Source organism: Pseudomonas extremorientalis, assembly GCF_001870465.1.
In the GTDB taxonomy this organism is placed as follows: domain Bacteria; phylum Pseudomonadota; class Gammaproteobacteria; order Pseudomonadales; family Pseudomonadaceae; genus Aquipseudomonas; species Aquipseudomonas extremorientalis.
Genome location: NZ_MDGK01000004.1, coordinates 1 through 55,662 on the forward strand (window position 1 = coordinate 1; position 55,662 = coordinate 55,662).

At 61.6% G+C, this 55,662-nt stretch carries 57 protein-coding genes (1 of these 57 only partly in view); 24 read left to right on the forward strand and 33 right to left on the reverse strand.

The window, feature by feature from the left end:
- Nucleotides 1-573, reverse strand: a 573-nt coding sequence (locus tag BFN10_RS00880; RefSeq protein WP_208610093.1) for an AlgP family protein, incomplete at its 3' end; no start/stop codon positions are given.
- A gap of 192 nt (nt 574-765) precedes the next feature.
- Between BFN10_RS00880 and BFN10_RS00885 the strand changes: the two genes are divergently transcribed.
- Nucleotides 766-1,443 carry an FKBP-type peptidyl-prolyl cis-trans isomerase gene (locus BFN10_RS00885; RefSeq protein WP_071488035.1) on the forward strand — a complete coding sequence of 226 codons (678 nt, stop codon included), beginning with the start codon at nt 766-768 and terminating at the stop codon, nt 1,441-1,443.
- A gap of 56 nt (nt 1,444-1,499) precedes the next feature.
- Here BFN10_RS00885 and BFN10_RS00890 read toward each other — a convergent pair whose 3' ends face one another.
- The 7 genes from BFN10_RS00890 to BFN10_RS00920 all read right to left on the reverse strand — a co-directional run bounded on the left by BFN10_RS00890 (nt 1,500) and on the right by BFN10_RS00920 (nt 7,886).
- On the reverse strand, nt 1,500-1,958 hold the full coding sequence (locus BFN10_RS00890; RefSeq protein WP_058424204.1) for an Rsd/AlgQ family anti-sigma factor: 459 nt from the start codon (nt 1,956-1,958) through the stop codon (nt 1,500-1,502).
- A gap of 210 nt (nt 1,959-2,168) precedes the next feature.
- Nucleotides 2,169-2,690 carry a disulfide bond formation protein B gene (locus BFN10_RS00895; protein ID WP_071488036.1) on the reverse strand — a complete coding sequence of 174 codons (522 nt, stop codon included), beginning with the start codon at nt 2,688-2,690 and terminating at the stop codon, nt 2,169-2,171.
- Between the two features lie 236 nt (nt 2,691-2,926).
- A complete protein-coding gene (locus BFN10_RS00900; RefSeq protein WP_071488037.1) occupies nt 2,927-4,168 on the reverse strand; it encodes a heme biosynthesis protein HemY in 1,242 nt (413 codons plus the stop codon).
- Nucleotides 4,169-4,173: 5 nt separating this feature from the next.
- Nucleotides 4,174-5,286: a uroporphyrinogen-III C-methyltransferase gene (locus tag BFN10_RS29605; protein ID WP_071488038.1), complete on the reverse strand. Its 1,113-nt coding sequence runs from the start codon at nt 5,284-5,286 to the stop codon at nt 4,174-4,176.
- An 18-nt stretch (nt 5,287-5,304) separates the two neighbouring features.
- Nucleotides 5,305-6,063, reverse strand: a complete 759-nt coding sequence (locus tag BFN10_RS29610; RefSeq protein ID WP_071488039.1) for a uroporphyrinogen-III synthase — start codon at nt 6,061-6,063, stop codon at nt 5,305-5,307.
- Nucleotides 6,060-7,001: a hydroxymethylbilane synthase gene (gene hemC / locus BFN10_RS00915; protein ID WP_071488040.1), complete on the reverse strand. Its 942-nt coding sequence runs from the start codon at nt 6,999-7,001 to the stop codon at nt 6,060-6,062. Before hemC ends, BFN10_RS29610 begins: the two co-directional genes overlap by 4 nt.
- A gap of 138 nt (nt 7,002-7,139) precedes the next feature.
- Nucleotides 7,140-7,886: a LytR/AlgR family response regulator transcription factor gene (locus tag BFN10_RS00920; RefSeq protein ID WP_071488041.1), complete on the reverse strand. Its 747-nt coding sequence runs from the start codon at nt 7,884-7,886 to the stop codon at nt 7,140-7,142.
- Between the two features lie 505 nt (nt 7,887-8,391).
- Between BFN10_RS00920 and argH the strand changes: the two genes are divergently transcribed.
- Entirely contained in the window at nt 8,392-9,786 is a 1,395-nt protein-coding gene (gene argH, locus BFN10_RS00925; RefSeq protein ID WP_071488042.1) for an argininosuccinate lyase, read from the forward strand.
- Nucleotides 9,787-9,813: 27 nt separating this feature from the next.
- Here argH and BFN10_RS00930 read toward each other — a convergent pair whose 3' ends face one another.
- Nucleotides 9,814-10,473: a glutathione S-transferase family protein gene (locus tag BFN10_RS00930; protein ID WP_071488043.1), complete on the reverse strand. Its 660-nt coding sequence runs from the start codon at nt 10,471-10,473 to the stop codon at nt 9,814-9,816.
- Between the two features lie 126 nt (nt 10,474-10,599).
- On the opposite strand from BFN10_RS00930, the gene BFN10_RS00935 reads away from it, so the two are divergent.
- The 3 genes from BFN10_RS00935 (at nt 10,600) to BFN10_RS00945 (ending at nt 14,244) form a co-directional block, all read left to right on the forward strand.
- Nucleotides 10,600-10,884 (forward strand): hypothetical protein, encoded by a 285-nt coding sequence (locus BFN10_RS00935; RefSeq protein ID WP_058424213.1) that lies wholly within the window; start codon nt 10,600-10,602, stop codon nt 10,882-10,884.
- A gap of 96 nt (nt 10,885-10,980) precedes the next feature.
- The gene (locus BFN10_RS00940) at nt 10,981-11,235 is read left to right on the forward strand and encodes a TIGR02647 family protein (protein WP_010207442.1); all 255 of its coding nucleotides are present in this window, start codon (nt 10,981-10,983) and stop codon (nt 11,233-11,235) included.
- 168 nt (nt 11,236-11,403) lie between these two features.
- Nucleotides 11,404-14,244 (forward strand): class I adenylate cyclase, encoded by a 2,841-nt coding sequence (locus tag BFN10_RS00945; protein WP_071488044.1) that lies wholly within the window; start codon nt 11,404-11,406, stop codon nt 14,242-14,244.
- Here BFN10_RS00945 and rnk read toward each other — a convergent pair.
- The 3 genes from rnk to cyaY all read right to left on the reverse strand — a co-directional run bounded on the left by rnk (nt 14,241) and on the right by cyaY (nt 15,338).
- The gene (rnk, locus tag BFN10_RS00950; protein ID WP_058424215.1) at nt 14,241-14,654 is read right to left on the reverse strand and encodes a nucleoside diphosphate kinase regulator; all 414 of its coding nucleotides are present in this window, start codon (nt 14,652-14,654) and stop codon (nt 14,241-14,243) included. The genes BFN10_RS00945 and rnk overlap by 4 nt on opposite strands.
- Nucleotides 14,655-14,784: 130 nt before the next feature.
- Nucleotides 14,785-15,003: a DUF1289 domain-containing protein gene (locus BFN10_RS00955; RefSeq protein ID WP_071488104.1), complete on the reverse strand. Its 219-nt coding sequence runs from the start codon at nt 15,001-15,003 to the stop codon at nt 14,785-14,787.
- Between the two features lie 2 nt (nt 15,004-15,005).
- A complete protein-coding gene (gene cyaY, locus BFN10_RS00960) occupies nt 15,006-15,338 on the reverse strand; it encodes an iron donor protein CyaY (RefSeq protein ID WP_071488045.1) in 333 nt (110 codons plus the stop codon).
- Nucleotides 15,339-15,576: 238 nt separating this feature from the next.
- On the opposite strand from cyaY, the gene lptM reads away from it, so the two are divergent.
- Genes lptM through BFN10_RS00985 form a run of 6 tightly spaced genes read left to right on the forward strand, consistent with a single transcriptional unit; the run spans nt 15,577 to nt 20,162 of the window.
- Entirely contained in the window at nt 15,577-15,747 is a 171-nt protein-coding gene (lptM, locus tag BFN10_RS28560) for an LPS translocon maturation chaperone LptM (protein ID WP_010207449.1), read from the forward strand.
- Nucleotides 15,748-15,756: 9 nt separating this feature from the next.
- Nucleotides 15,757-17,004 (forward strand): diaminopimelate decarboxylase, encoded by a 1,248-nt coding sequence (gene lysA / locus BFN10_RS00965; protein WP_071488046.1) that lies wholly within the window; start codon nt 15,757-15,759, stop codon nt 17,002-17,004.
- Between the two features lie 3 nt (nt 17,005-17,007).
- Nucleotides 17,008-17,838: a diaminopimelate epimerase gene (gene dapF, locus BFN10_RS00970; RefSeq protein WP_038843551.1), complete on the forward strand. Its 831-nt coding sequence runs from the start codon at nt 17,008-17,010 to the stop codon at nt 17,836-17,838.
- 13 nt (nt 17,839-17,851) lie between these two features.
- Entirely contained in the window at nt 17,852-18,568 is a 717-nt protein-coding gene (locus BFN10_RS00975) for a DUF484 family protein (RefSeq protein WP_071488047.1), read from the forward strand.
- Between the two features lie 2 nt (nt 18,569-18,570).
- Complete coding sequence (gene xerC / locus BFN10_RS00980; RefSeq protein WP_071488048.1) at nt 18,571-19,470, forward strand: tyrosine recombinase XerC; 900 nt, start codon at nt 18,571-18,573, stop codon at nt 19,468-19,470.
- A complete protein-coding gene (locus tag BFN10_RS00985) occupies nt 19,467-20,162 on the forward strand; it encodes an HAD family hydrolase (protein ID WP_071488049.1) in 696 nt (231 codons plus the stop codon). Before xerC ends, BFN10_RS00985 begins: the two co-directional genes overlap by 4 nt.
- A 184-nt stretch (nt 20,163-20,346) precedes the next feature.
- On the opposite strand, the gene sutA is transcribed toward BFN10_RS00985, so the two are convergent.
- The 4 genes from sutA to glnK all read right to left on the reverse strand — a co-directional run bounded on the left by sutA (nt 20,347) and on the right by glnK (nt 23,124).
- Complete coding sequence (gene sutA / locus BFN10_RS00990; protein ID WP_071488050.1) at nt 20,347-20,673, reverse strand: transcriptional regulator SutA; 327 nt, start codon at nt 20,671-20,673, stop codon at nt 20,347-20,349.
- A gap of 103 nt (nt 20,674-20,776) precedes the next feature.
- On the reverse strand, nt 20,777-21,202 hold the full coding sequence (locus BFN10_RS00995; protein ID WP_010567185.1) for a secondary thiamine-phosphate synthase enzyme YjbQ: 426 nt from the start codon (nt 21,200-21,202) through the stop codon (nt 20,777-20,779).
- Nucleotides 21,203-21,413: 211 nt separating this feature from the next.
- A complete protein-coding gene (locus tag BFN10_RS01000; RefSeq protein WP_071488051.1) occupies nt 21,414-22,751 on the reverse strand; it encodes an ammonium transporter in 1,338 nt (445 codons plus the stop codon).
- 34 nt (nt 22,752-22,785) lie between these two features.
- Nucleotides 22,786-23,124, reverse strand: coding sequence for a P-II family nitrogen regulator (glnK, locus tag BFN10_RS01005; RefSeq protein ID WP_002555808.1), 339 nt, complete (start codon nt 23,122-23,124; stop codon nt 22,786-22,788).
- Nucleotides 23,125-23,546: 422 nt separating this feature from the next.
- Here glnK and BFN10_RS01010 point away from each other — a divergent pair, with 422 nt between their 5' ends.
- A complete protein-coding gene (locus BFN10_RS01010) occupies nt 23,547-23,810 on the forward strand; it encodes an accessory factor UbiK family protein (RefSeq protein WP_071488052.1) in 264 nt (87 codons plus the stop codon).
- Between the two features lie 213 nt (nt 23,811-24,023).
- Nucleotides 24,024-25,520 (forward strand): YifB family Mg chelatase-like AAA ATPase, encoded by a 1,497-nt coding sequence (locus BFN10_RS01015; protein ID WP_071488053.1) that lies wholly within the window; start codon nt 24,024-24,026, stop codon nt 25,518-25,520.
- On the opposite strand, the gene BFN10_RS01020 is transcribed toward BFN10_RS01015, so the two are convergent.
- Nucleotides 25,517-26,101, reverse strand: coding sequence for a TetR/AcrR family transcriptional regulator (locus BFN10_RS01020; protein WP_071488054.1), 585 nt, complete (start codon nt 26,099-26,101; stop codon nt 25,517-25,519). The two genes, BFN10_RS01015 and BFN10_RS01020, sit on opposite strands and share 4 nt — an antisense overlap.
- 114 nt (nt 26,102-26,215) lie before the next feature.
- Between BFN10_RS01020 and BFN10_RS01025 the strand changes: the two genes are divergently transcribed.
- Nucleotides 26,216-27,130, forward strand: a complete 915-nt coding sequence (locus BFN10_RS01025; RefSeq protein ID WP_071488055.1) for an ABC transporter six-transmembrane domain-containing protein — start codon at nt 26,216-26,218, stop codon at nt 27,128-27,130.
- A 3-nt stretch (nt 27,131-27,133) separates the two neighbouring features.
- On the opposite strand, the gene BFN10_RS01030 is transcribed toward BFN10_RS01025, so the two are convergent.
- Nucleotides 27,134-29,110: a methyl-accepting chemotaxis protein gene (locus tag BFN10_RS01030; protein WP_071488056.1), complete on the reverse strand. Its 1,977-nt coding sequence runs from the start codon at nt 29,108-29,110 to the stop codon at nt 27,134-27,136.
- Nucleotides 29,111-29,286: 176 nt separating this feature from the next.
- Nucleotides 29,287-30,207 carry a LysR substrate-binding domain-containing protein gene (locus tag BFN10_RS01035; RefSeq protein WP_058424225.1) on the reverse strand — a complete coding sequence of 307 codons (921 nt, stop codon included), beginning with the start codon at nt 30,205-30,207 and terminating at the stop codon, nt 29,287-29,289.
- A gap of 149 nt (nt 30,208-30,356) precedes the next feature.
- On the opposite strand from BFN10_RS01035, the gene BFN10_RS01040 reads away from it, so the two are divergent.
- The gene (locus BFN10_RS01040; protein WP_071488057.1) at nt 30,357-31,760 is read left to right on the forward strand and encodes a NorM family multidrug efflux MATE transporter; all 1,404 of its coding nucleotides are present in this window, start codon (nt 30,357-30,359) and stop codon (nt 31,758-31,760) included.
- Between the two features lie 66 nt (nt 31,761-31,826).
- On the opposite strand, the gene BFN10_RS01045 is transcribed toward BFN10_RS01040, so the two are convergent.
- On the reverse strand, nt 31,827-33,491 hold the full coding sequence (locus tag BFN10_RS01045; protein WP_071488058.1) for a putative bifunctional diguanylate cyclase/phosphodiesterase: 1,665 nt from the start codon (nt 33,489-33,491) through the stop codon (nt 31,827-31,829).
- A 256-nt stretch (nt 33,492-33,747) separates the two neighbouring features.
- On the opposite strand from BFN10_RS01045, the gene rep reads away from it, so the two are divergent.
- Together rep and BFN10_RS01055 are read left to right on the forward strand one after the other, a co-directional pair.
- Nucleotides 33,748-35,757 carry a DNA helicase Rep gene (rep, locus tag BFN10_RS01050; protein ID WP_071488059.1) on the forward strand — a complete coding sequence of 670 codons (2,010 nt, stop codon included), beginning with the start codon at nt 33,748-33,750 and terminating at the stop codon, nt 35,755-35,757.
- Nucleotides 35,758-35,815: 58 nt separating this feature from the next.
- On the forward strand, nt 35,816-36,388 hold the full coding sequence (locus tag BFN10_RS01055) for a xanthine phosphoribosyltransferase (RefSeq protein WP_025856334.1): 573 nt from the start codon (nt 35,816-35,818) through the stop codon (nt 36,386-36,388).
- Between the two features lie 70 nt (nt 36,389-36,458).
- Here the strand turns inward: BFN10_RS01055 and BFN10_RS01060 are convergent, their stop codons facing one another.
- The 6 genes from BFN10_RS01060 to dadA form a co-directional block, all read right to left on the reverse strand.
- Nucleotides 36,459-38,381: an acetyl-CoA hydrolase/transferase C-terminal domain-containing protein gene (locus tag BFN10_RS01060; protein ID WP_071488060.1), complete on the reverse strand. Its 1,923-nt coding sequence runs from the start codon at nt 38,379-38,381 to the stop codon at nt 36,459-36,461.
- Between the two features lie 137 nt (nt 38,382-38,518).
- On the reverse strand, nt 38,519-38,929 hold the full coding sequence (locus tag BFN10_RS01065) for a c-type cytochrome (protein WP_043293857.1): 411 nt from the start codon (nt 38,927-38,929) through the stop codon (nt 38,519-38,521).
- A 181-nt stretch (nt 38,930-39,110) separates the two neighbouring features.
- Nucleotides 39,111-39,659, reverse strand: a complete 549-nt coding sequence (locus tag BFN10_RS01070; RefSeq protein ID WP_003176893.1) for a cupin domain-containing protein — start codon at nt 39,657-39,659, stop codon at nt 39,111-39,113.
- A gap of 116 nt (nt 39,660-39,775) precedes the next feature.
- Nucleotides 39,776-40,849 (reverse strand): alanine racemase, encoded by a 1,074-nt coding sequence (alr, locus tag BFN10_RS01075; RefSeq protein WP_071488061.1) that lies wholly within the window; start codon nt 40,847-40,849, stop codon nt 39,776-39,778.
- A 79-nt stretch (nt 40,850-40,928) separates the two neighbouring features.
- On the reverse strand, nt 40,929-41,282 hold the full coding sequence (locus tag BFN10_RS01080) for a RidA family protein (protein ID WP_071488062.1): 354 nt from the start codon (nt 41,280-41,282) through the stop codon (nt 40,929-40,931).
- Nucleotides 41,254-42,555, reverse strand: coding sequence for a D-amino acid dehydrogenase (gene dadA / locus BFN10_RS01085; RefSeq protein ID WP_071488063.1), 1,302 nt, complete (start codon nt 42,553-42,555; stop codon nt 41,254-41,256). Before dadA ends, BFN10_RS01080 begins: the two co-directional genes overlap by 29 nt.
- A 156-nt stretch (nt 42,556-42,711) precedes the next feature.
- Here dadA and BFN10_RS01090 point away from each other — a divergent pair, with 156 nt between their 5' ends.
- The gene (locus BFN10_RS01090; RefSeq protein ID WP_003176896.1) at nt 42,712-43,200 is read left to right on the forward strand and encodes an Lrp/AsnC ligand binding domain-containing protein; all 489 of its coding nucleotides are present in this window, start codon (nt 42,712-42,714) and stop codon (nt 43,198-43,200) included.
- Here the strand turns inward: BFN10_RS01090 and BFN10_RS01095 are convergent.
- The gene (locus BFN10_RS01095; RefSeq protein WP_071488064.1) at nt 43,197-43,550 is read right to left on the reverse strand and encodes a YkgJ family cysteine cluster protein; all 354 of its coding nucleotides are present in this window, start codon (nt 43,548-43,550) and stop codon (nt 43,197-43,199) included. The genes BFN10_RS01090 and BFN10_RS01095 overlap by 4 nt on opposite strands.
- 115 nt (nt 43,551-43,665) lie before the next feature.
- Between BFN10_RS01095 and BFN10_RS01100 the strand changes: the two genes are divergently transcribed.
- Complete coding sequence (locus BFN10_RS01100) at nt 43,666-44,958, forward strand: NAD(P)/FAD-dependent oxidoreductase (RefSeq protein WP_071488065.1); 1,293 nt, start codon at nt 43,666-43,668, stop codon at nt 44,956-44,958.
- Here the strand turns inward: BFN10_RS01100 and BFN10_RS01105 are convergent, their stop codons facing one another.
- Nucleotides 44,959-45,183 (reverse strand): DUF1127 domain-containing protein, encoded by a 225-nt coding sequence (locus tag BFN10_RS01105; protein ID WP_071488105.1) that lies wholly within the window; start codon nt 45,181-45,183, stop codon nt 44,959-44,961.
- Between the two features lie 166 nt (nt 45,184-45,349).
- On the opposite strand from BFN10_RS01105, the gene BFN10_RS01110 reads away from it, so the two are divergent.
- The gene (locus BFN10_RS01110) at nt 45,350-46,774 is read left to right on the forward strand and encodes an aminotransferase-like domain-containing protein (RefSeq protein ID WP_071488066.1); all 1,425 of its coding nucleotides are present in this window, start codon (nt 45,350-45,352) and stop codon (nt 46,772-46,774) included.
- 62 nt (nt 46,775-46,836) lie between these two features.
- A complete protein-coding gene (locus BFN10_RS01115; RefSeq protein ID WP_071488067.1) occupies nt 46,837-48,402 on the forward strand; it encodes a phospholipase D family protein in 1,566 nt (521 codons plus the stop codon).
- On the opposite strand, the gene BFN10_RS01120 is transcribed toward BFN10_RS01115, so the two are convergent.
- Together BFN10_RS01120 and BFN10_RS01125 are read right to left on the reverse strand one after the other, a co-directional pair.
- On the reverse strand, nt 48,399-49,541 hold the full coding sequence (locus BFN10_RS01120) for an MFS transporter (RefSeq protein WP_071488068.1): 1,143 nt from the start codon (nt 49,539-49,541) through the stop codon (nt 48,399-48,401). The two genes, BFN10_RS01115 and BFN10_RS01120, sit on opposite strands and share 4 nt — an antisense overlap.
- Before the next feature lie 149 nt (nt 49,542-49,690).
- Nucleotides 49,691-51,184: an aldehyde dehydrogenase gene (locus tag BFN10_RS01125; RefSeq protein WP_071488069.1), complete on the reverse strand. Its 1,494-nt coding sequence runs from the start codon at nt 51,182-51,184 to the stop codon at nt 49,691-49,693.
- A gap of 229 nt (nt 51,185-51,413) precedes the next feature.
- On the opposite strand from BFN10_RS01125, the gene BFN10_RS01130 reads away from it, so the two are divergent.
- Nucleotides 51,414-51,776, forward strand: coding sequence for a cupin domain-containing protein (locus BFN10_RS01130; protein WP_071488070.1), 363 nt, complete (start codon nt 51,414-51,416; stop codon nt 51,774-51,776).
- 72 nt (nt 51,777-51,848) lie between these two features.
- Here BFN10_RS01130 and rpmG read toward each other — a convergent pair whose 3' ends face one another.
- On the reverse strand, nt 51,849-52,004 hold the full coding sequence (gene rpmG, locus BFN10_RS01135; protein ID WP_003176906.1) for a 50S ribosomal protein L33: 156 nt from the start codon (nt 52,002-52,004) through the stop codon (nt 51,849-51,851).
- A gap of 11 nt (nt 52,005-52,015) precedes the next feature.
- A complete protein-coding gene (rpmB, locus tag BFN10_RS01140) occupies nt 52,016-52,249 on the reverse strand; it encodes a 50S ribosomal protein L28 (protein WP_010207494.1) in 234 nt (77 codons plus the stop codon).
- Between the two features lie 458 nt (nt 52,250-52,707).
- Here rpmB and BFN10_RS01145 point away from each other — a divergent pair, with 458 nt between their 5' ends.
- Entirely contained in the window at nt 52,708-54,300 is a 1,593-nt protein-coding gene (locus BFN10_RS01145) for an ABC transporter substrate-binding protein (RefSeq protein WP_071488071.1), read from the forward strand.
- Nucleotides 54,301-54,345: 45 nt separating this feature from the next.
- Here the strand turns inward: BFN10_RS01145 and radC are convergent, their stop codons facing one another.
- The gene (radC, locus tag BFN10_RS01150; protein ID WP_071488072.1) at nt 54,346-55,020 is read right to left on the reverse strand and encodes a RadC family protein; all 675 of its coding nucleotides are present in this window, start codon (nt 55,018-55,020) and stop codon (nt 54,346-54,348) included.
- Nucleotides 55,021-55,171: 151 nt separating this feature from the next.
- Here radC and coaBC point away from each other — a divergent pair, with 151 nt between their 5' ends.
- Nucleotides 55,172-55,662 carry the start of a bifunctional phosphopantothenoylcysteine decarboxylase/phosphopantothenate--cysteine ligase CoaBC gene (gene coaBC / locus BFN10_RS01155; protein ID WP_016970585.1) on the forward strand. The gene runs 718 nt beyond the window's last position, so only the first 491 of its 1,209 coding nucleotides appear in the window; it begins with the start codon at nt 55,172-55,174; the stop codon falls past the right edge of the window.

Consider the following 55,662-nt stretch of genomic DNA (forward strand, 5'->3'; position numbering starts at 1 on the left):
TGGTTTTGCAGCAGCGGTTTTAGCGGCTGGCTTGGCGGCTGGTTTTGCAGCAGCGGTTTTAGAGGCTGGCTTGGCAGCAGCAGGTTTTGCTACGGCTTTAGCGGGTGCCTTGGCAGCAACAGCTTTGCTCGCCGGCTTCTTCGCCGCGCTCGCTGCAACAGCTTTAGCTGGGGTACGAGCGCCCAACACCTTAGCCACGGCTTCCTTCACACGACCTACGCCCTGGGCCAGTTTCAGGCTTTCCTGAGCATCTTTTTTCAGTTGGGAAATGTAGGCGCGGGTTTCAGCTTGGCGATCCTTGAGGGCGTCCAGCAGGTCCTCAAGTTCTTTGACAGCGTCTTTGGCTTTGGCTTGTGCCTTGGCCTTGCCGGCAGTAGCGGCGTCTTGCAGTTTGGTACGGGATTTGTGCAGCTTTTCTTGCGCTTTACCGCGTTGTTTTTCCAGCTTGGCGAGCAGTTTTTCTGCATCGGCCAACGCTTGGGAACAGGCGCTTTCCAGATGTTCGAGCAAGCTGCCCGAGAGTTGTTGGAGTAAATGCAACGGGGTATTAACAGGCTTCTGTTTGGCCGACATGGTTTACCTCCTGGCTGACGTGGGTGCGGCTCATACTAGCCCTCTGCTCTTACCGCCGCTAGGGCATGTTGACAGTATCGTTTGCCTGGCGTTGCACCGTGAGAAAATTCTTATCGAGATAACGAAAATACGCGGCACTTTTTACGTCACCACACTGGCATAATCCGTCGCACTTTCGGCGGGAGGATGCCCATGTCGCGTTACCTTTTTCTTGTGCTTGGCCTGGCGATTTCGGTGGCCAATGCGAGCGAACAATCGCCGGTAAAAAACACCGACCAGAACCAGCACGACCTCGCCTACAGCCTGGGCGCCAGCCTCGGCGAACGCCTGCGCCAGGAGGTTCCCGACTTGCAGATCCAGGCGCTGGTCGAAGGCCTCAAACAAGCCTATCAAGGCAAACCCCTGGCGCTGGACAACGCACGCATCGAACAGATTCTTGCCCAGCACGAAGCACAAAGCGAAGCTGACGCGCAGGCACCTCAAAGCGAAAAAGCACTCGCGGCCGAACAACAATTCCTGAGCAAAGAAAAAGCCACAAAGGGTGTGCGCGAGTTGGCGGATGGAATCCTGCTTACCGAGCTCACCCCAGGCACTGGCGACAAGCCGAAGGCCAGCGACCAGGTTCAAGTGAAGTACGTGGGACGGCTACCCGATGGGACAGTGTTCGACCAGAGCGCGCAACCTCAATGGTTTCGCCTGGACAGTGTGATCAGCGGTTGGAGCAGCGCGTTGCAACAGATGCCGGTGGGCGCCAAATGGCGCCTGGTGATTCCATCGTCCCAGGCCTATGGCGCCGACGGTGCCGGCGAATTGATCCCGCCCTATACACCCCTGGTGTTCGAGATCGAATTGCTCGGTACCCGACACTGAGGCAATAAAAAACGGTGCGCCATGCGCACCGTTTTTTGTACCGCTATTATCGCGGATCAAGCCTGGGTAGCAGACTCTTCCTTGTGAGCGTTGTGCAGCACTTCGATCAGGCAGTCTTCCAGCTCGAACCGTTCGTGAAGCAACGCGCCCAATTCCTTGAATTTATCCGCCACGCAGTTACCGGCATCACACAGGTCGGTGAACTCGAGCAGCTTTTCAGTGATGACGTCGATACGCGGGTAAATGGTTTCCGCCAAATCCAGGCCACGCTGATCGTCGAAGGCCTCGGCCTCCTTGGTCAGTTGCTCATAGACACCGAAATGGCCGGCTGACACGTAGTCCACCAACACACCACAAAAGTCCTGCAACGGTTCACGGTTCTCGGCCAGTGCTTCAGGCTTGGCGCCAAGAGCATCAAAGGCCCGAACCAGTTCGTGACGTGCCTTCAACCAGCTGTCGATCAGCTTGTGCACCCCACCCCAGCGTTCCTGAGCATTCTGACAACTTTCCAGCATGATGATCTCTCTTCCCTAATAGGGGCGCTGCCGCCTGGTGCCCGCGCAACACTTCAAGGATAAAGCAGCAGCCGGACAAGGCCGCGTCTGACAAACGGTTTGAACTACACGTGCGGGCCAGATTATGCCCGCATGACTATGGCTTCAAGGTACGCAGGAGAGAAAGTTCATACAAGTGTTTAATCCCGTCCTACAAACTGCGACCCGATATCAGCGCCTCGCCGGGCGCAAACGTTGGCTCAAAAACAGCTGTGAAAATTGCATGACGCCCAATATCAACATCCCAATGAAGAACAGCAGGCTCCACTCCGGCAGGCTCAAGTCAAACAGCGTCCAGTTGATCTCAACGCAGTCGACGGTGCCTTTGACGGTCAATTGCAGAGCCTGCCAAAACGACAGGTTTTCGATCATGTAATGCAGGCTGGGCCAGCAATCAGCCGACTGTCCCGGTGCGGCGTTTTGCAGCAGTACTTGGCGTACGGCGGTAATGGCACCCAGCAGTGCGAAGCCCATGCTCGCCAGCCCATACAGGCAGATAACCGAGCGCTTGGGGTTATGAAGGGCGGCGACCAGATTGACTAATGTGAAACCGGCCAGGAAACCCCGCTGCATCTGGCACAGGAAGCAAGGACGCAACGAGACCCCGAACTCGAGGTAAAACGAGGCGCCCAATGTCAGCGCACCCGCCAGGAACGCAAGGACATACAAGGAGCGTGAAGGGGCCAAAGACATGCTTTATCCGCATCGCGAAAGATAGGTCGCTACGGTAGAGGAAAGGCCTGACCGCTTTCAATACATGCTGGAGCAGACGATTCCGCGAGAGGTTAAGGAGATCCCGCCAGAAGATGGAAGACTTTAGACAACAGAGCGTCGGACTTTGCCCACAATCTCGCTGATAGCTGCTTTCTGAGGTCCTGAGGGATTGGCTGCCAGACATATCCGAGCCAACCCTCGCCTGTCTTCCTGCCTCAAACCCGGGCCGGGACGGGTAACGGTGAAGCCAGCAAACGGTTATCCAGCAACCCCAGCCCTTCCTGGAACAATTGGTTACTGCGCTCGGTGTCACCCAGTTGGGCCAACAAGCGCGCCAGCTCGGCGCAGGCCTCAGGGTTACGCTGCACCTGCAGGCTGCTTTCCAGATAGTCTCGCGCCTTGCCCCACAAACTGTTTTGCAGGCACAGACGGCCCAACGTCAGCAGCAGGCTGGCATCGCCAGGATGATCCTTCAGCCAACCTTCGGCAAACTTCAGCTGCCGGGCCGGATCGCTGCCACGCAACAGACCATACAGCCGGATCAGGTGGCTGTCGTAACCACGCTTGATGGCGCCGCGCAATGCTTCCTCAGCCTTGGCGTCGGCGCCCAGTTGACGCAATTGCTCGGCATAGGCCAGGACCAATTGCGGCTCCTGACGCTGAGCGGATGTCAGTTGTTGCCAAGCCCGTTCAAGGGACTGCAAGCCGGCCTCGCCCTGTTCTTCACGTTGGGCTGCGAGGCTGAGGTTCTCGCCCCACGCACGACGCTCAAGCTCGGCCAGTTCACTGGCGGGCAGGACTTTGTCCTTGCGCAATTCCGGCAACAGGCGGATCACCGATGACCAGTCGCCCCGCTGCTGATGCAAGCGCTGCAATTGGCGCAGCACCTGCGCGTTATGGGGATGGCGTTCGTGCATCGCCTGCAAGGTGGTCAGCGCACCCTCCGTATCACCACGGTCCAGTTGCAGTTGGGCATGGCTCAAGGCAACCGCCAGCTCGGCCTGGGGCTGACGCTCCAGGGCACGCTCCAGCAAACCATCGGACTCTTCGTAGCGCCCCTGCTCATTGGCAGCACGGGCCGCGCCGAGGTAGTACAGCAGTGGCTGACGCTCGGCTTCGGCAGCGCGGTGCAGGTGGCGCTCGGCGCTGGCCCATCGGCCTTCGGCGAGGTCCATCTGGCCTTGTTCGATGGCGATCTGCACGCGGCGGCTGCGGTTGCGCCGCGACCACGGGTTGACCACGCCACCGGAAGTGGTGACCAGGCTCAGCAGCACGCGGATCAGGTAAATCGCCAAACCGATGGCAAACACCGCCACCACGGTCGCCCACAGGCTTGACTCGTAATGCAGCACGTGCGGGTAGGTGACCAGCACGTAACCGGTGTGTTTCGAAATGCCCACCGCCAGCGCCAGCGCGATGGCAATCGCCAGCACCAGGACCACATAGAAACGTTTCATCAGCTCTACTCCTGCTTCGCCGGCGTCGCCGCCGCCTTGGCTTCGTCGGCAGACAGATGACGCCGCTCAAGGTACGCCTGCACAGCCGCCAGGCTCGCAGCCAGGTCCGGCGTCACCACCGACACCGCCTTGGGCTCAAGCTCTGCAATACGCGCCAGCATCGCCTTGCTCTGTGGGTTGTCCTGGTTGAAGTTGTCCTGCAAGACGCTGCGCGCCTCTCCCAGGGAGCGGCTATAGACTGCCGACTCGCCATTGAGAGCGGCCCATTGTGCTTGCTCCAGGGCCAGGCTCAGGGCCAGGCGCACCTGGTTCAAGCCTTGGCCGGCCAGCAGCGGGCGGATGTTGTCATCCGGGTTGAAGTCAATGCGGAAGTAGCGGGAAATCTGCTCCCACCATTGGCTCCAGCGGCTTTCGGTGTCCGTGGTCGGGCGGCCTTGGGAGGCCGGCTCGGTCAACTGGTATTCGGGGGCGATGGCCGCCAACTGCACGACCTGGTCGCGCAAGGCCGCCAATTGCAGGTACAGCCCGGTGCGGTCCGGCTGCTCGGTGCTACGCAGCGCAGCTAGGCTCTTGGCCAATTGCTCGCGTGCAGCGTAGGAGCCGGGATCGCTTTGTTCGCGAAGAATCTCGTCGGCACCCTGCACCAGCGCCTGCGCACTGTTGATGTCCTGCAGGGCAGACAGACGCAGGCTCGCCAGGCGAATCAAGTGTTCGGCCTCGGCCAGACGCCAGTCCTTGCGGCTGGCGCCCAGCACGGTTTCCAGGCGCTGGCTCAGACGTTGCTGGTCGCCCTGCAACTGGGCCACCAAACGACGGCGCTCCTCAAGCTCATCCGCACCCGGCAACTGCGCCACGCGCGCCGCCAGTTGTTGCTGGCTTTGCTTGAGGGACTGGGACTGGTCATCGAGGGTCTGCACCTGGCCCAACTGCTGTTGGCTGCTGGCCTGCAGGGCGCGGACCTGCCAGATCCCCCAACCGCCCGCGGCAACACCGGCGGCGCCGAGCAGCAGGGCGACGATTGCCAGGCCATTGCCACGGCGCGGCGCGGTGACCGGTGACTCAACCGGCGCATCAAGTGCGGGTTGGGTTTCATCTTTAGGCAAGGCTGTTTCGCTCACGTATCCGTCCTTTGCGTTTCAGAGAGTGGGAACGGTATAGCTCCGTATCGCCACTAACAAAGCCGCGGCACTCGCACCACGACAATCCACAACTTTTTCTGCACCGGCGGCCCGCGCCATCTCATGGACTCGCGGGCTCGGCACGAACAACGGTAGCTGTGCCACTTGCGGCCAATCGGCTCCGGCCAGGGCTTGCAGGTGTAGAAAACCCTGCCCACTGCTGACCACCAGGCCGTTCAAGCGTTCCAACTGGATGCGTTGCATCAGTACCCCGGCGTCGTAGGCCGGCAGGAAACGGCGATACAACTCCAGATAGTCGACACTAGCACCTTGCTCACGCAAACGCTCCGCCAGCAGCTCACGCCCCCCCTCGCCTCGCAGGATCAAGACCTGGGCATCAGGGCGTGCGATAGCCTCGCGCAACGCAGGCAATTGAAGCAAGGCCTCGCTGTCGTCGCCAGTGGGGGGATAGTGAACGGTGAGGCCGTGATCAGCCAATACCTGCGCGGTGGCGGCGCCGACACTGAACCATGGCAACTGCGGCCATGCGCGATCCAACTGCGCGACCGCAAGTCGCGCCGCCGGCTTGCTTACTACGATCACCGCGCAGTAGCGGCTCAGGTCATGGAAGACAGCCTGCTGTTCAGGAGTGACCGGCAGCGGCTCAATATCCAGCAACGGCAAGCTGCTGCTGAAAACCCCCGCATCGGACAACGTGGCCGCCAGGGCCATCGATTCCTCGGCAGGCCGCGTCAGCAGCACACGCCATTCGGTCACTGCGGGCCGGCCTCGCCGTAGACTTTTTGCAGAATGGCACCGGCGCCCTTCTCCAGCAGCGCTTCAGCCACCTGGATACCGAGGGCCGTGGCATCACGTTGCGGGCCACGGACCTCGGCAGTCAGCAGGGTGCCACCCTCCGGATCACCCACCAGGCCACGCAACCACAGGTTTTCACCTTCGAGCACGGCGTAACAGGCGATCGGCACCTGGCAGCCACCGTTGAGGTGCTTGTTCAGGGCGCGCTCGGCCGTGACGCGCACTTCGGTATCCTGGTGATCAAGAGGTTTGAGCAGGGCGTGGATTTCTCGGTCGGCGGTACGGCATTCGATGCCAACGGCGCCTTGCCCACCGGCGGGCAGGCTGTCCTCGACGCTGATGGCCGAGGTGATGCGGTCTTCAAAACCGAGACGGATCAGGCCGGCGGCGGCGAGGATGATCGCGTCATATTCACCGGCATCCAGCTTCGCCAGGCGGGTGTTGACGTTGCCACGCAGGAAGCGGATCTGCAGGTCCGGACGACGAGTCAGCAGCTGCGCCTGGCGACGCAGGCTCGACGTACCGACGATGCTGCCCAAAGGCAACTCATCCAACGATGCATAAGTATTGGAAACGAAGGCGTCACGCGGGTCTTCACGTTCACATATGCAAAACAGGCCCAGGCCTTCTGGAAAGTCCATGGGTACGTCTTTCATCGAATGCACGGCGATGTCGGCTTCGTTTTCCAGCAGCGCGGTTTCCAGTTCCTTGACGAACAAGCCCTTGCCGCCGATCTTCGACAGTGGCGAGTCGAGCAGCTTGTCGCCACGACTGACCATGGGCACCAGGGACACCTTGAGGCCAGGGTGGGCCTGCTCAAGGCGTGCTTTGACGTATTCGGCCTGCCACAAGGCCAGGGCGCTTTTACGGGTGGCGATGCGGATTTCGCGAGAGGACATGGATCAATCCGTACTGAATAGATACGGCAGATAATAACAGCTCAGGCAAATACGCTTTGATTTGAATCAGCAAGTGCGGGGCCTCCCTGGCCACCTCGCACCGGGATATGGAATGCAGGCCTCGCTACAACCCTTGGGCTAAAGCTGCTGCATCATCTTGCGCACACCGGCCACATGCCGTCGGCTGACGATCAACGCGTCGCCGTTAAGGCCTTTGAGGAAAAGCTGGAAATGCCCCAGGGGCGTGCGCTGCAAACGTTCGATGCGCTCACGGGCCACCAGCGCGTTGCGGTGGATACGCACGAAGCGGTCGCCGAACTCATCCTCAAGCGCCTTGAGCGGCTCATCGAGCAGCACTTCGCCGCCCTGGTGACGCAGCGTCACGTACTTGTGATCGGCAATAAAATAGACCACTTCACCCAGCGGGATAAGTTCGATGCCTTTACGGGTACGGGCGCTGATATGGCTGCGTGGCCCGTTACCACTTTGGGCGGCAGGCTGAGTCAGGGCGGCAAGCTGGACGCGGGTTGGGCGCTCAGCCTTTTTGAGGGCCTTGAGCAAGGCGTCGCCCACCACCGGTTTGATGAGGAAGCTGACACCGCTGGCTTCCAGCGTTTCCGTGGAAAACTCTTCACCGGTTGCGCAAAACACCACGGCAGGTGGCGACTCTCGCTCGCTCAATCGGGCCGCCACTTGCAAGCCATCGAGGCCCGGCATGCGGATATCGAGCAACACCACATCCGGCTTGAGGCTGTCGATCAGCGTCAACGCCTCTTCGCCCGTGGTGGCGCTCGGCTCTAATACTGCATAACCCTCGAGCTCACTGACCAGACGGCTCAGTCGCTCGCGGGCTTGGGGTTCGTCATCAACGATCAGGACATTCATATTGCGCTGGATTCCTGCGTGAGTCTCGCACAAGGATAGCGTAGACAGGTGCGGTGACTTGCGTCACAGCGATCCACGCTAAGACTAGCGCGAGCGGCAAAAAGTGCCCTGAGAGTGGCACCCATATTTACCCGGACCTGTTCAATAGCGCCCAAGACCTGCTGCCTTCGGGCATCGTCGTAGGGTTTGCTGATACACAATCCGAATACCCCCCTTTTTTAATGGATAGTCTGGGCTCTGACCGCATTACCCGACTTTGGTGCATTCACACACTATCAGTCCAACTGTAGACGCTCGCCGAGACGACATTGCTCAATCGTCAAATATCGTTTCAATAAGCCCCTTTCCTCAGTCTCGTCCTGGACGCGGTCGACGGCAAGGCACTTAGCCATCCTTTGCACAAATAAAAATGCCGACGACCCGCAGCACCGCGTCCACGGGCAACCCTGTTATTATCGCCGGCACACTTCCATGCCTCTTTATTAAGCAGATCACGAGCGAATCCATGAGCACCGACAAGACCAACCAGTCCTGGGGCGGCCGCTTCAGTGAACCCGTCGACGCCTTCGTCGCCCGCTTCACCGCCTCCGTCACCTTCGACCAGCGCCTGTACCGCCACGACATCATGGGCTCCATCGCCCACGCGACGATGCTGGCCAAGGTCGGCGTGCTGACCGATGCCGAGCGCGATAGCATCATCGACGGCCTGACCACCATCCGTGGCGAGATCGAAGCCGGCACGTTCGACTGGCGCGTCGACCTGGAAGACGTGCACATGAACATCGAGGCCCGCCTTACCGACCGCATCGGTGTGACTGGCAAGAAGCTGCACACCGGCCGTAGCCGCAACGACCAGGTGGCCACCGATATCCGCCTGTGGCTGCGTGACGAGATCGACCTGATCCTGTCCGAAATCACCCGCCTGCAGAAAGGTTTGCTGGAGCAGGCCGAGCGTGAATCGGACACCATCATGCCGGGCTTCACTCACCTGCAGACCGCGCAACCGGTGACCTTCGGCCACCACTTGCTGGCCTGGTTCGAAATGCTCAGCCGCGACTACGAGCGCCTGGTGGACTGCCGCAAGCGTGCCAACCGCATGCCTCTGGGCAGCGCCGCTCTGGCCGGCACCACTTACCCGATCGACCGCGAGTACACCGCACAATTGCTGGGCTTCGACGCTGTTGGCGGCAACTCGCTGGACGGCGTGTCGGACCGTGACTTCGCCATCGAATTCTGTGCCGCCGCCAGTATTGCGATGATGCACCTGTCGCGCTTCTCCGAAGAGCTGGTGCTGTGGACCAGCGCGCAATTCCAGTTCATCGACCTGCCGGACCGCTTCTGCACCGGCAGCTCGATCATGCCGCAAAAGAAAAACCCCGACGTGCCCGAACTGGTGCGTGGCAAGAGCGGCCGCGTGTTCGGCGCCTTGATGGGCCTGCTGACCCTGATGAAAGGCCAACCCCTGGCCTACAACAAGGACAACCAGGAAGACAAGGAGCCGCTGTTCGACGCCGCCGACACCCTGCGCGACTCGCTGCGTGCGTTTGCCGACATGATCCCGGCGATCAAGCCCAAGCACGCGATCATGCGTGAAGCGGCGCTGCGCGGGTTCTCCACGGCGACCGACCTGGCCGACTACCTGGTGCGCCGTGGCCTGCCGTTCCGCGATTGCCACGAAATCGTCGGCCATGCGGTGAAGTACGGCGTGGACACCGGCAAGGACCTGGCGGAAATGAGCCTGGAAGAACTGCGCCAGTTCAGCGACCAGATCGAACAGGACGTGTTTGCCGTGCTGACCCTGGAAGGTTCGGTGAATGCCCGCAACCACGTGGGCGGGACCGCCCCGGCGCAGGTAAAAGCCGCAGTGGTACGCGGCCAGGCCCTGCTCGCAAGCCGCTAAACAGGTGGGAGTGCGGTGCAGCCTGGGTTATTTCTTGGCCGCAATCATGGCCCTGAACGCAGGCATCGCCGCCTCCCTGTCCTCCGCCACTTTCTGAGCGTTGGGCATCGCATGCAACATGTCCAGCAACGCCTTGGCCGCCGGCATTTCAGCCAGCAAATCCAGGCCGAACAGTTTTTCGCCCACCGCGCAGGCGAGGTTCACGCTGTACATGAAGTACAAATCCGCAATCGTGAAGCTCTCCCCCGCCACATACGGCGCGAACTTGCCGTGCCTGCCCAGCGCACCGACCCCCAGTAACAGCTCGGACCTGGACTTCTCCTTGATCGCCTCCGGCACCGGCATGCCCATAAACGCTTCGGCGTAACACGCGCGGGCCGGCAGTTCGATGTACAACTCGATCTCCCTGCACAGCGCCAGCACCTGGGCTCGCTGGAACGGCTCGGCGGGCAACAGCGAAGGTCCTTCCTGGGTCTGTTCGATGTATTCGAGGATCACACTGGTTTCGTTGATAAACCCCTGCTTGACGCCGAGGGCCGGCACCTTGCCACGTGGGCTCACCGCAAAGACATGGGGGGTCTGCCCAGAGAAAAAGGGCACCTCTTCGAACGACAGTCCTTTCTCCAGCAGCGCCAGCTTGACCATGTTGTAGTAGTTGCTGACCGAGAATCCGTAGAGCTTGAGCATTGCAGGTGCCTCCAGGCCGGGAATGGGGTTGGCTGCAGGGGTTATAGCCCTCAGGGCCCGGCCTTGCCAGCAGCATCACCCGCCTGAATGGGGGTAGACTGACGCCCTTTCCTTGAGGAGCCAGCCATGAGCGAGCCGACCGATATCGACAACGACGAAGAAGAATTCGCCGAAAACACCCTGATCGAAGCGATCGAGAACCAGATTGAAAGCGAAAACCCGCCGGCGGCCAAAGCCACGTTCAACAAGCTGACACTGGTGGGTTATGAGCGTGAAGAGATCCTGCAACTGATGGCCCACGTGCTGGCTGTCGAGATTGATGCGCTATTGGAAGAGGACCGTGCGTTCAATACCGAATGGTATGAAACTGCATTGCGCGCCCTGCCGGAACTGCCCCCGGAAAAGCAATAATCCAGGGGCGCTGCAACACGCTGGACAGTTCGGCAAAGTGCGTTCACCTTATGGCCTGCTAGCCTCTAATAAATTCTTAGAAAGTCTGGAGTCCTTATGTCGTATACCCCTGAGTTGGTTGCCGAACTGGAAATCCTTGTACTCTTCCCATTGGACAGCACCAAGGAAGGTCTGAAAGTTCACCAGACCGCCGCGCCCACTGCCATCGCTGCTGCCAAGCGCCTGCACGCGAAAGGACTTATCGACCAACCGGACGGGGGCTACCTGACCAGCCTTGGCCGGGACGCTGCCGAACAAGCCCAGACCCTGCTGACCATCCTGACCACTGCCACTACCAAAGAAGCTGCCTGATACCCTACATCGCCCATGGAGTCCGCTACTGGCGGATTCCGGGGGCATTGCTTTGGAGGTGCGAAAATTCTGACGTCAAAATCCATTTCCCTCTAAACCTCCCACGCTACTGGCTGTAAACTCCTACATGGCCGCCCACGTCGGGCTCTGCGAGCCACCGACTTCGACATGACCCGCACCCATGAGATCCGCCCCGACCTGGACGAAGGCATCGACCGTAAGGTGCTGGCCCAATTGCGCGCGCGTTTCATGGCCCTCAACGAAGGGCGCATGGCCCGGGCTGTCGAAGGGCTGACGCCGCGTCAGCAAAGCGTGCTGACCTTGTTGCCGCTGTTCTTCCACGTCAATCACCCGTTGCTGCCCGGCTATGTATCGGGCAGTACACCGGCCGGCCTGTCGAATTTCGAACCCGACGCCCAGGCACTGACCGAAGCCCAGCGCCTGACCCGCTCGTTCTCCTACAAGCCACGCCACGGCAACCCACCGCGACCGATTCACGGCCTGTTTCTAATGGGCAGCCTTGGGACGCTGGCCCAGGCCGACCAGAGCGATATGGATGTGTGGGTGTGTCACGCCGCTGACCTGAGCGAGGTGGAACTGGCCGAACTGCGCAAGAAATGCCAACTGCTGGAAGCCTGGGCCCTGACCATGGGTGCCGAGGCGCACTTCTTCCTGATCGAGCCGACACGCTTTGTGCTCGGTGAGCGCGACACGCAACTGAGTTCCGACGATTGCGGCACCACCCAGCATTACCTGTTGCTGGACGAGTTCTACCGCACCGCCATCTGGCTGGCCGGGCGTACACCGATCTGGTGGCTGGTGCCGGTGTATGAAGAGACTCGTTATGCCGAGTTCACCCACACGCTGATTTCCAAGCGCTTTATCCGTGCCGACGAAACCCTGGACCTTGGCCACCTGGCGCGCATCCCTCCGGGCGAATTCATCGGCGCCGGGTTGTGGCAGCTGTTCAAGGGCATCGAGTCGCCCTACAAGTCGGTGCTCAAGCTGCTGCTGACCGAGGTCTATGCCAGCGAACACCCGAACGTGCACTGCCTGAGCCTGCGCTTCAAGCGCGCGGTATTCGCCAACCAGATGGACCTGGACGAGCTGGACCCCTACATCGTGGTCTACCGCCGCATCGAGGAATACCTCAAGGCCCGCAACGAGCCAGAACGCCTGGAGCTGGTGCGGCGTTCGCTGTACCTCAAGGTCAACCGCAAGCTCAGCGCCGGCCAGCGCAGCACCAGCTGGCAACGCCTGCTGCTGGAGCGCCTGGCTCATGAATGGGGCTGGGACCAGCGCCAACTGACACTGCTGGACAGTCGCAGCCAGTGGAAAGTACGCCAGGTCGCCTCCGAGCGCCGCGCACTGGTCAACGAGCTCAATTACAGCTATCGCTTCCTGACCCAGTTCGCTCGCACCGAACAGACCGTCAGCCTGATCAACAAACGCGACCTCAACGTATTGGGCCGGCGCCTGTATGCCGCCTTTGAACGCAAGGCCGGCAAAGTCGAGTTCATCAACCCCGGCATCGCCCCGGATCTGGCCGAAGACACCCTGACCCTGGTGCAATCGCCCAACCGCAAGGAGCCGGGCCAACACCACTGGGGCCTGTACAACGGCAACCTCACGGCCCTGGAATGGGAGCACTTCGCGCCGATCAAGCGCAGCCGCGACCTGCTGGAGATGCTCACCTGGTGCCATCGCAACGGTGTGATCGACAGCAGCACCCGCCTGGCCCTGCACCCCGGCACCAGCGACATGACTGAGTTCGAGCTGTTCAACCTGCTGGGCAGCCTGCAACAGAGCGTCGCCCTGCCCCTGGCCAGCGTCGATGAAGAGCGCCTGCTGCGCTCGGCGGTGCCTGAGGAAGTCCTGCTGCTGATCAACGTCGGCGTCGACCCGCTCAAGCACCACCGCGACCTGAACATCCTGATGACCACCGAACGCACCGACTCCCTGAGTTATGCCGGTGTGCGCGACAACCTGGTGCTGACCCTGGACCAGGTCACGCTCAACAGCTGGAACGAGGTGATGGTCAGCCGCTACGACGGCCCTCACGCCCTGCTCGACTGCCTGCGCGACTACCTCAATCAATTGCCGGCGGACCATCTGCCACGGCTGCGGGTGCGCTGCTTCTGTCACAACCGCGCGCAGTTCATTGCCCAGCGCGTGGAAGAAATCTTCGACACCGCCCAGAACCTGCTGCTCGGTCAGGGCAATCACCGTTACCTGCTCCAGGTACAGCAGCACTATCACGTGATGGAGCTGATACCGGGCCAGGCGACCCACGTGTCACTGCCCACCCAGGACGCGCTGATCGCCTACCTCAGCGAAGAACTGGCCCGCTACAGCCCGCTGCATCTGGACGCCATGGCCCTGGAAGACCACGACCTGGCGCTGCTGCTGCCGATGGGGCTAGCCGATTGCGTGCAGGTGTTCTACCGAGTCAACGAAGGCTTCGCCGAGTTGTATGTGCTGGATGAGTTCAACGCGCTGTGGCAGCAGCGCTTGCCGTTCCATGACGAACAGAGCCTGCTGGCGCCGTTGCAGCGCTTTTTGCAGTCGATCATTTATCGCCGCGACGCGCTGTCACCGCTGGACCCGCATGAGCCACTGGGCGCAGTGCAAACCTTGTATTACCAACTGTTGCCGTCGGGCAGCGGTCGCGCGCGCGGCATCGAGCCTCGCCCTGCGCCGTCGAACCCGGCGAATAAACCGTTCTATGACGTGCAGGCGATTATCGGCAAGGCAGCGCCGGGCCAGGTGGGGATCACCCTGTACTGCAATCAGCGGGAGTTTTCCGAGCTGGAATTTGGCGACCAGCTGTTTGCAGTGGTCGCCCAGGAAATCGTCGGGCAACGCCGGGAGCCCGAACGTTACCGCTGCTACATCACCGACTTAGACCTGTCCGGCCTGCTCGGTGATGTGCAAAGCCCCAGCAATCTGTACCTGCGCTACAAGGCCGAGCTGGAACTGTCGCTCAACGAAGCGCTGAGCCGGATTTAAAGAGGGAAGGCACCGCCATCCTTGGGCTGGCCTTCAACACTGAGCAATTCCAGCTTGAGCGTCTTGCCGCCAGGGGCCGGCCAGTCGATATGCTGGCCAACCTGCAGGCCAAGCAAAGCACTGCCTACCGGTGCCAGGATCGAGATCTTGCCTTCATCGGCATTGGCATCTTTCGGGTAGACCAGGGTCAGGTGGTAGTCCTTGCCGCTGCCTTGCTCACGGCAATGCACGCTGGAGTTCATGGTCACGACACCCGCAGGCACTTCATCGTGGCCAACCACTTCTTCGGCGCGGTCGAGTTCGGCTTGCAACGCTTCGACGCCGGGAGATTCGTCGCCCAGGCGGTCGATCAGTTGCTCCAGACGCTGCACGTCAAGACGGGTGAGGATGATGGACGGTGCGGTGGTCATGATTCAGGCAGACTCCTTTTTTCTGCACAAAAAAGCAAAACCCCGCCAGGAAAGGCGGGGTTCTCACGGGCCTCGATGAGTTGAGGCGTATCCGGACACTACCACAGCGTCACAAATAAACAAGACAGCCTCAAGCGCGGGCCCGGCGCTGCTCGGCCTCGGCGCAGATGATCCGGCGCCGTGCATCGTCGGCAGAGCGCCATTCACGGATGTCTTCCACATGGCGGAAGCAGCCGAGGCAGACTTTCTGCTCGTCCAGGCGACACAAACTGATACAAGGTGACGGCACCGCCGGGCTGACATTACTGAACAGCGGCTTGGGCGGACGGACGGCAGCAGGCTGGGTCACCATCAAATCTCGTCGAAATCCAGATCGGCGCCGGCTTGTTCCTTAACCAGGCGCGCGAGCACTTCACTGAGCAGTTCATCGCTGGTGTCACACTGCCAATTGTTGTCTTCTTCGTTGAAATCAAAGTGAAAACCACCGGAACGCGCAGCCAGCCACAACTGACGCAGCGGTTCCTGGCGGCTGAAGATCAATTGAGTGCCATTTTCAAACTTGACGGTCAGTACACCGGCCGAATTTTCCAGGTCCACGTCCAGGCCGCTGTCGTCGAAAATATCTTCCAGCGCCTGCTGGGTCGAATCCACCAGGTCGTGAAAACGGGCTTCGGTCAAACTCATTGTGGCAACCTCAAAAGTGTCTGGTTTTGCTCGAGCGCCGCACGATACGGGCGAGCCCCGCCGATTGCAAAGGATACCGATTCCATCACGATTGGCGGTACGAAATATCCACGGCCAGCGTAGTCCACTTCATCTTCATGTCGGCAAACCCCCGCCGGACGGGTATTCCAGCGCATAGGCAAGCTGGCGGGTGGTCGGTATACTCGGGCGCAATTAATGCATATTCAAGGATTTCGCCATGAAGCGCCTGATCTCTTCCCTTGCTGCGCTCGTCGCGGTCGCTTGCCTCGTTAGTGCCTGTGGTCAAAAAGGCCCGCTGTACCTGCCCGATGACAGCAAAGACCCGAATGAACAGGCGCAATCGTCGCAAAAACCATCCAAAGCGCATAAGCACGACACCTACGAATAAGGGTACTCCATGGACGCTTTTAACTACCGGGACGGCGAGCTGTTCGCGGAAGGCGTGGCGTTGTCCGCGATTGCCGAGCGCTTTGGCACCCCGACCTATGTGTATTCCCGTGCGCATATCGAAGCCCAGTACCGCTCGTTCACCGACGCGCTCGACGGTGTACCGCACCTGGTGTGCTACGCGGTCAAGGCCAACTCCAACCTGGGTGTACTGAATGTCCTGGCGCGCCTCGGCGCTGGTTTTGACATCGTCTCCCGTGGCGAGCTGGAACGTGTGCTGGCTGCCGGCGGCAAAGCCGACAAGATCGTGTTCTCCGGCGTCGGCAAGACCCGCGAAGACATGCGCCGCGCCCTGGAAGTCGGCGTGCATTGCTTCAACATCGAATCCACCGACGAACTCGAGCGCCTGCAGGTCGTGGCCGCCGAGATGGGCGTTCGCGCGCCGATATCCCTGCGCGTCAACCCGGACGTCGACGCCGGCACCCACCCGTACATTTCCACCGGTCTCAAAGAGAACAAGTTCGGCATCGCCATTGCAGACGCCGAAGACGTGTACATCCGCGCTGCCCAACTGCCAAACCTGGAAGTGCTGGGCGTCGACTGCCACATCGGTTCGCAACTGACCAGCCTGCCTCCGTTCCTGGATGCCCTCGACCGCCTGCTGGCGCTGATCGACCGTCTTGGCGAATGCGGCATCTACCTGCACCACATCGACCTCGGTGGTGGCGTGGGCGTGCGTTACCGCGATGAAGAGCCGCCGCTGATTGCCGACTATATCCAAGCCGTGCGCGAGCGCATCGAAGGCCGTGACCTGACGCTGATGTTCGAGCCGGGCCGCTATATCGTCGCCAACGCGGGCGTGCTGCTGACCCAGGTCGAGTACCTCAAGCACACCGAGCACAAGGACTTCGCCATCGTCGACGCGGCGATGAACGACCTGATCCGCCCGGCGCTGTACCAGGCCTGGATGAATGTCACCGCCGTGACGCCGCGCGCCAGTGAAGCCCGCGCCTACGACATCGTCGGCCCGGTCTGCGAGACCGGCGACTTCCTGGCCAAGGATCGTCAGCTGGCCCTGGAAGAAGGCGATCTGCTGGCCGTGCATTCGGCCGGTGCCTATGGGTTTGTCATGAGTTCCAACTACAACACCCGCGGGCGTACCGCCGAGGTGTTGGTGGACGGTGATCAAGCGTTTGAAGTGCGTCGCCGCGAGACGGTAGCCGAGTTGTATGCTGGCGAAAGCCTGCTGCCGGAGTAAGCCATGCTGCTGCGTTTTACCAAGATGCACGGGCTGGGCAATGATTTCATGGTCCTCGACCTTGTCAGCCAGCACGCGCATATCCTGCCCAAGCACGCTAAACAGTGGGGCGATCGTCACACCGGCATTGGTTTCGACCAGTTGCTGATCGTCGAGGCGCCGAGCAATCCGGAGGTGGATTTCCGTTACCGGATCTTCAACTCCGACGGCTCCGAAGTGGAACAGTGCGGCAACGGTGCGCGCTGCTTCGCACGCTTTGTGCTGGACAAGCGCCTGACCGCCAAGCGGCAGATCCGTGTCGAGACCAAGAGCGGCGTGATCGAGCTGGATATCCGCAGTGATGGCCAGATCAGCGTCAACATGGGCGCGCCACGCCTGGTGCCGGCGGATATTCCGTTCCAGGCCACCGAGCAAGCTGTCAGCTACGCCCTGGACGTTGATGGCAAGACCGTCGATATCGCCGCCGTGTCCATGGGCAACCCCCATGCGGTGCTGCGGGTCAACGACATCAATAACGCCCCCGTGCATGAATTGGGGCCGAAAATCGAACACCACCCGCGCTTTCCGGCGCGGGTCAACGTGGGCTTCCTGCAGGTGATCGACCGTACCCGCGCGCAATTGCGTGTATGGGAACGCGGCGCCGGCGAAACCCAGGCCTGCGGCACCGGCGCGTGCGCCGCTGCCGTGGCCGCGATCAGCCAGGGGTGGATGGATTCGCCACTGCTGATCGACCTGCCCGGCGGACGCTTGTCCATCGAGTGGGCTGGCCCTGGCCACCCGGTGATGATGACCGGGCCGGCCTCGCGCGTATACGAAGGACAGGTCCGTCTATGAGTGAGCCAAGCCAATGACCGATAAGCCTCAAGTACCCGCACAAGCATCCCCGAGCAACAGCCTGGAGGCCGCTGCTGTCGCGGCGTACCTTGAGGCTAATCCGGACTTCTTCGTCGAACACGAAGAGCTGTTGCCGGCCCTGCGCATCCCCCATCAACGCGGGGATACCGTGTCGCTGGTAGAGCGGCAGATGAAGATCCTGCGCGAGCGCAACATTGAAATGCGCCACAAGCTCTCGCACTTGATGGACGTCGCCCGCGACAACGACCGCCTGTTCGAGAAAACCCGCCGCCTGATCCTGACCTTGATGGACGCCACCAGCCTGGAAGAAACGGTGATCGCCGTGGAAGACAGCCTGCGCCAGGACTTCCAGGTGCCGTTCGTGAGCCTGATCCTGTTCAGCGACAATCCGATGCCGGTGGGTCGTTGGGTCAGCGGCAGCGACGCACAAACCACCATCGGTGGCCTGCTGTCCGAAGGCAAGACCATCAGCGGCACCTTGCGTGAGCATGAGCTGGACTTCCTGTTCGGGGCCGAACAGCGCAAGCAGATCGGCTCCACTGCCGTCGTCGCCCTCAGTCATCAAGGCCTGCATGGCGTGCTGGCCATCGCCAGCCGCGATCCTCAGCACTACAAAAGCTCCGTGGGTACCTTGTTCCTGACCTACATCGCCGAAGTACTGGGCCGCGTCTTGCCGCGTTTCACCACCGCCCTGCGCGCGGTGCGCTAGCCATGGAACGGCAACTGGACGCTTACTGCGCTCACCTGCGCAACGAGCGCCAGGTGTCGCCCCATACCCTGGAAGCCTATCGACGGGACTTGAACAAGGTCCTGGCCTACTGCGAAAAACAACAGATCAGCAGCTGGAAGGCCCTGGATATCCAGGGCCTGCGCAGCCTGATCGCGCGACTGCACCAGGCCGGCCAATCCTCGCGCAGCCTGTCGCGCCTGCTCTCGGCGGTGCGTGGGCTCTATCACTACCTGAACCGTGAAGGCCTGTGCGACCACGACCCGGCCAACGGCCTGTCGCCACCCAAGGGCGAGCGGCGCCTGCCCAAGACCCTGGACACTGACCGTGCCCTGCAACTGTTGGACGGTGCGGTCGAGGATGACTTCCTGGCCCATCGCGACCAAGCGATTCTGGAACTGTTCTATTCCTCGGGCCTGCGCCTTTCTGAGCTGACCGGCCTGAACCTGGATCAATTGGACCTGGCAGACGGGCTGGTGCAAGTGCTCGGCAAGGGCAGCAAGACCCGCGTCCTACCGGTAGGCCGCAAGGCACGGGAAGCATTGCAGCTGTGGTTGCCGCTGCGCCTGCTGACCAACCCGGCGGACGATGCGGTGTTCGTCAGCCAGCAAGGCCGGCGTCTTGGACCCAGGGCGATTCAGGTGCGGGTGAAGGCCGCCGGGGAGCGAGAGCTGGGGCAGAACCTGCACCCACATATGCTGCGACACTCTTTCGCCAGCCATCTGCTGGAATCGTCCCAGGACCTGCGCGCCGTGCAAGAGCTACTGGGCCACTCCGATATCAAGACCACACAGATCTATACCCATCTGGATTTCCAACACCTGGCAACGGTGTACGACAGCGCCCACCCAAGGGCCAAACGCATCAAGGACGGCGACTCATGAGTATCAAGCTGATCACCTTCGACCTGGACGACACGCTCTGGGACAACGTACCTGTCATCATCAGCGCCGAGGCATCGATGCGCGAATGGCTGGCGCTTAACGCCGCCAAGGTCGGCGATTTGCCGCTGGAGCACTTCGCCAGTCTTCGCCAACAGGTGCTGGAGCGCCATCCCGAGCTGAAACACCGCATCAGCATCCTGCGTCACCGGGTGTTGATGCATGCATTTGAGGAGGCTGGTTATCCGCAGCCTGAGGCCACGGAAATGGCCGATGTGTGCTTCGAAGCATTCATTCATGCGCGCCACCGGCTCACCCCGTTTCCCGAAGCCGAGCCTATGCTCCAGGCGCTACGCCAGCATTTCCTGCTGGGTGTGATCACCAACGGCAATGCCGATGTGCAGCGTGTTGGCCTGGCGGACTACTTCCATTTTGCGCTGCGGGCCGAAGATATCGGCATCGCCAAGCCGGATGTGCGGTTGTTTCAGGAAGCGTTGCAACGTGGTGGCGTGGACGCTGGTGCGGCGGTGCATGTTGGCGATCACCCGGGGGATGACATCGCCGGGGCGCAGCAGGCGGGGCTACGGGCGGTGTGGTTCAACCCGACGGGTAAGGCATGGGAGGGGGACAAGCGACCGGATGCGCAGATTCGTAGCCTGACAGAGTTGCCGGAACTGCTGCGCAGCTGGAAGTAACACCGTAGGTCAGCATGTGGGAGGGGGCTTGCCCCCGATTACAGTGGGTCAGCCAATATATTCGTTGGCTGATACACCGCTATCGGGGGCAAGCCCCCTCCCACATTTTTTATCGCCGGTAACGTCCAGGCATGAAAAAACCCGCAGCGACGGCGGGCTTTTTCTTACAAGCAGGTGACTGACCTCAAATAGGTCGGCTGCCGTACTTGTTATCCGGCTTCTTCGGTGGGTCTGCCACCACGTTGGCCTCGACTTCCTGCACTTTGCCGCCTTTAGCGAGGAACTCTTCCATCGCACGGGCCAGGGCATCACGCTCTTTGTTCTTGGCTTCAACGCTTGGCAATTCGTCTACCGACACAGCTGCCTTGGCTTTGCCTTTGGCGGCCGGGACAGGCGCATCATCGCCACTGTCCTCGTCGGCAACGTCTTCCGCCGCCGCTTCAAGGCCTTCTTCGGTGTCGTCTTCGTCACCTACTTCGAGTTCGTCGTTTTCCAGATCATCGTCGCTCATGTTCTACCTCATGACTTGCGAAAAGCAGATTAGTTATAGCCCAGCTTCACCCTCTGTCGACGGCTGCCGGAAAAAAATCAACATCCACTGGTTAACCAGTGGCTTATGCCCCATCACCGTGCAAGGTGGCGAGGACTTTACGAGCACCGCCATGATCACGGTGCTCGCCCAGATAAACACCTTGCCAGGTCCCCATCGCCAAGCGGCCGGCCTTCACCGGCAAACTCAGCTGGCAGCCCAGGAGACTGGCCTTGAAGTGCGCCGGCAGGTCGTCCGGACCTTCGTCGTTGTGTTCGAACCCTGCGAGGCCTTGCGGCACCAGCGAATTGAAATAACGTTCGAAGTCACGGCGTACCGCCGGGTCGGCATTCTCGTTGACGGTCAACGAGGCCGAGGTGTGCTGCAGCCACAGATGCAACAAGCCCACGCGACAGGCCTTCAATTCAGGCAAGCCGGCCAGCAACTCATCGGTTACCAGGTGAAAGCCCCGGGGCTTGGCCCGCAGGGTAATCAGGGTCTGTTGCCACATACAGTTCTCCGCCCATCGGCGCGCATTCTAGCGCGCTCAGGGAAAAAACAAAGTGCCGAATACGCCTACATGCCTGTAAGACATTGGCATGCGGAAAAGTGCCGTGTGCATCCCATCACAAACACTGGATAAAAACCGGTACAGCTCGTTATGACTGACAAACAACAGACAAAAAAATGCCCGGCAAGCCGGGCATCTTTTTTTCGCGTACTTACAGGTTGTAGCCGCGCTCGTTGTGTTGCGCCAGGTCGAGGCCGACCGCCTCTTCCTCTTCGGTCACCCGCAGGCCCATGACCATGTCCAGCACCTTGAGGATGATGAAGGTCACGATAGCGGTGTAGATCACCGTGAAGCCGACCCCTTTGGCCTGGATCCAGACCTGTGCAGCCACGTCAGTCACCGTGCCGAAGCCGCCCAGCGCAGGGGCTGCGAATACACCGGTGAGGATCGCGCCGACGATACCGCCGATACCGTGCACGCCAAATGCGTCCAGGGAGTCGTCGTAGCCAAGCTTGCGCTTGAGGCTGGTGGCGCAGAAGAAGCAGATCACACCGGCGACCAGGCCGATCACCAGGGCGCCCATCGGCCCGACGGTGCCAGCGGCTGGGGTGATGGCTACCAGGCCAGCCACCACACCCGAGGCGATGCCCAGTGCGCTTGGCTTACCGTGGGTGATCCACTCGGCGAACATCCAGCCCAGCGCCGCAGCAGCGGTAGCGATCTGGGTGACCAGCATCGCCATGCCGGCAGTGCCGTTGGCCGCAGCGGCCGAGCCGGCGTTGAAGCCGAACCAGCCGATCCACAGCATGGCCGCGCCGATCAGGGTGTAACCGAGGTTGTGCGGTGCCATCGGGGTGGTCGGGAAGCCTTTACGCTTGCCGAGCACGATGCACGCCACCAGGCCAGCCACACCGGCGTTGATATGCACCACTGTGCCACCGGCGAAGTCCAGCACGCCCCAGTCCCACAGCAAGCCACCATTACCGCTCCAGACCATGTGTGCGATTGGCGCATAGACGAGGGTGAACCAGATGGCCATGAAGATCAGCATCGCGGAGAACTTCATACGCTCGGCGAACGCACCCACGATCAGCGCCGGGGTAATGATGGCGAAGGTCATCTGGAAGGTGATGAACACCGCTTCCGGGAACAACGCCGCAGGCCCGGTGATGCTGGCCGGGGTTACGCCCGCCAGGAACGCCTTGCCCATGCCGCCGAAGAAGGAGTTGAAGTTGACGACGCCCTGCTCCATACCGGTCGTGTCGAACGCGATGCTGTAGCCGTAGATGACCCACAACACGCTGATCAGGCCAGTGATGGCGAAGCATTGCATCATCACGGAAAGAATGTTTTTGGAGCGCACCATGCCGCCGTAGAACAGCGCCAGGCCTGGAATGGTCATGAACAGCACCAGCGCGGTGGATGTGAGCATCCACGCTGTGTCACCGGAATTGAGGACTGGAGCCGCCACTTCGTCTGCCGCCATGGCCAGGCTTGGCATTACGATGGACAACAGGGCTCCGAGCCCTGCGAATTTACGCAGAGTCATATTGTTTTCTCCTGGGGCGTTGGGGTTTGGCGGCTTAGATTGCGTCGGTATCGGTTTCGCCGGTACGGATGCGAATAGCCTGTTCCAGATTGACCACGAAGATCTTGCCGTCACCGATCTTGCCAGTGTTGGCGGCCTTGGTTATCGCCTCGATAACCCGGTCAAGATCCTTGTCGTCAATCGCGACATCAATCTTCACCTTCGGCAGGAAATCGACTACGTATTCCGCGCCGCGATACAGCTCGGTGTGACCCTTCTGCCGACCGAAGCCTTTGACCTCAGTAACGGTAATGCCCTGCACGCCGATCTCGGACAACGACTCGCGTACATCGTCCAACTTGAACGGCTTGATGATGGCAGTGACTAGCTTCATGAAAACTCTCTCCCGAATTGGTGGACTTGCCCCAGGAAAACAAACCCGTCTCAAGTCTAAGCGCAGTGCCTGGCTTTGTAACGCGTCGTCGCCTCGGCATTTGCCGTTGCGACGCCAGCGAACCACTGGTGACGAAACCTGTACCCCTGATCCGTCGGCGCACTGCATTCGTCACAGCGACTGCATCAGTGCATGGGTCATGATCGTCTAAGCAGAAACCTTGCCAGCTCCGTAAAAATCACTGAAATCAGTCCTTTGCTCACTTTTGCCCAACTGCGGGGCTTTTTGATGGCGGCAATGCGCACAAAAACAGTGCGACACCGCCCGACCCGCTGCGCGAAAAGCGTGCGCTCGCCGCCACGGAAAAGACTATAGACGCTGCGTGGTACACTGCCGGCCAACAGTATTCCGGAATATTTCCCATGCTCGCGCCCAAAGACCTCCTCGACGCCCTGAGCGGCCACGCCTCTCGCCTGTTCAGCGGCGACACCCCGCTGCCCCGCAATGAAATCGAAAGCCAGTTCAAGGCGCTGCTGCAAAGCGGCTTCAGCAAACTCGACCTGGTGAGCCGGGAAGAGTTTGATAGCCAGATGGTGGTGCTGGCCCGCACACGTGCGCGGCTGGAGAGCCTGGAGGCGAAGGTGGCGGAGCTGGAAGCACGACTGACGCCGCCCTCTGCTGAATAAACGCGGTCAGTGTGGGAGCTGGCTTGCCTGCGATGCAGACGCCTCGGTGTATCAGTTGCACGTAGGCGATGCTATCGCAGGCAAGCCAGCTCCCACATAAAGCGCTGCGAACGACGCTGGATACGTTCTGTAAAACCTCCCTCGCCTCGCATTTCTCCACCTCGTCTACCCTTGAAAAACCGCAGGAAGCGGCCCTCTTTTCAAGGAACGAGCATGTCCCTCGCCATCGTCCACAGCCGCGCCCAGATCGGCGTCGAAGCCCCTGCCGTCACCGTCGAAGTGCACATGGCCAACGGTTTGCCATCCCTCACCCTGGTGGGTTTGCCGGAAACCGCCGTCAAGGAAAGCAAGGACCGGGTGCGCAGCGCCATTCTCAACTCTGCCCTGCAATACCCTGCCCGGCGCATCACCCTCAACCTGGCACCCGCCGACCTGCCCAAGGACGGCGGGCGCTTTGACCTGGCGATAGCGCTGGGCATCCTGGCGGCCAGCGTTCAAGTGCCGGCGCTGATGCTCGATGAGGTGGAATGCCTCGGCGAGTTGGCGCTGTCCGGCGAAGTGCGAGCAGTGAAAGGCGTGCTGCCGGCCGCGTTGGCGGCACGCAAGGCCGGGCGCACCGTGATAGTGCCGCGGGCGAATGCCGAGGAGGCGTGCCTGGCCTCGGGGTTGAAGGTGATTGCGGTAGATCATTTGCTGCAGGTCGTGGCGCACCTGAATGGGCATCAGCCCATAGAGCCCTACAAGTCCGACGGCTTGCTGTACCTGAACAAGCCATACCCGGACCTGAGCGAAGTACAGGGCCAGCTCGCCGCCAAGCGCGCACTGCTGATCGCGGCGGCGGGCGCGCATAACCTGCTGTTCAGCGGCCCGCCCGGTACCGGCAAGACACTGCTTGCCAGTCGCCTGCCGGGTTTGTTGCCACCGTTGAGCGAGCAGGAAGCCTTGGAAGTGGCGGCTATCCAGTCGGTCGTCAGCCTGGCACCGCTGAGTCACTGGCCACACCGACCGTTTCGCCAGCCGCACCACTCTGCATCAGGTCCGGCATTGGTGGGCGGCGGGTCGAAACCGCAGCCTGGGGAGATTACCCTGGCCCATCACGGCGTACTGTTCCTCGATGAATTGCCGGAGTTCGACCGCAAGGTGCTGGAGGTGCTGCGCGAGCCTCTGGAATCGGGCCACATCGTCATTTCCCGCGCCCGCGATCGCGTCAGCTTCCCGGCCCGCTTCCAACTGGTAGCCGCCATGAACCCCTGCCCTTGCGGGTACATGGGCGAACCCAACGGGCGTTGTCGCTGCACGCCGGAGCAGGTTCAGCGCTATCGCAACAAGCTCTCCGGCCCTTTGCTGGACCGCATCGACTTGCACCTCACTGTGGCGCGGGAAACCACCGCGTTGAATCCAACCCAGCAGGTGGGCGATAACACGGCCGAGGCATCGGCACGGGTCGCCCAGGCCCGCGATCGCCAACGGCAACGCCAGGGCTGTGCGAATGCGTTCCTTGATCTGCCAGGGCTGCGCAAGCACTGCAAGCTGACGAAGACCGATGAAGGCTGGCTGGAAACCGCCTGTGAACGGTTGACGCTATCCCTGCGCGCGGCCCATCGCCTGCTCAAAGTGGCGCGTACCCTGGCCGACCTCGAGCACGCCGATAACATCACTCGACCGCACCTGGCGGAAGCGCTGCAATATCGGCCCGCGGCCGTCGGCTAGGGCGCCTCTGGGAAGTCCAGCAGCAGCCGCGCCACTTCCATCACTTCATCCAGGGCCGCTTCGGCCGACTCCATGGAGGGTTTGAGCATCAGGTCGTCGGCATAGCCCATCGCCACGGCAAAGATCTGGCGGGCAGCGCGTTGTGGCGAGTCACAACGCAAGACGTTGGCAGCCACACCCCGCTCGATCACTTCGGCGAGCATGCCTTGCCATTGGGCGTTGATCGCCAGGTAAGCCTGGGCCATTTCCGGGTCCTGCATGGCTTCGTCCCAGGCATCCAGCCACAGCGCCCACCCCGCATCGGCGGTGCTTGGCAGGCAGTCGCGCAAAAAACCCACAAAAGCTTCCAGGGGCGCTGCTTCTGCCAGGGGCGCGCGTACTTCGTCCAGCTGTTCGTTGGCAAATCGCACGAAGGCTTCGCGGCGCAGTTCCTTCCAGTCGCTGAAGTAGTGATAGACGTGGCTGCGGGACAGGCCTGCATGTTCGGCCAGGTCGCGGGTGGACACATCGGCAAAACCCTTGCTGCGAAACAGTTCCAGGGCGGCGGCGATGATCTGGTCTTTACGGTCGATACGCGACATGGGCAATTCCTTCCAGGCACCGGCAGATAAGCGGCGCTTGCTTTTTGAGCGATCGCTCAAGGATACTTGAGCAGTCGCTCAATAATAGCGTCTATCACTCCTTTGGTGCACCCCATGTCATCCGTCACACCGCAAATCCTGATCGAAGAAAGTCAGAAAATCGGCCAGCAATCCGCCGGCCAGACGCTCAAGGCCATTGCCAAAGCCTATCCGGGCAAGCTGTCCGCCACGCTGTCGCTGGTCGCGCTGGAGAACGCGCTGCTGCTGGCCTACCCGTTGTTTGCCGGGTTTGCGGTGGACGCGATCATCCGCGGCGACACGGGTAACGCGCTGCTCTACGCCGCCGTGGTCCTGGCGTTCTGGGTGGTCGGCGCGGCGCGGCGGGCGTTGGATACGCGGACTTTCACGCGGATCTACGCCGATCTGGCGGTGCCGGTGATCCTCAACCAACGCCTGCAGAACCACAGCACGTCGAAATCGGCGGCGCGGGTGGTGCTTGCTCGGGAGTTCGTCGACTTCTTTGAAAAGCATGTACCGATCATCGCCACGGCGCTGGTGTCGATTATCGGCGCGGCAGTGATGTTGATGGTGATCGAGCCTTGGGTAGGCCTGGCGTGCCTGGGCGCGCTAGTGCTGTGCATCACGTTGTTGCCACGCTTTGCCCGGCGCAACCAAGCGCTGCATGAACGGTTGAACAACCGGCTGGAAAAAGAAATCGGCCTGGTGGAAAAGGTCGGCGCACCGACCCTGCGGCGCCACTACCAGGTGCTTTCGCGCCTGCGCATCTGGCTGTCAGACCGCGAGGCGGCTGCGTACCTGTTTCTTGGCACGCTGGCCGCCTTGCTGTTTGTGGTCGCCATCAGCCAGTTGGCGCAGTCACCCGCGGTCAAGGCCGGCCATATCTATGCAGTCATGACTTACCTGTGGACCTTCGTCACCAGCATGGACGAAGCCCCCGGCATGGTCGACCAACTGGCGCGCCTGAAGGACATCGGCAAGCGCGTGGACCCCGGCCTGGGCGACCGCTAGGCCTCAACGAAACCGATCTACCTCATGCCGCAAGCCTGCCGCCAGGGTCTCCAGTTCCTTGGCGGTAATCGCCAGGTTCGACACCACTTCCCGCTGCTCGCTATTGGCCAGCGCGATGCTCTGCAAGTTGCTGCTGAGCAAGGTCGCGGTGCTGCTCTGTTCCTGGGTGGCGGTGGTGATCGCGGCAAACTGCTGACCGGCCGAGCGGCTTTGCTCGTCGATCCGCGCCAGGGCCGAAGCCACGTCGGCGTTGCGCGACAGGCCTTCCTGCATCAGCACATTGCCGTGTTCCATGGTGCTGATGGCGTTGCCGGTTTCCTGCTGGATGCTCTGGATCATCCCGGAGATTTCATCGGTAGCCTCACGGGTGCGTGACGCCAGGTTGCGCACTTCATCGGCGACCACCGCAAACCCACGGCCCTGCTCACCGGCGCGGGCAGCCTCGATGGCAGCGTTGAGCGCCAGCAGGTTGGTCTGGTCGGCAATCGAGGTGATCACGCCGACGATTCCGCCAATCTCTTGGGAGCGTTGGCCCAGGGTGTTGATCACCGTGGCTGTGCTGTTGAGCGCGGCAGCGATGTGTTCCAGGGATGACGACGCCTCTTGCATCGAGTTGCGCCCGATGCGGGTTTGTTGGGCGTTTTCCTGGGCCAGGCGTTCGGTGCTGCCCATGTTGTCGGCGATGTTCAGCGAGGTGGCGCTGAACTCTTCCACCGCGCCGGCCATGCTGGTGATCTCGCCGGACTGCTGCTCCATGCCTTCATAGGCGCCACCGGACAAGCCGGACAGCGCCTGCGCACGGCTGTTGACCTCTTCAGCCGCCTTGCGGATATGCGAGACCATGGTCGACAGCGCTTCACCCATCTGGTTGAAGCTGCGCGCCAGTTGGCCGATTTCGTCATGACTGGACACATTCAAGCGCGCGCTCAAGTCGCCCGCGCCCAAGGCTTCGGCCTGGCGCACCAGGTCGCCCAACGGCGCCAGCTTGCTGCGCAGCAGCCACACCGTTGCACCGACCGCCAGCAGCATGGCCAGCACGCTGCCTACGACCAGGCGGATACCGACGTCCCACGTCACCGAGCGGATCTCAGCCTTGGGCATGCTCGCGACAACGGCCCATGGCCCGCCCTCGAAGGGTACCGACACGCTGTAGAAATCTTCGTTTTTGTCTGCCCAGAAGCGCCCGGTGCCCGGCGTCTTGGCCAGGTCCAGCATCACGGGTACGGCTTGATCCAGCGCCTGCACGCCCGCCGGCGGTACAAGCCAGCGCTTCTGCTCATCCAGCAAGGCGAGGGAGCCGGTCTGGCCGATGCGGAAACGCTTGAGGTTCTCGAACTGGGCATTCTGCGCATCGGTGTAGTCGAACCCGATGAACAACACCGCAATCACCTGCCCACTGCTGTCGCGCACCGGGCTGTACTGGGTCATGTAGGAGCGGTCGAACAGCACCGCGCGGCCGATATAGGTCTGCCCGCCGAGCACCCGCTGGTAAGCCGGGCCCTGGCGATCCAGCACCGTGCCGATGGCCCGGTTGCCATCCTGCTTGGTCAACGAGGTGCTGATGCGGATAAAGTCTTCGCCGCTACGCACGAATACCGTGGCCACGCCGCCGGACATCTGCTTGAAATCATCCACTTCATTGAAGTTGTTGTTCAACACCTGATTGCCCAGGTACAGGCTCGGCGTCTGCACACCGGCCACGGTCACAGACTGGTCCGCATGCACGCTCAAGCCAGCGCCGAAGCGCTTTTCAAACAGCCCGCTCAAACGCTGGGTACTTTCGCGCAAGGTGCTGTGGAAGGTGTTGAGTTGGTCGGCGAGCAAACGTGCCTCGCTGGCCAGGTGCTCCTCGCGGGTAGCGAGGTTGGCGGAGTCAAGGGAACGCAAGGCAAACACGGTGCTGCCGCTGATGACGACAGCCAGAATCACGGCTAATGCCAGGCCTAACTGGGAGGCTATCCGGGCGCGAGGTTGAGACATGACGGCTCCTGGCCGAGGCCAGGATCATCCTGATCTCATAGCGTTGCTCGGCAAATTATCCAGTGGGAACGTTGGTGTACGATGGTTCCAACACACCTACTTCGGCGAGCCGAGGCAATACTTGAGCGATCCGCAGGGGTATCACGCAAACGATTGCACAAACAGTCTGTCGCCCCTCACTCGAGGCGTTCGACCTGGGGCAATTCCATCGCCTTGACTTCCGCCTGCAGAAACTCCGCCAGGCGCCGCAAACGCTCGCCGCCGGGGCGGGTTTTAGGCCATACCAGGTAGTAGTTTTCGCCACTGGCCACCGCCGTTGGCCAGGGCAGGCTCAGGCGTCCCTGGGCCACGTCTTCGGCCACCATCAGCAAGTCGCCCATGGACACACCGTAACCCCGCGCAGCGGCGATCATGCCCAGTTCGAGGGTATCGAATACCTGCCCGCCCTTGAGCGACACCTGGGATGACAACCCCATGCGCTCCAACCAATTGCGCCAATCGCGACGGTCGGGCGTGGGGTGCAGCAATTCAGCGGTGGCCAAGCGTGCAGCATCCCAGGGCCCGTCCTCCAGCAGGTTCGGCGCACCTACCGGGATCAGCAGCTCCGGAAACAGGTAGCTGGCCTCCCAGTCCGCCGGGAAGTGCCCGTAGCTCAGCAGCACCGCGCAGTCGAAGGGCTCCTGGTTGAAATCCACCTCGTCCACGCTCATCCACGCGCTGGTCAGTTGCACCTCATTGCCCGGCTGCAACGCGCGGAAGCGGCTGAGCCGCGCCAGCAGCCAGCGCATGGTCAGGGTCGACGGTGCCTTCATGCGCAGGATGTCGTCTTCGGCGTTCAGGGTATGGCAGGCCCGCTCCAACGCTGCAAAACCTTCGCGCACGCCCGGCAAGAGCAGGCGCGCCGCCTCGGTGAGCTGCAAGGTGCGGCCACTGCGCTGGAACAGGCGACAGGCGAAATGCTCTTCCAGCGTGCGGATATGTCGGCTCACCGCACTTTGCGTGATGGATAGCTCCTCCGCTGCCCGGGTGAAGGAATTGTGCCGAGAGGCGGCCTCGAATGCGCGCAAGGCATACAGCGGAGCAAGGCGACGAGACATCGGTAAATTCCTGCATAGCGATCCACCAACACTATCAGATCAATACACATGAGTTTAAGTCATGCACACCATCGCTTTAATCCTTTTGTGTAATTAACCCAGAGCGCCGAGAATCAAGCCTTCCCCAACCCTCTGACTTGTCGAGCGTGATGATCATGCAACATCCGGCACGTACCGAACTCTGGGCCATTCTGCGGCTGTCAGGGCCGTTGATTGCCTCACAGTTGGCTCACATGCTGATGGTGCTGACCGACACCCTGATGATGGCGCGCCTGAGCCCCGAAGCCCTGGCCGGTGGCGGCCTGGGCGCGGCGACCTACTCGTTCGTGGCGATTTTCTGCATCGGCGTGATTGCCGCCGTGGGCACGCTGGTGGCCATCCGTCACGGCGCGGGCGATATCGACGGCGCCACCCGCCTGACCCAGGCCGGGCTATGGCTGGCGTGGCTGATGGCCCTGGCGGCCGGTTTGCTGCTGTGGAACCTCAAGCCAGTGCTGCTGATGTTTGGCCAGACCGAGACCAACGTGCACTCGGCCGGGCAATTCCTGACGATCTTGCCGTTCGCCCTGCCCGGCTACCTGAGTTTCATGGCCCTGCGCGGCTTCACCAGTGCAATCGGCAAGGCGACGCCAGTGATGGTGATCAGCCTTGGCGGCACGGTAGCCAACTACCTGCTCAACCACGCGCTGATCGAAGGCATGTTCGGCCTGCCCAAGCTCGGCCTGATGGGTATCGGCCTGGTCACGGCCATCGTTGCCAATGGCATGGCGCTGACGCTGATGTGGTACATCCGCAGCAACCGCACCTATGCGGCCTACCCGCTGAGCACAGGCCTGCTGCGCCTCAACACCCAGTACCTGCGCGAACTGTGGCGCCTGGGCCTGCCGATCGGCGGCACCTATGCGGTGGAGGTCGGGTTGTTTGCGTTTGCGGCGCTGTGCATGGGCACCATGGGCAGTACGCAGTTGGCGGCGCATCAGATCGCATTGCAGATCGTCTCGGTGGCGTTCATGGTGCCTGCGGGAATGTCCTACGCGGTGACCATGCGCATCGGCCAGCACTACGGCGCCGGGCAGTTGCTGCAGGCGCGCCTGGCCGGTCGTGTCGGCATCGGCTTTGGCGCGGCGATCATGCTGGGATTTGCTGCCGTGCTGTGGCTCTATTCCGACCCGCTGATCGGACTGCTCATCGACCACAACGACCCGGCGTTCCACGACGTGATCGTCCTGGCCGTCAGCCTGCTGGCCGTCGCCGCCTGGTTCGAGCTGTTCGATGGCGTGCAGACCATCGCCATGGGCTGCATTCGCGGGCTCAAGGACGCCAAGACCACCTTCCTGATCGGCGCGGGCTGCTATTGGTTGATTGGCGCACCATCGGCCTGGCTGATGGCCTTCACCCTGGGCTGGGGACCGACCGGTGTGTGGTGGGGCCTGGCGCTGGGCCTGGCATGCGCGGCAGTGAGCCTGACCTGGGCGTTTGAGGCGAAGATGAAGCGGATGATTCGGCGAGAGCCGCCAGGGCAGGAAATGTGGGCGGGGGCTTACCACCGATAGCGGTGGGTCAGTAAAAGAAGAGCTGGCTGACACTCCGTCATCGGGGGCAAGCCCCCTCCCACATTCCTAACCGAGCAAAGCTTGCTGGCTTTTGCCGAAGGTCAGGTACTCCACCAACTCCGGCAACGGCAGCGGCTTGCTGATCAGGTAACCCTGGGCCTGGTCGCAGCCAAACAAACGCAACAGCGCCAGTTGCTCAGGCGTCTCCACCCCTTCGGCCACCACCTCCAGGTTGAGGTTGTGCGCCAGGTTGATCATGGCATGCACCAGCTTGCGGTTTTCTTCGCGCTCCTCCATGCCACCGACAAAGCTCTTGTCGATCTTCAACAAGGCAATCGGCAGGCTGTTGAGGTGCACGAACGATGAGAAACCCGTACCGAAGTCATCCAGGGAAAACCGCACACCCAGGCGGCCGAGGGCATCCATGGTCTGCTTGACCAGGTCACTGCGGCGCATCACGGCGGTTTCGGTCAGTTCGAACTCCAGCCATTGCGCCTCCACGCCCCGCTCGGCAATCAGCCGGCTGAGTGTGGAGAGCAACTGGCTGTCCTGGAACTGGCGGAACGACAGGTTGACCGCCATGTGCAACGCCGGCAGGCCGCGTTCGCGTAGGTCCTGCATGTCGCGCAGGGCCCGGGAGATCACCCAGTAGCCCAGCGGCACGATCAGGCCGCTTTGCTCGGCCAACGGCACGAATTCACTTGGTGGCAACAGGCCGCGCTCGCCATGACGCCAGCGCACCAGGGCCTCCAGGCCGACGATATGGCCGTCGTCCAGGTCCAGGCGTGGCTGGTAATGCAGCTCCAGTTCGTCACGGCGCAAGGCGCGGCGCAGCTCGCTTTCCAGGTCGGCCAGGCTGCGCGCGTTGCGGTTAATACGTTCGTTGAAGATATGAAAGGTGCAGCCTTGGGTGCTCTTGGCCTGCTGCATGGCGATATGAGCGTGCCACATCAAAGGGTCGGCACCGGCGCGAGCGCGGGCATGGGCCACGCCCAGGCTGCAACCGATCAGCAGGCTTTCGCCATCCACCCAATAGGGTTCGGCCATGACCTCGGTAATGCGCTCGGCCATCCACTCGGCACGCTGGGGTGCACGGCGGGTATCGATCAGCAGGGCGAATTCATCGCTGCCCAGGCGCGCCAGTTGGTCGCCGACCTCCAGCTGGCTCTTGAGCCGTGACACCACTTGCAGGATCAACCGGTCGCCGGCCTGGTGGCCGAGGGCATCGTTGGCGTGGCGGAAGTTGTCGAGGTCCAAGTGACCGAGGGCCAGGCCACGCCCTTCATTCTCGGCCAGGCGCGCGGTCAACAGGGTCTGGAAGCCCTGGCGGTTGGCGATGCCGGTGAGCGGGTCCTGCTCGGCCAGGCGTTGCAGGGTGTTTTCCAGCACGCCGCGCTCGCGGACGTGGCGCAGGCAGCGGCGCACTGTATCGGCATCCAATACGTCACGCACCAGCCAATCGCTGACGCCAAGCGGTGAAACCAGCGGTTCCTGTTCCAGCAACAATACGCACGGCAGGCTGCAACGGCCAGGCCCGGGTTGCAGGCTGGGCGTGGTCAATAGCACGGCGCTGTGGTCGTCATCGAACAGACGGCTCACGGATTCCCAGTTTGGTGCGCTGATCAGCACAGCCCCATCGCCCATCGGCGCCAGGCACTCGCGCAATAACGCTGCCCACGCGGGCTCATCGGCCAGCAGCAGCAAACGCAAGGGTTCGACAGGCGTAGACAAGCTAGCTCCCTAGACTCTGCAAAAATTCGTGGCGACGGGCATTATGACGTGCGGCCTGAGAATCACCAATGATAGGGGTTTTCAAACACGCGAACTGTGAACATTAGCCTCAAAACAACCCTCACATCCTGCGGCAAAGTATCAAAACCGGCAAATTTAGATCGAGTGGTACGTCACACTGTCGTTCTGACAGAGCAGAATCCTGCCAGCCTGTTAAAATGCCCGCCCTTTTGAACAACGACTCCCTGAATTCTGTATGTCCCGACTCAATCCCCGGCAGCAAGAAGCCGTGAACTACGTCGGCGGCCCTCTATTGGTGCTCGCCGGCGCAGGCTCCGGCAAGACCAGCGTGATCACCCGCAAGATCGCGCACCTGATCCAGCACTGCGGCATCCGCGCCCAGTACATCGTCGCCATGACTTTCACCAACAAGGCCGCGCGGGAAATGAAAGAGCGCGTCGGCACCCTGCTCAAGGGTGGCGAAGGCCGTGGCCTCACCGTGTGTACCTTCCACAACCTGGGCCTGAACATCATCCGCAAGGAGCATGCGCGGCTGGGCTACAAGCCGGGCTTCTCGATCTTCGACGAGACCGACGTGAAGTCGCTGATGACCGACATCATGCAAAAGGAATACGCAGGCGACGACGGCGTGGATGAGATCAAGAACATGATCGGCGCCTGGAAAAACGACCTGATCCTGCCGCCCCAGGCCCTGGAAAACGCACGCAACCCCAAGGAACAGACTGCCGCCATCGTCTACACCCACTACCAGCGCACGCTCAAGGCGTTCAACGCAGTGGACTTCGACGACCTGATCCTGCTGCCGGTAAAGCTGTTCGAGGAACACGCCGACATCCTCGAAAAATGGCAGAACAAGGTGCGCTACCTGCTGGTGGACGAATACCAGGACACCAACGCCAGCCAGTACCTGCTGGTAAAAATGCTGATCGGCAAGCGCAACCAGTTCACCGTGGTCGGTGACGATGACCAGTCGATCTACGCCTGGCGCGGCGCCCGCCCGGAAAACCTGATGCTGCTCAAGGACGACTACCCGTCCCTGAAAGTGGTGATGCTGGAGCAGAACTACCGCTCCACCAGCCGCATCCTGCGCTGCGCCAACGTGTTGATCTCGAACAACCCCCATGAGTTTGAAAAACAACTGTGGAGCGAGATGGGCCACGGCGACGAGATCCGCGTGATCCGCTGCCGCAACGAAGACGCCGAAGCCGAACGCGTGGCCGTCGAGATCCTCAGCCTGCACCTGCGCACCGACCGGCCCTACAGCGATTTCGCGATCCTCTATCGCGGCAACTACCAGGCCAAGCTGATCGAGCTGAAATTGCAGCACCACCAGGTGCCGTATCGCCTGTCGGGCGGCAACAGCTTTTTCGGACGCCAGGAAGTAAAAGATCTGATGGCCTACTTCCGCCTGATCGTGAACCCGGACGACGACAACGCCTTCCTGCGCGTGATCAACGTGCCGCGTCGCGAGATCGGCTCCACCACCCTGGAAAAGCTCGGCAACTACGCCACTGAGCGCAAGATCTCGATGTACGCCGCCACCGACGAAATCGGCCTGGGCGAACACCTGGACTCACGCTTCACCGATCGCTTGTCGCGCTTCAAGCGCTTCATGGACAAGGTGCGCGAGCAGTGCGCCGGCGAAGACCCGATCAGCGCGCTGCGCAGTATGGTCATGGACATCGACTACGAGAACTGGCTGCGCACCAACAGTTCCAGCGACAAGGCCGCTGATTACCGCATGAGCAACGTCTGGTTCCTGATCGAAGCGCTGAAGAACACCCTGGAAAAAGACGAAGACGGCGAGATGACCGTCGAAGACGCCATCGGCAAGCTGGTGCTGCGCGACATGCTCGAACGCCAGCAGGAAGAGGAAGACGGCGCCGAAGGTGTACAGATGATGACCTTGCATGCCTCCAAGGGCCTGGAATTCCCCTACGTGTTCATCATGGGCATGGAAGAGGAAATCCTCCCGCACCGTTCCAGCATCGAAGCCGACACCATCGAAGAGGAACGCCGCCTGGCCTACGTGGGTATTACCCGCGCGCGTCAGACCCTGGCCTTCACCTTCGCCGCCAAGCGCAAGCAGTACGGCGAAATCATCGATTGTGCCCCCAGCCGGTTCCTGGATGAACTACCGCCGGACGACCTGGCCTGGGAAGGCAATGACGACACCCCGACCGAGGTGAAGGCCGTTCGCGGCAACACCGCCCTGGCGGACATACGCGCGATGTTAAAGCGCTAGAATCGACTACTTTTCAATCTACTTTCGGCGCACAACGCGCCATTAGAGGAAGCTTTCCGTGGAAGCACTGCACAAGAAAATTCGCGAAGAAGGCATCGTGCTTTCCGATCAGGTACTCAAGGTCGACGCCTTTCTGAACCACCAGATCGACCCGGCACTGATGAAGTTGATCGGCGACGAATTCGCCGCGCTGTTCAAGGACTCGGGCATCACCAAGATCGTCACCATCGAAGCGTCGGGCATAGCGCCAGCGATCATGACCGGCCTGAACCTGGGTGTACCGGTGATATTCGCGCGTAAGCAACAGTCCCTGACCCTGACCGAAAACCTGCTGTCGGCAACGGTGTATTCCTTCACCAAGAAAGTCGAAAGCACCGTGGCGATCTCGCCGCGCCACCTGACCAGCAGCGACCGCGTGCTGGTGATTGATGACTTCCTGGCCAACGGCAAGGCATCCCAGGCGCTGATCTCGATCATCAAGCAGGCCGGCGCAACCGTGGCAGGCTTGGGGATCGTGATCGAGAAGTCGTTCCAGGGCGGCCGTGCGGAATTGGATGCGCAGGGTTATCGGGTTGAATCGCTGGCGCGGGTCAAGTCGCTGGAAGGTGGCGTCGTCACCTTCATCGAATAACCCCTGCCTCAAAGTGGTGGTAAAAGTGGGAAGGGGCTTGCCCCCTCCCACATCGACCCTGTGTTGTCGGTTAGTGCGCGGTGGCCTGCAGGCCGGCGAGCAGGAGCCGCTGGTACAGATCCTCTTTCAAGCCTTCCGGCTTGGTCAACTGCATGCGTTCCAGATGCTTGGGAAACACCTGCGCCTGCGGCGCATCCAACGCCGCCTTGCCCAGCTCCAGAATCTCCGTCAGCTTGAATTTGCTCTTGAGCCAGTTCAGCGCCCGCAACAAATCCCGCTCTTCATCGGTGAAATCGCTTCCCAACGGATACTCCGGAAACAACCGACGATGGCGTGCCTGAATCCCCTGCAACCGCTCCGGCGTGTTCTCGGCAAAGCGCGGATCCAGCTGGAAATCCTTGGGCAACTTGCCAGCCTTTTGCGCCTGCTTGATCAAATCGTCCTGGAAGCGTGAGTCGGTGATATTGAGCAACGCCTCGATCACCTTGGCATCCGTCTGCCCGCGCAAGTCTGCAATGCCGTATTCCGTGATGACAATATCCCGCAGATGCCGGGGAATGGTGCAGTGGCCGTAGTCCCAGACGATATTGGAACTGACCTCCCCCGCCGACTCGCGCCAACTGCGCAGAATCAGGATCGACCGCGCACCTTCCAGCGCATGGCCCTGGGCCACAAAGTTGTACTGCCCGCCCACACCACTGAGCACACGACCGTCTTCCAACTGGTCGGCCACACCCGCGCCGAGCAGCGTCACCATGATCGCGCTGTTGATAAACCGCGCATCCAGGCGTTGCAGGCGCTTGAGTTCTTCCTGGCCGTACAGCTCGTTGATGTAGCTGATGCGCGTCATGTTGAATTCGAGGCGCTTGGCGTGGGTCATTTCCTGCAGGCGCTGGTAGAAACTGCGCGGGCCAAGAAAAAATCCGCCGTGGATCGAAATGCCGTCGGGCTGCGCCGCATCGTCGAGCGTGCCGGCGTTGGCCTGCTGTTGCGTCGCTACGTCCGGGTAGACCTTGCGACGGATAATCCCCGCGTCCGCCAACACCAGCAGGCCGTTGACGAACATTTCGCTGCACCCGTAAAGGCCCCGGGCGAAGGGATCGACACCGCCTTCACGGCTGATCAGCGGCGCCCATTGGTACACCTCCAGGTCCGTCAGCAGCGACCGATAGGACTCGTTGTCGGCCTGACGCGCCAGCAGCGCGGCAGTCAGCGCATCGCCCATGGAGCCGATACCGATCTGCAAGGTGCCGCCGTCGCGCACCAGGGTGCTGGCATGCAGGCCGATGAAGTGGTCCTGGAAACCCACCGGCATGTTCGGCGTGGAGAACAGCGTGGTGCTGTCTTTTTCATCGATCAAGTAATCGAAGGTATCCATGCCCAGCTCTGCGTCGCCGGGCATGTAGGGCAAATCGGTGTGGACTTGCCCGACGATCAGCACGGTCTCGCCGGCGTCGCGGCGCTTGGCAATCATCGGCAGCAGGTCGAGGGTGATATCCGGGTTGCAGCTCAAGCTCAGGCGATCAGGGTGTTCGGCACTGCTGGCGACCAACTGCGCCACCAGGTTCAGGCCGGCGGCGTTTATGTCGCGAGCGGCGTGGCTGTAGTTGCTGCTGACGTAATCCTGCTGCGCCGACTCGCTGTGCAGCAGGCTGCCAGGCTGCATGAAAAACTGTTGGACGTGGATATTGTTCGGAAGGCTGTCGTTGTGCAGGTCGGCGAGGAAATCCAGTTCGGGGTAATCGCCGAACACCCGCTCGATAAAGGGTTCGAGAAAGCGTTTCTGCAAACCATCGCCCATCGTCGGGCGGCCCAGGCTTAACGCGGTATAGATCGTCAGCGCCCGCTCCGGCAACTTGGCGATGCGCCGGTACAAGGCATTGGCAAACCGGTTCGGCTTGCCCAGCCCGAGGGGCATGCCCATGTGGATATGCGCCGGCAACCGCGCCAGTACGTCGTCAACTGCTTGCTCGATTGAACACAACTGCACCATCCGACCCTCCTGAACATTCCATGATTAGGGGTTGGACCGAGCTTGCCGGGTCTTTGCTGCAATGAACAGCGCTGAAACACGAATCGCAGGCACAAAAAAGCCGCTCGTAAGCGGCATTTTTGACGAAGATCGGCGGATCAGAGGCCGGACATCTTCTTGATTGCACCCTTGAGGTCATCATCCGAGCAATCGGCGCAGGTGCCTTTTGGCGGCATGGCGTTGATACCGGTGATCGCCTTGGCCAGGATGCCATCGAGGCCGCCCTGGTGATCGGCGCGTTCTTTCCAGGCTGCGGTATCGCCGATTTTCGGCGCGCCCAACAGGCCGGTGCCGTGGCAAGCATTACAGTGCTTGGCGATGATGTCATCCGGCGTCTTCGCAGCGCCACCGCCTGCGGCGACCGCCACTTCCATGCCCTTGCATTCCTGGCCCTGGACGCAGACCTGGCCAACAGGCTCCAGGCGCTTGGCAATATCATCATTGGTCGCAGCTTGAGCGCTGACAGCCCATAGGGCCAGTACGGTTGCTGGTGCAGCCAGCATTTTCATAATTAGGTTCACGCGTTCACCCTCAATGGTGGCTATTCACGCCTGCGGCCACGGTTTCGCAGGCGGCGAAAGTATAACGGTTAGCCCGCCTGGCCGAAACAACCCTATTAAATAAAGGGAGATTCGACCCCACGGAATACAGCTCGGGTGCCTCTGCAACGCTGGCAGGACGCCTCTTTTCTTAAAAGTTCGCGGGCGTGGCTGCGCTGATTAGTCGCGCCGGCACGTCGAACGGATTGCGAAAACGATGGGGCTTGGTGCTTTCAAAGTAGTAGCTATCGCCAGCTTCGAGCACAAAAGTTTCAAGACCGACCACCAACTCCAGGCGACCCTCCACCAGAATCCCGGTTTCTTCACCTTCGTGGGTGAGCATTTCTTCGCCTGTGTCGGCGCCCGGCGGGTAGATCTCGTTGAGAAACGCGATGGCCCGGCTAGGGTGCGCCCGGCCTACCAGTTTCATGGTGACGGCGCCGTCGGAGATGTCGATCAGCTCATTGGCTTTATAGACGATCTGCGTCGGTATTTCCTGGAGGATCTCCTCGGAAAAGAACTCGACCATCGACATGGGGATGCCTCCCAGCACCTTGCGCAAGGAGCTGATCGAGGGGCTGACGCTGTTTTTTTCGATCATCGAAATGGTGCTGTTGGTGACACCCGCGCGCTTGGCGAGCTCGCGCTGGGACAGACCCTTCAGTTTACGGATGGATTGCAGTCGTTCGCCGACGTCCAATGCAGGAGCCTCCTAGGATTCAGGCTTTGTTGTAATTGAGCGTTATCATGGCGACAGCGTTCAGTATTTACAACACTTGGGCCTAAATCCCGGGCGGTTGCGTTCGTACCCGGCGGTCAAGCGCCGGAATAGAGCCTCGGCACGCGGCGCAGGTTGCAAAAGAGCTGATACGGAATGGTCTCGGCGGCGACTGCGACGTCACTGGCGAGGATATTTTTGCCCCATAGCTCCACGGTGGAACCGAGGCCAGCCTGAGGCACGTCCGTGAGGTCGATGCACAGCATGTCCATGGACACACGGCCCAGCAATTGGCTGCGCTGCCCGGCCACCAGTACCGGCGTCCCCGTCGGCGCGTGACGCGGATAGCCATCGGCATAGCCCATGGCAACCACACCGATACGCATGGGTTTGGGCGTGATGAACTTGGCGCCGTAACCCACCGGCTCACCGGCCGGCAGTTCACGGACGCAGATCACCTTGGATTCCAGGGTCATCACCGGCTGCAAACGCGCGGCCACGGCCTGGTCCTCGCCAAACGGCGTCGCGCCGTAGAGCATGATGCCAGGGCGCACCCAATCGCTGGACACCGCCGGCCAGCCCATCACCGATGGCGAATTGCGCAGGCTGACCTCGGCCGACAAACCCTGGCGCGCCGCGTCAAACACAGCCACCTGTTCATCACTGCGCACACAGTCAAGCTCATCGGCGCGGGCGAAATGGCTCATCAACACGATCTTGGCCACCTTGCCGCTGGCCAGCAGGCGCTGGTAAGCCTCGTGATAGTCCTTGGGGTGCAGGCCCACACGGTGCATGCCGGAATCGAGCTTGAGCCAGATGGTCAGCGGCTTGCTCAGTCTGGCCTGCTCGATGGCCTCCAATTGCCACAGCGAGTGCACCACGCACCAGAAATCATGTTCGATGATCAGCGGCAGCTCATCCGCCTCGAAGAAACCTTCCAGCAGCAGCACCGGCGCACGAATCCCGGCGGCGCGCAGCTCCAATGCTTCCTCGATGCAAGCCACGGCAAACCCGTCCGCCTCGGCTTCCAGCGCCTGGGCAACGCGTACGGCACCATGGCCGTAGGCATCGGCCTTGATCACGGCAAGGGCCTTGGCACCCGTGACTTCACGGGCCAATTGGTAGTTGTGGCGCAGGGCTTGGAGGTCGATCAGGGCACGGGCAGGACGCATGGCGGCAGGCTTCTAGGCGGCAAAGTGAAGAAAAACCGGCACCGACCAACGGCTTCGGCACCGGGAGAGGGATCGTTGTTTAAGGCAGCGCGGCCACGGCGGACAGCTCCACCAGGATTTGCGGTTCGCACAGCTTGGCTTCAACCGTGGCACGGGCCGGGGCAACGCCTTTTGGCAGCCACTTGTCCCACACCGCATTCATGCCGGCGAAATCCGCGTCGATGTCCTTCAGGTAGATCGTCACCGACAGCAACCGGGTCTTGTCAGTACCGGCCAGGTCGAGCAAACGCTCGATATTGGCCAGGGTTTCACGGGTCTGCTGCTCAATCCCGGCGTTCATGTCGTCGCCGACTTGCCCGGCCAGATACACGGTACCGCTGTGGACAACGATCTGGCTCATGCGCTCATTGGTGAGCTGGCGCTGGATTGACATGTTTTGCAGACTCCTGGTGGTTGCCATAACGGGAAATATCGAGGCCTTCGGCACTGATCTGCGGCGTTTTCTTGGCCATCAGGTCGGCCAGCAAACGACCGGAGCCACAGGCCATGGTCCAACCGAGGGTGCCGTGGCCGGTATTCAGGAACAGGTTCTTGAACGGGGTGGCACCGACAATCGGCGTGCCGTCGGGGGTAGTCGGGCGCAGGCCGGTCCAGAAGGTAGCTTCGGTCAAATCGCCGCCCTGAGGATAAAGGTCGTTGACGATCATCTCCAGGGTTTCCCGCCGGCGCGGGTTCAGCGACAGGTCAAAACCGGCTATTTCAGCCATGCCACCGACGCGGATGCGGTTGTCGAAACGAGTGATCGCGACCTTGTAGGTCTCGTCGAGAATGGTCGAGGTCGGCGCCATCGCCGGGTTGGTGATCGGCACGGTCAGCGAGTAGCCCTTGAGCGGATACACCGGCGCCTTGATCCCCAACGGCTTGAGCAACTGCGGCGAGTAGCTGCCGAGGGCCAGCACGTAGCGGTCGGCGGTTTCCAGCTTGCCGTCGATCCACACGCCGTTGATGCGATCACCGGCGTAGTCGAGGCGTTGGATGTCCTGCTCAAAGCGGAATTCCACACCCAACTGTTTGCACATCTCGGCCAGGCGGGTGGTGAACATCTGGCAGTCGCCGGTCTGGTCATTCGGCAGGCGCAGTGCGCCGGCGAGGATATCCGTGACGCTGGCCAGGGCCGGCTCGACCCGGGCGATACCGGCGCGGTCGAGCAGCTCGAACGGCACGCCGGACTCCTTCAACACGGCGATGTCCTTGGCCGCGCCATCGAGTTGTGCCTGGGTGCGAAACAGCTGGGTAGTCCCAAGGCTGCGGCCTTCGTAGGCAATGCCGGTCTCGGCGCGCAGTTCGTCGAGGCAGTCGCGGCTGTACTCGGACAGGCGCACCATGCGCTCCTTGTTCACCGCATAACGGCTGGCGGTGCAGTTGCGCAGCATCTGCGCCATCCACAGGTATTGGTCGATGTCGGCGGTGGCCTTGATCGCCAGCGGCGCATGGCGTTGCAGCAACCATTTGATGGCCTTGAGCGGCACACCCGGTGCGGCCCATGGCGAGGCATAGCCTGGAGACACTTGCCCGGCGTTGGCGAAACTGGTTTCCATGGCAGCGGCAGGCTGACGGTCGACCACAACCACTTCAAAGCCGGCCCGCGCCAAATAGTAGGCACTGGTCACACCAATGACGCCGCTACCCAAGACCAGAACGCGCATTTTTATATCCTCATCGCGGGCATGGCCGCTGACGTGTGTTGTTCGAGCAATGATGAGCGCAGTGTAAAAAACAATGACCAGTGCATTTCACTATATAACTGCCTATATTTGGCGACAATTCTCGGCAAAAACCCTTTTCACAGAGGCGTATCCCCTATGCGTACCAACACCCAGACCAAGCGGGAGCTGGACAAGATCGACCGCAACATCCTGCGCATCCTGCAAACCGACGGGCGCATTTCGTTTACGGAGCTGGGGGAGAAGGTCGGGCTGTCGACCACGCCCTGTACCGAGCGTGTGCGGCGGCTGGAGCGTGAAGGGATCATCATGGGCTACAACGCGCGGCTCAACCCCCAGCATTTGAAGGGCAGTTTGCTGGTATTTGTCGAGATCAGCCTGGATTACAAGTCCGGTGACACCTTCGAGGAATTCCGCCGCGCGGTGCTGAAACTGCCCCATGTGCTCGAGTGCCACCTGGTTTCTGGCGACTTCGACTACCTGGTGAAAGCGCGGATATCCGAGATGGCGTCGTACCGCAAATTGCTCGGCGACATCCTGCTCAAGCTGCCCCATGTGCGGGAGTCCAAGAGCTATATCGTGATGGAAGAGGTGAAAGAGAGCCTGAACCTGCCGATCCCGGACTAAACCAGCACCTGCCGTGTGCTCGCCATGTACTCGTGGATCTGCTTCTCCACCCGTGGATGAATCAGCTCCACCGGGCGCCGCCCATTCGGACACGGCAAGGTCTTGGTGGTGCCGAACAGCCGGCAGATCAACGGGCGCTCGTCGTACACCGTGCAGCCCTTCGGCCCCAGGTGCACGCAGTTCAGCTCCTCCATGGCCGCGTCCTGCTCGGCGGCGGTCTTGCGCGGCAGGCGCGACATTTCCTCGGGCGAGGTGGTCACCGGCCCACAGCAGTCATGGCAACCGGGGACGCACTCGAACGAAGGAATCTGCCGGCGCAGCGCACTGATTTTCTGACTGTTGCAACTCATCGAAACACGTACCGAACGGCGAATAGGCGTGGATTCTGCCGCAAAACGCCCCGCGCAGACAGCTTCGTCCGACCGCTGTATCCTGCGTCAAATTTTCCAAACAGGGATGCTCCCCATGACTGCCAGCGCCCGGCATACCGCCTCCTACTACGCCGCCAGCAGCGTGCCGCAAACTGATTACCCGGTATTGACCGGCGAACTGACGGCGGATGTGTGCGTGGTCGGCGGCGGTTTTTCCGGGCTGAACACCGCGCTGGAGCTGGCCGAACGCGGTTTCAGCGTAGTGTTGCTGGAAGCGCGCAAGATCGCCTGGGGCGCCAGCGGGCGTAACGGCGGCCAACTGATTCGCGGTGTCGGCCATGGCCTGGACCAGTTCGCCAGCGTGATCGGCACCGAGGGCGTACGCCAGATGAAGTTGATGGGCCTGGAAGCGGTGGAGATTGTGCGTGAGCGCGTCGCGCGCTACCAAATCCCCTGCGACCTGACCTGGGGCTACTGCGACCTCGCCAACAAACCCCGCGACCTCCACGGCCTGGCCGAAGATGCCGAAGAACTGCGCAGCCTCGGCTATCGTCACGACATACGCCTGCTGCAAGCCAACGAAATGGGCAGCGTCATCGGCTCCGAGCGCTACGTGGGCGGCATGATCGACATGGGCTCCGGCCACCTGCACCCGCTGAACCTGGCCCTCGGCGAAGCCGCCGCCGCGCAGCAATCGGGCGTGAAGCTGTTCGAGCAGTCCGAAGTGACGCGCATCGACTACGGCCCCGAAGTCAACGTACACACCGCCCAAGGCAACGTGCGCGCCAAGACCCTGGTGCTGGCCTGCAATGCCTACCTCAACGGCCTCAACCCGCACCTCAGCGGCAAAGTGTTGCCTGCCGGCAGCTACATCATCGCCACCGAACCGTTGAGCGAAGCCCAGGCCGCCAACCTGCTGCCGCAGAACATGGCGGTGTGCGACCAGCGTGTCACGGTGGACTACTTCCGGCTGTCCGCCGACCGCCGCCTGCTGTTCGGCGGTGCCTGTCATTATTCCGGCCGCGACCCCAAGGACATCGGCGCCTATATGCGCCCGAAGATGCTGCAGGTGTTCCCACAACTGGCCGATGTGAACATCGACTTCCAATGGGGCGGCATGATCGGCATCGGCGCCAACCGTCTGCCGCAGATTGGCCGCCTGGCCGACCAGAACAACGTGTATTACGCCCAGGCCTACGCCGGCCATGGCCTCAACGCCACGCACCTGGCGGGCAAGTTGCTGGCCGAAGCCATCAGCGGCCAGCAACACGGGCGCTTCGACCTGTTTGCCCAGGTGCCGCACATCACCTTCCCCGGCGGCAGGCACCTGCGCTCGCCGCTGTTGGCGCTGGGGATGCTCTGGCACCGCCTCAAAGAGCTGGTCTGATCAATCGCGCCAGAACGGTTTGAGGCCTTCGTGGCGCGCCTGCTCGGCGGTCAGCCCGATATCGCGCAATTGCTCGCGGGTCAGGTGCAGCAGAGCTTTGCGCGTGTGGCGACGGTGCCAGAACAGACCCCAGCGACTGATATCGCGCCGCGCCGTCGCCCGCTCCTGCCCAGCCACCAGTTCCTGACTGTGTAACGCCAGCCGCACATCGCTCATGCCGTTCATTTTGCTGCCCCTCAGTTGCTTGTTGCCTTGAGTGACCAGCATGAGCGCGCAGCCAAAACCATTACAGATTCAACCCACCTTTATTAAATCCATACAGATACTGCCTATATACCGCTGAATCCTGTATTTTCTGCCTATCTGTAATGGTCCCTCTGGAGCGACCGCCATGACCCTGTACATGAACCTCGCCGAATTGCTGGGCACCCGCATCGAACAAGGCTTCTATCGCCCCGGTGATCGACTGCCTTCCGTACGGGCCTTGAGCGTGGAACACGGGGTCAGTTTGAGCACCGTGCAGCAGGCCTATCGCTTGCTCGAAGACAACGGTCTGGCGATGCCCAGGCCGAAATCCGGCTACTTCGTGCCGGTCGGCCGCGAGTTGCCGGCCCTGCCCGAAGTCGGTCGTCCGGCTCAGCGCCCCGTAGAAATTTCCCAATGGGACCAGGTGCTGGAGTTGATACGCGCAACGCCGCGCAAGGATGTCATACAGATGGGCCGCGGCATGCCGGATGTATTGTCGCCCACCCTCAAGCCCCTGCTGCGCAGCCTGGCCCGCGTGAGTCGCCGCCAGGATCTGCCGGGGCTGTATTACGACAACATCCTGGGCTGTATGGAACTGCGCGAACAGATTGCGCGCCTGTCCCTGGATTCCGGCTGCCAGCTGACGGCCGAGGACATCGTGATCACCACCGGCTGCCATGAGGCGCTGTCCGCCAGCATCCATGCCATCTGTGAACCGGGCGATATCGTTGCGGTGGACTCACCGAGCTTTCACGGCGCCATGCAGACCCTCAAGGGCCTGGGCATGAAAGCCCTGGAAATCCCCACCGACCCGATCACCGGCATCAGCCTCGAAGCCCTGGAGCTGGCGCTGGAACAGTGGCCGATCAAAGTCATCCAACTGACCCCCAACTGCAACAACCCCCTGGGCTACATCATGCCGGAGGCGCGCAAGCGGGCATTGCTCACCTTGGCGCAGCGCTTTGACGTGGCGATCATTGAAGACGATGTGTACGGCGAACTGGCCTTCAGCTACCCGCGCCCGCGCACCATCAAGTCTTTCGACGAAGACGGACGCGTCCTGCTGTGCAGCTCGTTCTCGAAGACCCTGGCGCCCGGCCTGCGCATCGGCTGGGTAGCGCCCGGACGTTACCTGGAGCGAGTGCTGCACATGAAATACATCAGCACTGGCAGCACCGCCACGCAGCCGCAGATCGCGATTGCGGAATTCCTCAAAGGTGGCCACTTTGAACCGCATTTGCGGAGGATGCGTACCCAATACCAGCGCAATCGCGACTTGATGCTCGATTGGGTCAGCCGCTACTTCCCCACAGGCACTCGCGCCAGCCGCCCTCAAGGCAGCTTCATGCTGTGGATCGAACTGCCGGAAGGCTTTGATACGCTGAAGCTTAACCGTGTCCTGGTAGAACAAGGTGTACAGGTGGCCGTAGGCAGCATCTTCTCGGCGTCGGGCAAGTACAGGAACTGCCTGCGCATGAACTACGCTGCCAAGCCAACCGCGCAGATTGAAGAAGCCGTGCGCAAGGTCGGGGCTGCGGCGATCAAGATGCTGGCAGACACGGTCGACTGACCTTTCACGGGAAATTGCCGTCATATACCGACAACCGCCCTGATCTGGAAGCCGCTCCCTTGATGATTCAACGGCTATTACCGTTTTGCCTGCTGGGAGCCCTGACTCTGGGCGGCTGCGCCAGCGTGAGCACGCCACGCGTCCCCAGTGACGCCCTGCCCGCCGCACAGTCATCGTTCGGCCGCTCGATCCAGGCCCAGGCCGCGCCCTATCAAGGGCGCTCGGGCTTTCGCCTGCTGCCCAACAGCAGCGAGGCATTCATGGCCCGTGCCGAGCTGATCCGCAACGCCCAGACCAGCCTCGACCTGCAGTACTACATCGTGCACGACGGCATCAGCACCCGCATGCTCGTGGACGAACTGCTCAAGGCCGCCGACCGTGGCGTACGTGTGCGCATCTTGCTGGATGACACAACCAGCGACGGCCTGGACCAGATCATCGCCACCCTCGCCGCCCATCCCAAAATCGAGATCCGCCTGTTCAACCCGCTGCACCTTGGGCGCAGCACCGGCGTAACGCGGGCCATGGGCCGCTTGTTCAACCTGTCGCTGCAACATCGACGCATGCACAACAAGCTGTGGCTGGCGGACAATAGCGTGGCCATCGTTGGCGGGCGTAACCTGGGGGATGAGTATTTCGATGCCGAGCCCAACCTGAACTTCACCGATATCGACATGCTCAGCGTCGGCCCGGTGGCCGAGCAACTGGGCCACAGTTTCGACCAGTACTGGAACAGCGCGCTGAGCAAGCCCATCGATGATTTCGTCTCCAACGCACCGTCCAAGGGTGACCTGGCCGCCGCGCGCGTACGCCTGGAAGCGTCCCTGGCCGAGTCACGCCAGCAGAACCACGCACTGTACAACCGCCTGCGCACCTACCAGACCCAACCCCGCATGGACACCTGGCGCCGCGAGCTGATCTGGGCCTGGAACCAGGCGCTGTGGGATGCGCCGAGCAAGGTGCTGGCCAAGGACGACCCGGACCCCAGGTTGCTGCTCACCACGCAACTGGCGCCGGAACTGGAAGGGGTCAATCATGAACTGATGATGATTTCGGCGTACTTCGTGCCGGGACAGCCAGGCCTGGTGTACCTGACGGGACGCGCCGATGCGGGCGTGTCAGTGAGCCTGCTGACCAATTCCCTGGAAGCCACCGACGTGCCCGCCGTGCACGGGGGTTATGCGCCGTACCGCAAGGCGCTGCTGGAGCATGGGGTCAAGCTCTACGAGTTGCGCCGCCAGCCCGGGGATGGCGGCGGCAGTGGCCCGCACCTGTTTCGCCGAGGCACCTTCCGGGGCTCGGATTCCAGCCTGCACAGCAAGGCGATGATCTTTGATCGGGAGAAATCCTTTATCGGCTCGTTCAACTTCGACCCACGCTCGGTACTGTGGAACACCGAAGTCGGTGTGCTGGTCGACAGCCCCGAGCTGGCGGAACACGTGCGCAACCTTGCACTGCAAGGCATGGCGCCAGCCCTGAGCTATGAAGCGAAATTGCAGGACGGCCAAGTGGTGTGGGTGACCGAAGATAACGGCCAGTTGCACACCCTGACCCGCGAGCCGGGGAGCTGGTGGCGACGGTTCAATGCGTGGTTTGCCACCAGCGTCGGCCTTGAGCGCATGCTCTAGGCCGGCTGCGCCGCGCCGAATGCACCCTGGCGCAGCAGCAACATCACCAGGCCCAGCGCACCGGCCGCCATCAGCAGCGGCAACGCATGCCCGCTGATCCACTGGCTACCCGCGCCCGCCACCAGCGGGCCGATCAGGCAGCCGATACCCCACAACTGCGCCACGTGGGCATTGGCGCGCACCAGCGCGTCGTCGCGGTAACGCTCGCCGATCAGGATCAACGACAGGGTGAACAAGCCGCCGGCACTCGCGCCGAACACGACCCAGATCGGCCAGATCATTGGCGTGTGCATCAATAGGGGAATCGTCAGGCTCGACACCAGCAACAGCAGCGCACACCCCAGGAACAACGTGCGCCGAGGCAAGTAGTCGGCCAGTGCGCCGATGGGCAATTGCAGTAACGCGTCGCCAACCACCACCGTGCTGACCATGGCCAAGGCGATCTCGGCGGTGAACCCTTGTTGCAGGCAGTACACCGGCAACAATGTCAGGATCATCGCCTCGAACGCAGCAAACAGCGCCACCGCCCAGGCAATCGCCGGCAGGCTCCGGCAGAAGCGCCACAGTTGCGCGAAGGTCACGCTGAAGGACTCGGCGCTCGGTGCACCGGAGCGCCCCAGTAGCAACAGCGGCGCGACCATCAACAGGCCGACGCCCACCCAGAAACCGTAGTCATGCTCGGTGCCGATCAGGCCCAACAGCAGCGGCCCCGACAGCTGGCTCAAGGCATAGCTGCAGCCGTACAACGCCACCAGCCGACCACGCCACTGCTCCACCACCAACTGGTTGATCCAACTCTCGCCGAGGATAAACACAATGGTCAGGATCACCCCGATCATCAGGCGCAGCACCAGCCACACCGGGTAGCTGGGCAGGATCGCCAGCAGGCCGATGGACACCGCGCCCGCCCACAGGCACAGGCGCATGAGGTTGGCGGTGCCAAGCCATGAGGCCAGGCGACTGGAAACCTTCGCCCCGAGCAACACGCCAAAGGCCGGCATTGCTGCCATCACGCCGATAGCGAAACTGCCGTAGCCCCAGCTTTCGAGGCGCAGGGATACCAGCGGCATGCTGACGCCCAGGGCCAGACCGACGCTGAGCACTGAGGCCAGGACGGCGAAATAAGTCGCCCAACGCATTTCCACGCTCCTGTGGATCATTTTCAAGTTCACACAAACCAGTGTGGGAGGGGGCTTGCCCCGATTGCGGTGGATCAGTGAGCACCGCTGGCGCCTGACACACTGCTATCGGAGGCAAGCCCCCTCCCACATTTAGCCTGCGGTGTTGCTTAGAGCTTGATCCAGGTGGCCTTCAGCTCGGTGTATTTGTCGAACGCATGCAGCGACTTGTCGCGACCGTTGCCCGACTGCTTGAAGCCACCAAACGGTGCAGTCATGTCGCCGCCATCGTACTGGTTGACCCACACGCTACCGGCACGCAGCGCCTTGGCAGTCAGGTGGGCCTTGGAGATGTCAGCCGTCCACACCGCTGCAGCCAGGCCGTATTGGGTGTCGTTGGCGATGGCAATTGCTTCCTCGGCGCTGTCGAAGGTGATCACCGACAAGACCGGGCCGAAGATTTCTTCCTGGGCGATCTTCATGGCATTGGTCACACCGTCGAAAATCGTCGGTTCAACATAGGTGCCACCGGTTTCTTCCAGGGTCCGCTTGCCGCCGGCGACCAACTTGGCGCCATCTGCGTGACCCGCTTCGATGTACGACAGCACAGTGTTCATCTGCTGGGTGTCCACCAGTGCGCCCACATTGGTTGCCGGGTCCAGCGGGTTGCCAGGCTTCCAGCCCTTGAGGGCATCGATCACCAGCGGCAGGAATTTGTCCTTGATGGAACGCTCCACCAGCAGGCGCGAACCGGCGGTGCAGACCTCCCCCTGGTTGAAGGCTATGGCGCCGGCGGCGGATTCTGCGGCGGCTTGCAGGTCCGGGGCATCGGCGAACACGATGTTCGGGCTCTTGCCGCCGGCTTCCAGCCAGACGCGCTTCATGTTCGACTCACCAGAGCGGATCAACAGTTGCTTGGCGATCTTGGTGGAACCGGTGAACACCAGGGTGTCGACATCCATGTGCAACGCCAGCGCATTACCCACGGTATGACCATAGCCCGGCAGTACGTTGAACACGCCTTTTGGAATACCGGCTTCCACGGCCAGGGCCGCAATGCGGATGGCGGTCAGCGGGGATTTTTCGGACGGCTTGAGGATCACCGAGTTGCCGGTGGACAGCGCAGGGCCCAGTTTCCAGCAGGCCATCATCAGCGGGAAGTTCCACGGCACGATAGCGCCAACCACGCCAACCGGCTCGCGCGTCACCAGACCCAATTGGTCGTGCGGGGTCGCGGCGACTTCGTCGTAGATTTTGTCGATCGCTTCGCCGCTCCAGCTCAGGGCATTCGCCGCGCCGGGTACATCGATGTTCAGGGAGTCGCTGATCGGCTTGCCCATGTCCAGGGTTTCGAGCAGCGCCAGCTCTTCGGCATTGGCCTTGAGCAACGCGGCGAAACGGATCATGGCGGATTTGCGCTTGGCCGGCGCCAGGCGTGACCACACACCGGAGTTGAAGGTGGCGCGGGCGTTTTCGACGGCGCGCTGGGCGTCGGCGGCGTCACAGCTGGCAACGGTGGCCAGCAGTCGACCATCGACCGGGCTGATGCATTCAAAGGTGTCACCGGAAACAGCGGCGGTGTACTCGCCATTGATGTAGGCGCGGCCTTCGATCTTCAGATCCTTGGCACGTTGTTCCCAGTCGGCACGGGTCAGGGTGGTCATGCGAGTGTCCTCCTCTTATTGAATACAAGGGCCATGGGATATCCCACGGCAGCCTTAAAGAATTCTTGCCCGCCAGCCAATGGTTCGGCGCAAGGCAGCTGCCACCCTAAACCAGCGGCTGGGGGCGTTTCAATATATTTGACATAACGCCGGCAAACGCCCTTGCGATGTTCATTTTAATAAACATAGACTTTGGGCTCTCCAACCGCAGGCCAGACGGGACACGCACATGAGCATCCAGGACATCGTCGACTTCAGCCAAGCCAAGACCGCCGCCGAGCGTTACCGCCCTGCCGCCGACAAAATCCTCAAGGGCGATCCCGAGCAAACGATCTACAACCACTACAACAGCCCCTGCGGCCAGATGAGCGCGGGCGTGTGGGAAGGTGAAGTCGGACAGTGGACGGTCAATTACACCGAACATGAGTACTGCGAGATTGTGCAGGGTGTATCCGTGCTGCGTGACGCCGACGGCAATGCCAAGACCTTGCGCGCTGGCGACCGATTCGTGATTCCCGCTGGCTTCAGCGGCACCTGGGAAGTGCTGGAGGCGTGCCGCAAGATCTACGTGGTGTTCGAACAGAAAGCCTGACCGGCCAAATCACAGACAAAAAAAAGCCCGGATCGTGAGATACGGGCTTTTTTTCACAAGGAGGAAAATCAATTACTTGATTTTGCCTTCTTTGTAGATCACGTGCTTGCGAACGCGCGGGTCGAACATTTTCTTTTCGAGCTTGTCCGGGGTAGTACGCTTGTTCTTGTCGGTAGTGTAGAAGTGACCAGTACCGGCGCTAGAGATCATTCGAATCAATTCACGCATGATATAGCTCCTTAGATTGTGCCAGCGCGGCGCAATTCAGCCAGCACGACAGTGATGCCACGCTTGTCGATGATGCGCATGCCTTTGGCAGATACGCGCAGACGGACGAAACGTTTCTCTTCTTCAACCCAGAAGCGGTGATGCTGCAGGTTCGGCAGGAAACGACGACGGGTTTTGTTATTTGCGTGGGAAATGTTATTCCCAGTCACCGGACCCTTACCGGTAACTTGACAGACTCTCGACATGCCTCAGCCCTCTAAAACCACATGCCCAACCCGGCATGGGTTGGCCGCTTAATCTCTCAGTCATTTGGCGCCAGGCGCCGCGTTTCTTTAGGGTCTTACCGGCTACACCTACAAGCGAAGGAACCGGGCCCCTAGAAAAGAGCGCTGCTTTATACCAGAAAGACCCCAGTGCAACAACAGCCCGCGTGTTTTTACTGGCGTAAATCTTGGCGGTAGACGCCTGAACCGTTGCCAGGAGGGGCCGCTGTCACAGCCGACCGCTCGTCGCACAGAATGATTTACAGCGCGCACGGGCACAGTGAAGTGCACGACGAAACGCGCCGAGGCGCCATCAAAACAGCATTTGGCGCAAAAGCACAGGCAAAAATGGGCTAGTCATTTACCTATCAGACCACTACGGTAGGACTTTTCCAGACTGCACTCGCAGATGGGCCTTCGATCTGCAAAGGAAACCGAACATGCGCCTCGCTGCCCTACCGCTATTGCTAGCCCCTCTATTTATCGCCCCGCTGGCCTCGGCCGCCAGCAACTTGAGCGTCTGCACCGAGGCCAGCCCCGAAGGGTTCGATGTGGTGCAATACAACTCGCTGACCACCACCAACGCCTCGGCCGATGTGCTGATGAACCGCCTGGTGGACTATGACGCGACCAGCGGCCAACTGGTGCCCAGCCTGGCAGACAGCTGGGACGTCTCGCCGGATGGCCTGACCTATACCTTCAAGCTGCACCCGGATGTGAAGTTCCACCGCACCGAGTACTTCACCCCAAGCCGCACCCTGACCGCCGAAGACGTGCGCTTCAGCTTCGAGCGCATGCTCGACCCGGCCAACCCCTGGCACAAGATCGCCCAGAGCGGCTTCCCTCACGCTCAGTCGCTGCAACTGTCGACGCAGGTAAAAAAGATCGACGCTCTCGACCCACTGACCGTGCGTTTCACCCTGGATCACGCCGACTCCACCTTCCTCGCCGCGCTGAGCATGGGGTTCGCCTCGATCTACCCGGCGGAATATGCCGACAAACTGCTCAAGGCCGGCACGCCGGAGAAGCTCAACAGCCAGCCGATCGGCACTGGACCGTTTATCTTCAGCCGTTTCCAGAAAGATGCCGTGGTGCGCTACAAGGCCAACCCGGACTACTTCGCCGGCAAACCGGCTGTGGATAACTTGATCTTCGCCATCACTCCCGACGCCAACGTACGCCTGCAGAAGCTGCACCGCGATGAGTGCCAGATTGCGCTGTCACCCAAGCCGCTGGACGTAGGCGAGGCCGAAAAGGACCCGGCGCTCAAGGTGGATAAGACCGCGGCCTTCATGACCGCCTTCGTGGCCATCAACAGCCAGCACCCGCCCCTGGACAAGCCCGAAGTCCGCCAGGCGATCAACCTGGCGTTCGACAAGGGCAGCTACCTCAAGGCCGTGTTTGAAGGCACCGCCGAGGCCGCCAACGGCCCTTATCCGCCGAACACCTGGAGCTACGCCAAGGACCTGCCGGGTTATCCACAGGATCTCGCCAAGGCCAAGGTGCTGCTCGACCGCGCCGGACTCAAGGACGGCTTCAAGACCACCCTCTGGACCCGCCCCACCGGCAGCCTGCTGAACCCCAACCCGAACCTTGGTGCACAACTGCTGCAAGCTGACCTGGCCAAGGTCGGCATCCAGGCCGAGATCCGCGTGATCGAATGGGGCGAGTTGATCCGCCGCGCCAAAGCCGGCGAACACGACCTGCTATTCATGGGCTGGGCCGGTGACAACGGCGACCCGGATAACTTCCTGACCCCGCAGTTTTCCTGCGCGGCGGTAAAGTCGGGTACCAACTTCGCCCGCTACTGCGACCCTGCGTTGGACAAGCTGATCAGCGCTGGCAAGACCACCAGCGAGCAAGGTGTGCGCAGCAAGCTGTACCAGCAGGCCCAGGCGCAGATCCAGCAGCAGGCCTTGTGGTTGCCGCTGGCGCACCCGACGGCGTTCGCCCTGGCCCGCAAGACTGTCGAGGGCTACCAGGTGAGCCCGTTCGGCCGGCAGGATTTCTCGAAAGTCAGCGTCAAGCCCTGAGCTGAAAGCTGCAAGCCCGCTTGAGGCTTGCAGCTGCTTCCCCCCCTACATCCACCCATACTCCGCCATCGACAACGGGTCTCCATCCCCCACAATGATGTGATCCAGTACCCGCACATCCACCACCTCCAAGGCGTTCTGCAGCAACTTGGTCAATTTTCGATCAGCGGCGCTCGGCTCCAGGCTCCCGGAAGGATGGTTGTGGCACAGGATCAACGCCGCCGCGTTGTAGGCCAATGCGCGTTTGACCACTTGCCGGGGATACACCATCGCCGCGTCGATGGTGCCTTGGGACAACGCCTCGAAACCCAGCACCCTGTGCCTTGAATCAAGGAACAGACAGCCGAATATCTCGTGGGGCTCATGGCGCAACATGGCCTTGAGGTAATCGCGCACCGCCACCGGGCTTTCCAGCACCGAGTCGTGTCGCAGGCGCTCGGCCATATGACGCTTGGCCATTTCCAACACCGCCTGCAACTGGGCAAACTTCGCCGGCCCCAGGCCCAATTGCTGGCTGAACAGCGTCTGGCTGGCCTCCAGCAACGGGCGCAAGCCGCCGAATTGCGCCAGCAGATGGCGCGCCAGGTCCACCGCGCTCCTGCCGGAAACCCCGGTACGCAGGAAGATCGCCAGCAACTCGGCATCCGACAGACTCTCCGCCCCCCACTCCAGAAGCTTCTCTCGCGGCCGCTCTGCCGCCGGCCAATCACGAATACTCATCTCTCCTCCCCTCCCTGTATGCCATGCGTGCCGCTGTTGCCTTGCGGACGCTGTGTTATCGTAGGCCCTCTTTTTTGCAGGCGATTTCCCCTGGGGAGGGGGCATCGCAGGCGTCATTGAACTGGCAACACTGAACTGGAAAGGCAAACCAATGCAGCGTCTGTATCGGAAACGCATCGTTCTCGGCGTTGGCGGCGGCATTGCCGCCTACAAGAGCGCAGAGCTGGTCCGCAGGCTCCTGGACCAGGGCGCCGAAGTGCGCGTGGTCATGACGCGCGGTGGTAGTGAGTTCATTACCCCGCTGACCATGCAGGCCTTGTCCGGGCACCCGGTTCACCTGGATCTCCTGGACCCTGCAGCCGAAGCCGCCATGGGGCACATCGAACTGGCCAAATGGGCCGACCTGGTGCTGATCGCTCCGGCCACCGCCGACCTGATCGCGCGCCTGGCCCAAGGCATCGCCGATGACCTGCTGACCACGCTGGTACTGGCCACCGACGCCACTGTCGCCATCGCCCCGGCCATGAACCAGGCCATGTGGCGCGACCCTGCGACCCAGGCCAACACCCAGCTTCTGCAAAGCCGAGGCCTCAAGGTGTTCGGCCCGGCATCCGGCAGCCAGGCCTGCGGCGACGTTGGCAT

Excerpts from the sequence above, each read along its gene's own strand:
- BFN10_RS00885 (WP_071488035.1), top strand. The coding sequence starts at position 766 with ATGTCGCGTTACCTTTTTCTTGTGCTTGGCCTGGCGATTTCGGTGGCC.
- BFN10_RS00890 (WP_058424204.1), bottom strand. The coding sequence starts at position 1,958 with ATGCTGGAAAGTTGTCAGAATGCTCAGGAACGCTGGGGTGGGGTGCAC.
- BFN10_RS00895 (WP_071488036.1), bottom strand. The coding sequence starts at position 2,690 with ATGTCTTTGGCCCCTTCACGCTCCTTGTATGTCCTTGCGTTCCTGGCG.
- BFN10_RS00900 (WP_071488037.1), bottom strand. The coding sequence starts at position 4,168 with ATGAAACGTTTCTATGTGGTCCTGGTGCTGGCGATTGCCATCGCGCTG.
- hemC (WP_071488040.1), bottom strand. The coding sequence starts at position 7,001 with ATGTCCTCTCGCGAAATCCGCATCGCCACCCGTAAAAGCGCCCTGGCC.
- BFN10_RS00920 (WP_071488041.1), bottom strand. The coding sequence starts at position 7,886 with ATGAATGTCCTGATCGTTGATGACGAACCCCAAGCCCGCGAGCGACTG.
- argH (WP_071488042.1), top strand. The coding sequence starts at position 8,392 with ATGAGCACCGACAAGACCAACCAGTCCTGGGGCGGCCGCTTCAGTGAA.
- BFN10_RS00930 (WP_071488043.1), bottom strand. The coding sequence starts at position 10,473 with ATGCTCAAGCTCTACGGATTCTCGGTCAGCAACTACTACAACATGGTC.
- BFN10_RS00935 (WP_058424213.1), top strand. The coding sequence starts at position 10,600 with ATGAGCGAGCCGACCGATATCGACAACGACGAAGAAGAATTCGCCGAA.
- BFN10_RS00940 (WP_010207442.1), top strand. The coding sequence starts at position 10,981 with ATGTCGTATACCCCTGAGTTGGTTGCCGAACTGGAAATCCTTGTACTC.
- BFN10_RS00945 (WP_071488044.1), top strand. The coding sequence starts at position 11,404 with ATGACCCGCACCCATGAGATCCGCCCCGACCTGGACGAAGGCATCGAC.
- rnk (WP_058424215.1), bottom strand. The coding sequence starts at position 14,654 with ATGACCACCGCACCGTCCATCATCCTCACCCGTCTTGACGTGCAGCGT.
- cyaY (WP_071488045.1), bottom strand. The coding sequence starts at position 15,338 with ATGAGTTTGACCGAAGCCCGTTTTCACGACCTGGTGGATTCGACCCAG.
- lptM (WP_010207449.1), top strand. The coding sequence starts at position 15,577 with ATGAAGCGCCTGATCTCTTCCCTTGCTGCGCTCGTCGCGGTCGCTTGC.
- lysA (WP_071488046.1), top strand. The coding sequence starts at position 15,757 with ATGGACGCTTTTAACTACCGGGACGGCGAGCTGTTCGCGGAAGGCGTG.
- dapF (WP_038843551.1), top strand. The coding sequence starts at position 17,008 with ATGCTGCTGCGTTTTACCAAGATGCACGGGCTGGGCAATGATTTCATG.
- BFN10_RS00975 (WP_071488047.1), top strand. The coding sequence starts at position 17,852 with ATGACCGATAAGCCTCAAGTACCCGCACAAGCATCCCCGAGCAACAGC.
- xerC (WP_071488048.1), top strand. The coding sequence starts at position 18,571 with ATGGAACGGCAACTGGACGCTTACTGCGCTCACCTGCGCAACGAGCGC.
- BFN10_RS00985 (WP_071488049.1), top strand. The coding sequence starts at position 19,467 with ATGAGTATCAAGCTGATCACCTTCGACCTGGACGACACGCTCTGGGAC.
- sutA (WP_071488050.1), bottom strand. The coding sequence starts at position 20,673 with ATGAGCGACGATGATCTGGAAAACGACGAACTCGAAGTAGGTGACGAA.
- BFN10_RS00995 (WP_010567185.1), bottom strand. The coding sequence starts at position 21,202 with ATGTGGCAACAGACCCTGATTACCCTGCGGGCCAAGCCCCGGGGCTTT.
- BFN10_RS01000 (WP_071488051.1), bottom strand. The coding sequence starts at position 22,751 with ATGACTCTGCGTAAATTCGCAGGGCTCGGAGCCCTGTTGTCCATCGTA.
- glnK (WP_002555808.1), bottom strand. The coding sequence starts at position 23,124 with ATGAAGCTAGTCACTGCCATCATCAAGCCGTTCAAGTTGGACGATGTA.
- BFN10_RS01010 (WP_071488052.1), top strand. The coding sequence starts at position 23,547 with ATGCTCGCGCCCAAAGACCTCCTCGACGCCCTGAGCGGCCACGCCTCT.
- BFN10_RS01015 (WP_071488053.1), top strand. The coding sequence starts at position 24,024 with ATGTCCCTCGCCATCGTCCACAGCCGCGCCCAGATCGGCGTCGAAGCC.
- BFN10_RS01020 (WP_071488054.1), bottom strand. The coding sequence starts at position 26,101 with ATGTCGCGTATCGACCGTAAAGACCAGATCATCGCCGCCGCCCTGGAA.
- BFN10_RS01025 (WP_071488055.1), top strand. The coding sequence starts at position 26,216 with ATGTCATCCGTCACACCGCAAATCCTGATCGAAGAAAGTCAGAAAATC.
- BFN10_RS01030 (WP_071488056.1), bottom strand. The coding sequence starts at position 29,110 with ATGTCTCAACCTCGCGCCCGGATAGCCTCCCAGTTAGGCCTGGCATTA.
- BFN10_RS01035 (WP_058424225.1), bottom strand. The coding sequence starts at position 30,207 with ATGTCTCGTCGCCTTGCTCCGCTGTATGCCTTGCGCGCATTCGAGGCC.
- BFN10_RS01040 (WP_071488057.1), top strand. The coding sequence starts at position 30,357 with ATGATCATGCAACATCCGGCACGTACCGAACTCTGGGCCATTCTGCGG.
- rep (WP_071488059.1), top strand. The coding sequence starts at position 33,748 with ATGTCCCGACTCAATCCCCGGCAGCAAGAAGCCGTGAACTACGTCGGC.
- BFN10_RS01060 (WP_071488060.1), bottom strand. The coding sequence starts at position 38,381 with ATGGTGCAGTTGTGTTCAATCGAGCAAGCAGTTGACGACGTACTGGCG.
- BFN10_RS01065 (WP_043293857.1), bottom strand. The coding sequence starts at position 38,929 with ATGAAAATGCTGGCTGCACCAGCAACCGTACTGGCCCTATGGGCTGTC.
- alr (WP_071488061.1), bottom strand. The coding sequence starts at position 40,849 with ATGCGTCCTGCCCGTGCCCTGATCGACCTCCAAGCCCTGCGCCACAAC.
- BFN10_RS01080 (WP_071488062.1), bottom strand. The coding sequence starts at position 41,282 with ATGTCAATCCAGCGCCAGCTCACCAATGAGCGCATGAGCCAGATCGTT.
- dadA (WP_071488063.1), bottom strand. The coding sequence starts at position 42,555 with ATGCGCGTTCTGGTCTTGGGTAGCGGCGTCATTGGTGTGACCAGTGCC.
- BFN10_RS01090 (WP_003176896.1), top strand. The coding sequence starts at position 42,712 with ATGCGTACCAACACCCAGACCAAGCGGGAGCTGGACAAGATCGACCGC.
- BFN10_RS01095 (WP_071488064.1), bottom strand. The coding sequence starts at position 43,550 with ATGAGTTGCAACAGTCAGAAAATCAGTGCGCTGCGCCGGCAGATTCCT.
- BFN10_RS01100 (WP_071488065.1), top strand. The coding sequence starts at position 43,666 with ATGACTGCCAGCGCCCGGCATACCGCCTCCTACTACGCCGCCAGCAGC.
- BFN10_RS01105 (WP_071488105.1), bottom strand. The coding sequence starts at position 45,183 with ATGAACGGCATGAGCGATGTGCGGCTGGCGTTACACAGTCAGGAACTG.
- BFN10_RS01110 (WP_071488066.1), top strand. The coding sequence starts at position 45,350 with ATGACCCTGTACATGAACCTCGCCGAATTGCTGGGCACCCGCATCGAA.
- BFN10_RS01115 (WP_071488067.1), top strand. The coding sequence starts at position 46,837 with ATGATTCAACGGCTATTACCGTTTTGCCTGCTGGGAGCCCTGACTCTG.
- BFN10_RS01120 (WP_071488068.1), bottom strand. The coding sequence starts at position 49,541 with ATGCGTTGGGCGACTTATTTCGCCGTCCTGGCCTCAGTGCTCAGCGTC.
- BFN10_RS01125 (WP_071488069.1), bottom strand. The coding sequence starts at position 51,184 with ATGACCACCCTGACCCGTGCCGACTGGGAACAACGTGCCAAGGATCTG.
- BFN10_RS01130 (WP_071488070.1), top strand. The coding sequence starts at position 51,414 with ATGAGCATCCAGGACATCGTCGACTTCAGCCAAGCCAAGACCGCCGCC.
- rpmG (WP_003176906.1), bottom strand. The coding sequence starts at position 52,004 with ATGCGTGAATTGATTCGAATGATCTCTAGCGCCGGTACTGGTCACTTC.
- rpmB (WP_010207494.1), bottom strand. The coding sequence starts at position 52,249 with ATGTCGAGAGTCTGTCAAGTTACCGGTAAGGGTCCGGTGACTGGGAAT.
- BFN10_RS01145 (WP_071488071.1), top strand. The coding sequence starts at position 52,708 with ATGCGCCTCGCTGCCCTACCGCTATTGCTAGCCCCTCTATTTATCGCC.
- radC (WP_071488072.1), bottom strand. The coding sequence starts at position 55,020 with ATGAGTATTCGTGATTGGCCGGCGGCAGAGCGGCCGCGAGAGAAGCTT.